Source organism: Actinomadura sp. NTSP31 (genome assembly GCF_041951385.1).
GTDB classification, from domain to species: domain Bacteria; phylum Actinomycetota; class Actinomycetes; order Streptosporangiales; family Streptosporangiaceae; genus Spirillospora; species Spirillospora napierensis.
The window spans coordinates 168,283-208,858 of the sequence record NZ_JBGNUT010000017.1 but is presented as its reverse complement, the minus strand read 5'-3'; the positions used below and the strand labels follow the sequence as shown (position 1 = coordinate 208,858).

At 73.6% G+C, this 40,576-nt stretch carries 40 protein-coding genes (1 of these 40 cut by a window edge); 16 read left to right on the top strand and 24 right to left on the bottom strand.

The features are described from left to right. Positions 1–217: 217 nt before the first annotated feature. The 3 genes from ACA514_RS28005 to ACA514_RS27995 form a co-directional block, all read right to left on the bottom strand. A complete protein-coding gene (locus ACA514_RS28005; RefSeq protein ID WP_375044218.1) occupies positions 218–982 on the bottom strand; it encodes an endonuclease/exonuclease/phosphatase family protein in 765 nt (254 codons plus the stop codon). Next, on the bottom strand, positions 979–1,368 hold the full coding sequence (locus ACA514_RS28000) for an MmcQ/YjbR family DNA-binding protein (protein WP_375044217.1): 390 nt from the start codon (positions 1,366–1,368) through the stop codon (positions 979–981). The genes ACA514_RS28005 and ACA514_RS28000 overlap by 4 nt, the downstream gene beginning before the upstream one ends. Positions 1,369–1,804: 436 nt before the next feature. Further along, positions 1,805–2,791, bottom strand: a complete 987-nt coding sequence (locus tag ACA514_RS27995) for a GlxA family transcriptional regulator (protein ID WP_375044216.1) — start codon at positions 2,789–2,791, stop codon at positions 1,805–1,807. A gap of 71 nt (positions 2,792–2,862) precedes the next feature. Here ACA514_RS27995 and ACA514_RS27990 point away from each other — a divergent pair, with 71 nt between their 5' ends. The 5 genes from ACA514_RS27990 to ACA514_RS27970 all read left to right on the top strand — a co-directional run bounded on the left by ACA514_RS27990 (position 2,863) and on the right by ACA514_RS27970 (position 7,404). Next, the gene (locus ACA514_RS27990; protein ID WP_375044215.1) at positions 2,863–4,272 is read left to right on the top strand and encodes an MFS transporter; all 1,410 of its coding nucleotides are present in this window, start codon (positions 2,863–2,865) and stop codon (positions 4,270–4,272) included. A gap of 240 nt (positions 4,273–4,512) precedes the next feature. Next, positions 4,513–4,833, top strand: coding sequence for a hypothetical protein (locus ACA514_RS27985; RefSeq protein ID WP_375044214.1), 321 nt, complete (start codon positions 4,513–4,515; stop codon positions 4,831–4,833). Positions 4,834–4,923: 90 nt separating this feature from the next. Next, positions 4,924–6,021: an LLM class flavin-dependent oxidoreductase gene (locus tag ACA514_RS27980; RefSeq protein WP_375044213.1), complete on the top strand. Its 1,098-nt coding sequence runs from the start codon at positions 4,924–4,926 to the stop codon at positions 6,019–6,021. Beyond that, positions 6,018–7,049 carry a helix-turn-helix transcriptional regulator gene (locus ACA514_RS27975; RefSeq protein WP_375044212.1) on the top strand — a complete coding sequence of 344 codons (1,032 nt, stop codon included), beginning with the start codon at positions 6,018–6,020 and terminating at the stop codon, positions 7,047–7,049. Before ACA514_RS27980 ends, ACA514_RS27975 begins: the two co-directional genes overlap by 4 nt. A gap of 109 nt (positions 7,050–7,158) precedes the next feature. Then, positions 7,159–7,404 (top strand): hypothetical protein, encoded by a 246-nt coding sequence (locus tag ACA514_RS27970; RefSeq protein ID WP_375044211.1) that lies wholly within the window; start codon positions 7,159–7,161, stop codon positions 7,402–7,404. Positions 7,405–7,417: 13 nt separating this feature from the next. Here ACA514_RS27970 and ACA514_RS27965 read toward each other — a convergent pair whose 3' ends face one another. The 6 genes from ACA514_RS27965 to ACA514_RS27940 all read right to left on the bottom strand — a co-directional run bounded on the left by ACA514_RS27965 (position 7,418) and on the right by ACA514_RS27940 (position 13,366). Continuing rightward, the gene (locus ACA514_RS27965) at positions 7,418–9,205 is read right to left on the bottom strand and encodes an SDR family oxidoreductase (protein WP_375044210.1); all 1,788 of its coding nucleotides are present in this window, start codon (positions 9,203–9,205) and stop codon (positions 7,418–7,420) included. 69 nt (positions 9,206–9,274) lie between these two features. Continuing rightward, the gene (locus ACA514_RS27960) at positions 9,275–9,805 is read right to left on the bottom strand and encodes a GyrI-like domain-containing protein (protein ID WP_375044209.1); all 531 of its coding nucleotides are present in this window, start codon (positions 9,803–9,805) and stop codon (positions 9,275–9,277) included. After that, positions 9,802–10,560 (bottom strand): MerR family transcriptional regulator, encoded by a 759-nt coding sequence (locus ACA514_RS27955; protein ID WP_375044208.1) that lies wholly within the window; start codon positions 10,558–10,560, stop codon positions 9,802–9,804. Before ACA514_RS27955 ends, ACA514_RS27960 begins: the two co-directional genes overlap by 4 nt. 37 nt (positions 10,561–10,597) lie before the next feature. After that, positions 10,598–11,677, bottom strand: coding sequence for a CapA family protein (locus ACA514_RS27950; protein WP_375044207.1), 1,080 nt, complete (start codon positions 11,675–11,677; stop codon positions 10,598–10,600). 214 nt (positions 11,678–11,891) lie between these two features. Next, complete coding sequence (locus ACA514_RS27945) at positions 11,892–12,914, bottom strand: SPFH domain-containing protein (RefSeq protein WP_375044206.1); 1,023 nt, start codon at positions 12,912–12,914, stop codon at positions 11,892–11,894. Further along, a complete protein-coding gene (locus ACA514_RS27940; RefSeq protein WP_375044205.1) occupies positions 12,911–13,366 on the bottom strand; it encodes an NfeD family protein in 456 nt (151 codons plus the stop codon). The genes ACA514_RS27945 and ACA514_RS27940 overlap by 4 nt, the downstream gene beginning before the upstream one ends. Positions 13,367–13,484: 118 nt before the next feature. Between ACA514_RS27940 and ACA514_RS27935 the strand changes: the two genes are divergently transcribed. Further along, a complete protein-coding gene (locus ACA514_RS27935) occupies positions 13,485–15,713 on the top strand; it encodes a molybdopterin-dependent oxidoreductase (protein WP_375044204.1) in 2,229 nt (742 codons plus the stop codon). 238 nt (positions 15,714–15,951) lie between these two features. Then, entirely contained in the window at positions 15,952–16,869 is a 918-nt protein-coding gene (locus tag ACA514_RS27930; RefSeq protein ID WP_375044203.1) for a Rieske 2Fe-2S domain-containing protein, read from the top strand. 35 nt (positions 16,870–16,904) lie between these two features. Here ACA514_RS27930 and ACA514_RS27925 read toward each other — a convergent pair whose 3' ends face one another. The 4 genes from ACA514_RS27925 to ACA514_RS27910 all read right to left on the bottom strand — a co-directional run bounded on the left by ACA514_RS27925 (position 16,905) and on the right by ACA514_RS27910 (position 20,412). Beyond that, positions 16,905–17,153 (bottom strand): hypothetical protein, encoded by a 249-nt coding sequence (locus tag ACA514_RS27925; protein ID WP_344272981.1) that lies wholly within the window; start codon positions 17,151–17,153, stop codon positions 16,905–16,907. 89 nt (positions 17,154–17,242) lie between these two features. Further along, positions 17,243–18,016, bottom strand: coding sequence for a sulfite exporter TauE/SafE family protein (locus ACA514_RS27920; RefSeq protein WP_375044202.1), 774 nt, complete (start codon positions 18,014–18,016; stop codon positions 17,243–17,245). A 147-nt stretch (positions 18,017–18,163) separates the two neighbouring features. After that, positions 18,164–18,952: an ABC transporter ATP-binding protein gene (locus ACA514_RS27915; RefSeq protein ID WP_375044201.1), complete on the bottom strand. Its 789-nt coding sequence runs from the start codon at positions 18,950–18,952 to the stop codon at positions 18,164–18,166. Between the two features lie 260 nt (positions 18,953–19,212). Beyond that, positions 19,213–20,412, bottom strand: a complete 1,200-nt coding sequence (locus ACA514_RS27910) for an RNA-guided endonuclease InsQ/TnpB family protein (RefSeq protein WP_375044200.1) — start codon at positions 20,410–20,412, stop codon at positions 19,213–19,215. Positions 20,413–20,561: 149 nt separating this feature from the next. Here ACA514_RS27910 and ACA514_RS27905 point away from each other — a divergent pair, with 149 nt between their 5' ends. Next, entirely contained in the window at positions 20,562–21,314 is a 753-nt protein-coding gene (locus tag ACA514_RS27905; protein ID WP_375044199.1) for a hypothetical protein, read from the top strand. A 75-nt stretch (positions 21,315–21,389) separates the two neighbouring features. Here ACA514_RS27905 and ACA514_RS27900 read toward each other — a convergent pair whose 3' ends face one another. From ACA514_RS27900 to ACA514_RS27880, 5 genes are all read right to left on the bottom strand, one after another. Next, entirely contained in the window at positions 21,390–22,166 is a 777-nt protein-coding gene (locus ACA514_RS27900; protein ID WP_375044198.1) for an RDD family protein, read from the bottom strand. Positions 22,167–22,255: 89 nt separating this feature from the next. Beyond that, entirely contained in the window at positions 22,256–22,705 is a 450-nt protein-coding gene (locus tag ACA514_RS27895; RefSeq protein ID WP_375044197.1) for a DUF2752 domain-containing protein, read from the bottom strand. Positions 22,706–23,024: 319 nt separating this feature from the next. Beyond that, the gene (locus ACA514_RS27890) at positions 23,025–23,813 is read right to left on the bottom strand and encodes a PP2C family protein-serine/threonine phosphatase (protein WP_375044196.1); all 789 of its coding nucleotides are present in this window, start codon (positions 23,811–23,813) and stop codon (positions 23,025–23,027) included. Between the two features lie 36 nt (positions 23,814–23,849). Continuing rightward, on the bottom strand, positions 23,850–24,572 hold the full coding sequence (locus ACA514_RS27885; protein WP_375044195.1) for a response regulator: 723 nt from the start codon (positions 24,570–24,572) through the stop codon (positions 23,850–23,852). Continuing rightward, a complete protein-coding gene (locus ACA514_RS27880) occupies positions 24,569–25,708 on the bottom strand; it encodes a GAF domain-containing sensor histidine kinase (protein ID WP_375044194.1) in 1,140 nt (379 codons plus the stop codon). Before ACA514_RS27880 ends, ACA514_RS27885 begins: the two co-directional genes overlap by 4 nt. Before the next feature lie 198 nt (positions 25,709–25,906). Here ACA514_RS27880 and ACA514_RS27875 point away from each other — a divergent pair, with 198 nt between their 5' ends. Genes ACA514_RS27875 through ACA514_RS27865 form a run of 3 tightly spaced genes read left to right on the top strand, consistent with a single transcriptional unit; the run spans position 25,907 to position 28,988 of the window. Continuing rightward, the gene (locus ACA514_RS27875; protein WP_375044193.1) at positions 25,907–26,596 is read left to right on the top strand and encodes an SDR family oxidoreductase; all 690 of its coding nucleotides are present in this window, start codon (positions 25,907–25,909) and stop codon (positions 26,594–26,596) included. Beyond that, on the top strand, positions 26,593–27,966 hold the full coding sequence (locus ACA514_RS27870) for an MFS transporter (RefSeq protein ID WP_375044192.1): 1,374 nt from the start codon (positions 26,593–26,595) through the stop codon (positions 27,964–27,966). The genes ACA514_RS27875 and ACA514_RS27870 overlap by 4 nt, the downstream gene beginning before the upstream one ends. After that, positions 27,963–28,988, top strand: a complete 1,026-nt coding sequence (locus ACA514_RS27865; protein WP_375044191.1) for an S-adenosylmethionine:tRNA ribosyltransferase-isomerase — start codon at positions 27,963–27,965, stop codon at positions 28,986–28,988. Before ACA514_RS27870 ends, ACA514_RS27865 begins: the two co-directional genes overlap by 4 nt. A 4-nt stretch (positions 28,989–28,992) precedes the next feature. On the opposite strand, the gene ACA514_RS27860 is transcribed toward ACA514_RS27865, so the two are convergent. Beyond that, on the bottom strand, positions 28,993–29,769 hold the full coding sequence (locus ACA514_RS27860) for a hypothetical protein (protein ID WP_375044190.1): 777 nt from the start codon (positions 29,767–29,769) through the stop codon (positions 28,993–28,995). A gap of 176 nt (positions 29,770–29,945) precedes the next feature. On the opposite strand from ACA514_RS27860, the gene ACA514_RS27855 reads away from it, so the two are divergent. The 4 genes from ACA514_RS27855 (at position 29,946) to ACA514_RS27840 (ending at position 33,604) form a co-directional block, all read left to right on the top strand. Then, positions 29,946–30,446, top strand: coding sequence for a hypothetical protein (locus ACA514_RS27855; protein ID WP_375044189.1), 501 nt, complete (start codon positions 29,946–29,948; stop codon positions 30,444–30,446). Between the two features lie 450 nt (positions 30,447–30,896). Next, positions 30,897–31,406, top strand: a complete 510-nt coding sequence (locus ACA514_RS27850) for a hypothetical protein (RefSeq protein WP_375044188.1) — start codon at positions 30,897–30,899, stop codon at positions 31,404–31,406. A 77-nt stretch (positions 31,407–31,483) separates the two neighbouring features. After that, the gene (gene serB, locus ACA514_RS27845; RefSeq protein ID WP_375044187.1) at positions 31,484–32,692 is read left to right on the top strand and encodes a phosphoserine phosphatase SerB; all 1,209 of its coding nucleotides are present in this window, start codon (positions 31,484–31,486) and stop codon (positions 32,690–32,692) included. A 12-nt stretch (positions 32,693–32,704) separates the two neighbouring features. Further along, complete coding sequence (locus ACA514_RS27840) at positions 32,705–33,604, top strand: LysR family transcriptional regulator (protein WP_375044186.1); 900 nt, start codon at positions 32,705–32,707, stop codon at positions 33,602–33,604. Positions 33,605–33,639: 35 nt separating this feature from the next. On the opposite strand, the gene ACA514_RS27835 is transcribed toward ACA514_RS27840, so the two are convergent. The 3 genes from ACA514_RS27835 to ACA514_RS27825 form a co-directional block, all read right to left on the bottom strand. Next, positions 33,640–35,025, bottom strand: a complete 1,386-nt coding sequence (locus ACA514_RS27835; RefSeq protein WP_375044185.1) for an MFS transporter — start codon at positions 35,023–35,025, stop codon at positions 33,640–33,642. A 21-nt stretch (positions 35,026–35,046) separates the two neighbouring features. Beyond that, entirely contained in the window at positions 35,047–35,523 is a 477-nt protein-coding gene (locus ACA514_RS27830) for a nuclear transport factor 2 family protein (protein WP_375044184.1), read from the bottom strand. A 74-nt stretch (positions 35,524–35,597) separates the two neighbouring features. Beyond that, a complete protein-coding gene (locus tag ACA514_RS27825; protein WP_375044183.1) occupies positions 35,598–36,491 on the bottom strand; it encodes an alpha/beta hydrolase in 894 nt (297 codons plus the stop codon). A gap of 331 nt (positions 36,492–36,822) precedes the next feature. On the opposite strand from ACA514_RS27825, the gene ACA514_RS27820 reads away from it, so the two are divergent. After that, positions 36,823–39,075: an FUSC family protein gene (locus tag ACA514_RS27820; protein ID WP_375044182.1), complete on the top strand. Its 2,253-nt coding sequence runs from the start codon at positions 36,823–36,825 to the stop codon at positions 39,073–39,075. Positions 39,076–39,079: 4 nt separating this feature from the next. On the opposite strand, the gene ACA514_RS27815 is transcribed toward ACA514_RS27820, so the two are convergent. Together ACA514_RS27815 and ACA514_RS27810 are read right to left on the bottom strand one after the other, a co-directional pair. Next, positions 39,080–39,547, bottom strand: a complete 468-nt coding sequence (locus ACA514_RS27815; RefSeq protein WP_375044181.1) for a histidine phosphatase family protein — start codon at positions 39,545–39,547, stop codon at positions 39,080–39,082. Between the two features lie 273 nt (positions 39,548–39,820). Then, positions 39,821–40,576: the final stretch of a sodium-translocating pyrophosphatase gene (locus ACA514_RS27810; protein WP_375044180.1), read on the bottom strand. Its footprint extends 1,755 nt past the window's final position; only the last 756 of its 2,511 coding nucleotides appear in the window; the start codon falls outside the window, past its right edge — the gene reads right to left on this strand; its stop codon occupies positions 39,821–39,823.

Below are 40,576 nucleotides of genomic sequence, written 5' to 3'. Positions count from 1 at the left end.
CGGAGCCTGCCCGTTTGCGCTGCCTCAGGGGCCGCAGAGGCTCGAAAGTCAAGGGTGGACGAAGTCCATCGCGAAGCGACGCCGAAGGCGCCCTTGACTTTTGAGAGGCGGCCCCGTACGCAGCGCCGCCCCCACCGCCCCTTTGCCTCAGGCCCGAATGACCCATGCCCGATGTCCGACACCCAAAGGGCTGCGGGCCGCCCCCACCACACGCCCCTCACAAGAAGTTGGCCGCTACCCCATAATGGTCAGAAAGATACATAAAACGCCCACCCGGAAGAACGACCTCTTCCTTGAAGACGAGGCTTGTGTTCGCCCTCAGAAACGGGCTGGCGAGGATCTGGTCGATGGGCTTCGGGTGGGGCAGCTCAGCGGTAGGCCGATAGGTGGTCGCCGGATCTCCGTCCAGCATGTCGCGAAGCCCCGCCGCGCCCACGAACTCGCGGAAAATCGGCGAATCACGGGGAACGTTGAAGTCGCCCGCGACGACCAGCGGGTCGGTCAGGGTCGGGTGTGCCAGCAATCCAGCCAACTCCGCAAGCTCGCTCGCCTCTACCTGCGCGTAAGGGTTGGTCCGCGACCAGTCGTCGGTCTTGTTGGCCGACAGGTGGGTGTTGGCGACCGTCAGGTGCTCCTTCCCGAACCTCACACGCGCCAACAGAACGCCCTTCCGCATGAAGCGTTCGGGACGAGCCGGCCCCACGAAGGTGTACGGGCGAAAATAGCGGCGGGTTATGGGATGCCGCGAGAGAGTCACCAGCCCGCCGTGAACGAGGGGAACGAGGGGAACGACTGGACCATGCGCGACGTGCGGGTACGACCGGGCGGCGCGGCGGAGCGCCATCAGGTTCAGGGGCGATATGACTTCCTGCAGGCAGACCACGTCGTACGGCGACTCGTCCAGGAGCCGGCCGAGGGCCTGGATGCGGGCGCGGGAGTCGCCTCGGAAGAGGGTGTTGAAGGTCAGCAGGCCGAACTTCATGAGCACTCGGCGAGGTACTGGGCGGCCAGGCGTTTCGGGGCCTGGACGAGCCATGCCTCGACCAGGAGTTCTTCTAGCTCGTCCGGCTGGATCTCGTCCAGGCGGACGAGGATCATCGGGTAGCCGTCGAAGTGCGGGGTGGTGAAGTAGACGGCCGGGTCGTCGGCGAGGAGGGCCTCTTTCGCGCCGATGTCGGGGACGCGTGCGCCGAGGATCGGGCCGTCCGGTGCGGTGTCGCCGAGGGCCTCGAGGTCGGATTTGCGGAGCGGGCGTTCCAGGGCGAAGAGCTTGCCCTTGACCGTCCATTTCGGGCCGAGGCCCTTGCGGGTCTCCTCGGTCTCCGGCAGCGCGAGGGCGATGCGCCGCACGTCATCACACGTGGCCATGGTTAACACGATATGGCGTCGACCGTCGTTGGGGTTCCACCATGGACAAGCGGTCCGGGAAAGGCGGCGTGCGATGGGCTTTCGTGTCGGTTCGGCCGTTGATCCGGCCGGGTCCATGGCGGCGTCCGTGGCCAGGGAGAATCTCCGCTCCTGCGGGGTTGTCGCATGCCGGCTGCGGTGCAGCGCGCCTGCTTACGGGGACGTGCGCGATGCCCAGCGCGTTGTCCTCGTCACGCGGGAGTTCGATCCGCCGACGGTCGGTACGGCCATTGGGCTCGTGGACTCGATGTTCAACGGAAGTGCCGGCACGCCTCTGGCGGCACGGCTGATATCAGCGCGCTGTCGGGAACGTCCCGGCGGTCTCGGAGAATGAGTAAGGGGAGCAGGCGCATGCCTGGCGAGCCGGTTGGCCCGCCAGAGAGCCCACAAGCACGCATCACCGGACGGCGGCCACGCGGCGGTGGGTCCGGCGGTATTCGCTGGGGGTGACGCCGAGTTCGCGGGCGAAGTGGGTGCGGAGGTTGGCGGCGGTGCCGAGGCCGCATTTGTCGGCGACGAGGTCGATGGACAGTTCGGTCTCCTCCAGCAGTTCCCGGGCGCGGATGACGCGCTGGGCGAGGAGCCAGCGCAGGGGTGTCGTGCCCGTTTCGGCGTGGAAGCGGCGGATGAGGGTGCGGCCGGTCAGGCCGGCTCGGGCGGCGAGCTCGGCGGTGGTGAGGGGGCGGTCCAGCTGCGTCAGCGCCCATTGCAGGACGGGCGCGAGGCCGTCGGCGCGGCCGGACGGCGGGAGCGGCGTCTCGACGTACTGGGCCTGGCCGCCGGTGCGGTGCGGCGGGACGACCATCTGGCGGGCGACGGCGTTGGCGACGTCGGCCCCGAGGTCCTGGCGGATGACGTGCAGGCAGAGGTCGATCCCGGCGCTGTTCCCGGCGCCGGTGAGCAGGTCGCCGTCGTCGATGTAGAGGACGGACGTGTCGGCTTCGACGGCCGGGAAGCGTTCGGCGAGGACGGGCGCGTGCTTCCAGTGCAGGGCGGTGCGGCGGCCGTCGAGCAGGCCGGCGGCGGCGAGGACGAACGCACCGGAGCACAGCGAGACGATGCGGGCGCCGCGGGCGTGCGCGGCGCGGACGGCCTCGATGACCTGCGGTGACGGGTCGGTCAGCACGTTGCCCGCGGCGGGGATGATCACCGTGTCGGCGGTGTCGAGGGCGTCCGGCCCGTGCGGGGCGACGATCTGGAAGGCGCCGGGCAGGTCGTGCTGCCCGGACGAGCCGCGCAGCGGGGCCGCGCCCTCCGAGCAGAGCCGGACGTCGTACCAGGGGCCGGTGTGGGACGGCGGCGGGGAGCCGAACAGCTGGCAGGGGATGGCGACCTCGAAGATCGGCGCGCCGGGGAGGACCAGGATCGCCAGTGTCCGCGTCATGTCAGCAATCTATCGAACAGTGTCAATCCTGCCACTCGTGGCGGGCGCCGCCGGTTTCGATCATTGACGGCATGACTTCACGGACGAAGACCAGGCCGGGGCGCGCTCCTGAGAAGCACGCCGCTCCGGATGCGCGCCGCTGGCTTGTGCTGGCGGTCGCGTCGACGGCGCAGTTCCTGGCGATCCTCGACCTGTTCGCGGTGAGCGTGGCGTTCCCGGCGCTGCGGCGCTCGTTCGACGGCGCGGCGCTGCCGCAGGTGTCGTGGGTTCTGAACGCGTACACGATCGTCCTGGCCGCGCTGCTCGTCCCGGCGGGGCGGCTCGCGGACGACACCAGCCGCAAGAAGAGCTTCTTGGCGGGGATGGCGCTGTTCGGGCTGGCGTCGGTGGGGTGCGCGGCGGCGCCGACACTGCCGGTGCTGATCGCGGCGCGGGTCGTCCAGGCGGCGGCGGGCGCGGTGCTGGTCCCGACGTCGCTGGGGCTGGCGCTGCCCGCGTTCCCCAAGCGCGAGCACCCCACGGTGATGGGGATCTGGACGGCGGTGGCGGCGCTCGGCGGCGGCTGCGGGCCGGTGGCCGGCGGGCTGCTGCTGATGGCGGGCTGGCGGTGGATCTTCCTGATCAACGTCCCGGTGACGGCGGCGGCGATCGTCGCCGGCCGGCGGCTGCTGCCGGACACGCCGCCGAAGGCGCGGCAGCGGCTCGACCTGCTGGGGTCGGCGCTGGTGCTGGGCGCGGCGACGGCGCTGACCGCGCTGCTCGTCCAGGGCTCGTCCTGGGGGTTCGGCTCGGCCCGGACGATCGGGTGCGCGGTGGCGGCGGTCGCATTCGGGACGCTGGCCGCGGCGCACATGCGGCGGCACCCGAACCCGGTGATCGGTTTCGACCTGTTCCGGCACCGGACGTTCGCGGTCGCGGTCTCCGGCGTGTTCCTCTACTACCTGGTGTTCGCGGCGACGCTGGTGGCGGGGTCGTTGTTCTTCACGGGGGTGTGGCACTACCCGGTCGTCCGGGCGGGGCTGGGCATCGCGCCGATCCCGCTGTCGTGCGTGGTGATGTCGCCGTTCTCCGGACGGATCGTCGGGCGGATCGGCGGGCGCGCGTCGGCGGTGCTGGGCGGGCTCGCACTGGCGGCCGGCTGCGGCTGGTGGGCGGTGTTCGCGACGCCGGAGCCGTCGTACGCGCTGATGTTCGTTCCGGGCGCGGTCCTGGTGGGGGTGAGCACGGCGCTGTTGCAGCCGCCGCTGTTCGGGTCCGCAGCGGCGCTGCCCGCGGCGCGGCTGTCGCTGGGGTCGGCGGTGCTGATGATGGCGCGGCAGATCAGTTCGGCGCTCGGCGTCGCCGTGCTGACCGTGCTGCTGGGGGACGCGGCGCGGCCGTCGGTGGCGGGCTTCCGGCACGGGTGGCTGTTCATGGTCGGCGCGGCGCTGCTGTCCGCCCTGGTCTCCCGCTCTTTCCGGACGGATCACAACAATCAGTAGAAATGCCATAAATAGCTCAGTGTCACTAGCCGGAAAGCGCACCTGCCTATCCGGTTAGCGTTGCGAAGGATCAGCGGGCTCGGGCATAGTGGATGCCGCACGTTCTCGCGCTTCTCCACCCGAGGAAGACAGAAGGTCCATCGACCCCCGCCAAAGAGCACCGAATTTCCGGAAAAACGCGACATGCGTGCCCTGGGACCCGCCACCACCCGCTCGCGACCGCGCCGGAAGGCCCTTTCGATGCCCAGCGATCCCGCACGCTCCCCGCTCGGCGACCAGCACGTCTGCTCGACGCCCGGCTGCGGCCGGCCGTCCTGCTTCCAGATCCTCCTGGAGACCGGCGGCGCCCCGGCGCCCACCCGCGACGCCGCCTCCCCCGCCGGCGACTCCTGCGGCACCCACCTCACCGAGGTGGTCCAGGCCCTGGCCCGCCGCTGCACCGGCGAACCGGGCGGGTCGGCGCAGATCGTCGTCTACGCGACGCCGGAGGGCCGGCGCGCCACAGAGAACGGACCGTCCGGACCTTTCGCCCGGCTCACCCTCGGTGTCATCCCGATATGAACGCCGGCGGCCATTGCCCGCACCCGATTCGCTTCCGATACTGGACGAAGTCGGATCCAAGCGGACGATGCCGGACGAAGGTGAATTCGGATGGGATTCCAGCTCGGCCTGTTCTCCCCCAACACCGAATCAGGACTGGCGATAACCACGGTTCCGGAAAGATGGCGGGCGACATGGGACAACAATCTGCGCCTCGCCCGCCTCGCCGACGCGACCGGGATCGACTTCCTGCTCCCCGTCGCCCGCTGGACGGACTGGGGCCCGGACACCGATTTCCACCAGCGCGTCCTCGACCCGCTGGTCTGGGCGTCCGGCCTGCTCGCGCACACCGCGCGCATCCGCGTCTTCAGCACCGTCCACACCGCGTTCCACCACCCGATCGTCGCCGCCAAGCAGTTCGCGACCGCCGACCATCTCAGCGGGGGACGCGTCGGGCTCAACATCGTCGCGGGCTGGCACGCGCCCGAGTACGAGATGTTCGGCCTCACGCTCCCCGACGACCACGACACCCGGTACGCCTACGCGCAGGAATGGTGGGACATCGTCAAGCGCATCTGGTCGAGCGCCGAGCCGTTCGACCACGACGGACGGTACTTCCACCTCAAGCGGGTCGTCGGGTCGCCGAAGCCGTACAACGGGCACAGCCTGCCGGTGATCAACGCGGGGTCGTCCCCGCAGGGCCGGTCGTTCGCCGCCCGCAACGCCGACCGTGCGTTCACGGTGGTCGCCGGGCCGGAGGACGGCGCCGAGATCGTCACGGCCATCCGCGCGGAGGCCGCGTCCCACGGCCGGACGGTCGGCGTCTTCACGCTGGGACACGTCGTGTGCCGCCCCACCCGCGCCGAAGCGGAGGACCAGTTGCACTACTACGCCGATGAGCACGCCGACTGGCCGGCCGTGGACGAGGTGATGCGCCTGCAGGGCCTGCACGCGCAGTCGTTCACGCCCGAGATGCTGCGGATCTACCGGGACCGGTTCGCCGCCGGGCACGGCAGCTGCCCGCTGGTCGGCGACCCGGGCGACGTCGCGGACGGGCTCGCCGAGTTCGCCCGCGCGGGGTTCGACGGGATCGCGCTGTCGTTCCTCGACTACGCCGGCGAGCTGGGCTTCTTCGCCGCCGAGGTGATGCCGAGGCTGCGCGCCCGGGGCGTCCTGCCGATGCCCGCCGGATCGGGCGGCTCGCCATGACCGCCACGACCACCCGGGAGGAGCAGCGGGAGGAGCAGCGAGAGGAACCGCCGCTGGCGCCGTTCCAGCGCGTCGCCAGCTCCGACATCGACGTGCTGCACGCGACGGTCGAGCCGTTCGCGGTCGGCCACGACCTCCAGGCGCGCGACCCCGGGCTCCGGCTGGACGGCCTGGTCAACGCGCTGGGCGTCGGCTCGGTCAACCTCGTCTGGGTCCGCTACGGGGGCGGCGGCGTCATCGTCGACACCCCGCCGACCGAGGGCGCGTTCGCGCTGTGCGCGCCGATCGCGCCGATGGGGGTGGAGTACCGGGCGTCCCGCAGCCGCGACACGGCGGGCGGCAGCCTCGTGGTGTCGCACGACGAGCCGATGCGGCTGACCCCGGACCCGCGGCAGGGCTGCCTGGTGATCGCGACGAGCACCGGGCGGCTCGCCGACCATCTCGGCGGCTTCCTCGGCCGCGAGTACGACCCGCCGCTGCGCTTCCACAGCGTGGACGCGCCGGCCATCGCCCCCGCGTCCATCGTCGAGCGGACGTGGCGGCACGTCTGCGGGGTGCTGGACGACACCGCGTCCGAGGGCCTGCATCCGCTCGCGGCGCGCAGCCTGGAGGAGTCGCTGCTCACCGCGATCCTGCTGGGCCTGCCGCACACGGCCATGCCGGAACTGGTGGAGCGGCCGCGGCGCGTCCCGCACCAGCTCGCCCCTTTCATCCGGGAATGGGTGGAGGCGCACCATCATCGGCCGGTCGGCGCGTCCGACATCGCCGCGGCGGCCGGGATCGGGATCCGGCAGCTCCAGGTGATCTGCCGCGACCAGTGGGGGGTCACGCCGACGCAGCTGCTGCGCGGGGTGCGGCTCGACCACGCGCGGGCGGCCCTCCGCACCGCAGCGCCGGGCGGCCGGACGGTCTCCGACGTCGCGACCGCCGCCGGCTACCTGCACATGAGCCGGTTCGCGGCGCACTACCGGCAGCGCTTCGGCGAGACCCCGTCCGAGACCCTCAAGCACTCCGCCGCCCTGCCCTGACCACCCTGCCCTGACCACCGGCCGGACGGGCGGGCGCAGACGTCCGGACGCCGCGGGATCGACCTTGGTCGGTATCGGCGGCGTCCGGCGCCCGGCAGGCTCGGTGAGCATGAACGACCCGAAGTCCTACGACGGCCTGTCCTCGTTCGTGTTCATGCTCGGGGTGTACGCGGGCGTCGTGCCGTTCGCCGGCAAGCTGCTCGGCTGGGAGCCGGACGGCCCGAAGCGCCTGCTGGTGTTCCCGCTGCGGCTGCCGAGCCCGGCCTGGTGGATCGTCTCCGTCCTGGCGATCCTCGTCGCATTCGGGCTGCTCTGCTGGATCGACACCGCCAAGAAGCGCCGCTTCCCCGGCTGACGGGGTCGGGCGGTCAGTCGAGCCGCCGCCGGACGTCGGTGAGGAGGCGGTCGCCGGCGCGGCGGCCGAGCCGGGCGAGGGCGCGGTTCGCGCCGGGGGAGACGCGGGCGATGGTCCGGGCGACGCGGGCCTCGACGGCGACGGGGACGACGGCCGCGTCCTGCCGGACGGCCCGCAGGATCGCCTGCGCGACCTTCTCCGGCGGGTAGCCGCGCCGCTCGATCGCGCGGGCCATCTTGTCGCGCAGCTCGGCGTCCACCGCCGGGGACATGCCGACGAAGCGGGTCTGGCGGGTGATCGGGGTGTCGACCGCGCCGGGGCAGACGGCGGTGACGCCGATCCCGTAGCGCTCCATGTCGAGCCGGAAGCATTCGGCGAGCTGCAGCACCGCCGCCTTCGTGGCACCGTACGCGGGCAGTTCCGCGCTCGGCGTGAACGCCGCCAGCGACGACAGGACGACGATGTGGCCGCCCTCGCCGCGCTCGACCATCTGCCGGCCGAACAGCCGCGACCCGCGGTACATGCCGTCGAGGTTGATGGAGCGGATGCGCTCCCAGTCCTCCTCCGGGGTCTCCAGCAGCGAGCCCGCGAGGGCGATGCCGGCGTTGTTGACGACGATGTCCGGGACGCCGAACGTGTCCTTGACGTACCCGGCGAACTGCTCCATCGCGTCCGGGTCGGCGACGTCGACGCGGTAGACGTGGGCTTCGCCGCCGTCCGCGCCGATCTCGTCCACGGTCCGCTTGGCGCCGCCCTCGTCGATGTCGGCGACGACGACGCGCGCCCCGGCGGCGGCGAACGCGCGGGCCGTCGCGCGGCCGATGCCGCTGCCCGCGCCGGTGACGACGACGAGGTCGCCGCCGAACTCCTTGCCGGGCTCGGCGGCGGCGCGCGCGTGCGCGAGGCCGGGCGTCCCGGGCCCGCCCTCGACGTGCTCCACGAACTCGGTGATCCAGCGGGCGACCAGGTCCGGGTGGCTGCGCGCCACCCAGTGCCCGGCGGGCGCGCGGCGCACGTACAGGTTCGGGACGACGCCGCGCGGCGACAGCAGCAGCGGCTGCGACCCGTACCGGTCCTTGATCGGGACGATCAGCTGGACGGGCACGTCGGTGCGCCCGTCGCCCTCCGGCGGGCCGCCGCGGCGGCGGCCCAGGTTCGCGCGGTACAGGCCGAGCCCGTTGCGCGCGTCCCGCGCCAGCGTGGCGGCCGGGTGCCCGGGACGCGGCTCCGCGCCCTCCCGCAACCGCAGGTCGCGGGCGAACCCGGCGGGGAGCAGCCGCGCCGCGAGCTCGCCCGCGCGCGGCGCCATCAGCACCGGCATGTAGACGCTGCGCCGCACCTGCCCCAGCACCTCCCGCACCCCGCGCGGCCCGGACCGCACGGCGGTCCGGACCCAGCGGGCGAGGTGCCGGCGGTCCGGCCCGGAGATCGAGGTGAACGAGGCGAACCGGCGCCGCAGCCGGTCGCCGATGACGGCCTCCCAGCCCTGCACCGACCCCCAGTCGTGGCCGACGAGGTGGACGGGCTCGTCCGCGCCGACGCCGTCGAGCACCGCCTCCAGGTCGTCCATCAGCGCGCCGAGGCCGTAGTCGAGCGGGTCGGACGGCGCGGACGAGCCGCCCGCGCCCCGCACGTCGTAGGTGATCACGCGGAACCGGCCGGCGAGGCGCTCGGCGACGTCGTCCCACATCGCACCGGTGTCGGGGTATCCGTGCACGAGGACGACCGTGGGCCGGCTCCCCTCGCCGCGCTCCCGCACCGCCAGTTCGATCTCGCCCGACCTCACGCGCTGGTCCCGCATCGGCGCTCCCTACCGCTTCGGGGGTTTGCCCGAGAAACTACGCCGATGAGAAGTGCTGTCCAGGCCCGTTCAGCGAACCGGCTGGCGGAGGATCGTCCGCGCCTTCGCCTGATCCGGCTCGTTCGGGTCGGAGAGGTAGATCTCGTGGTGCAGGCCGTTCACCGCGAGTCCCTCGGCCGCCATCAGCGCGGCCATCTCGGCGAGGCTCGCGGGCTCGTCCGCGTACGGGCCGCGGTGCAGCATCTGCACGCACCGCCCCTCGGCGAAGGTGACGTGCTGGACCCGCGCCGCCGCCGGGACACCCGGCCTGACCTGCTCGACAGCCTCCCCGACGCCGTCCGCGCCGGCGGGGAGCCGCAGGAACAGGTGCCACCACCATTCGTCGCGCGGCACCTCGAACGGGGACCGCTCGTCCTCCACCCACCAGCGTCCCTCCAGCGGCACCATCGGCGCGCCGAGCGCGCCCATCACCGCGTACAGCGCGCCGACGCTCGCGCCGTACGCGGCGCCGCCCGGTTCGCCGCGTCCGGTGACGGCCAGCCCCGACACCGGGCCGAACTCCGCGATCTCCGGCTTCTCCGCCGCCTCGTACCAGCTCATCGGACATCCTCCAGTCGGATCAGCACCCGGGTCTCCAGGTGCTCGGGCGGCGTGCGGCCCGGGTCGTTCAGGTAGACCTCCCGGACCGGACCGCCGGGCGCGTGCCCGTGGTCGCCGAACCAGGCCAGCACGCCGTGGACGGTGAGCGCGATCTCCTCGTACGGGCCGACGTGCAGCGCGTGCGCGAACGGGCCGCCGGGCAGCACGTCCGCGCCCGCCTCCGACTCGATCGCCACCCGCACCTCGAACTCGTCGGCCATGTCCAGCGGGAACAGGCCGGTCAGCTTCGGCTCCCCCTCGACGTTCTGGAGGAGGCGGGCGACGCAGGCCCCGGTGGCGGCGGCGATCGTCGTCGGGGTCGCCGGCTCGCGCGCCGTCCGCACCCGCTTGGCCGGTTCCTCGACGACCGACACCTTGGTCTCCGGCAGCCCCTCGTCCAGCACCCGGTCCAGCAGCCGCAGCGCGCGGCGCCGCCGGGCCACGTCCGCCTCCAGCCGGTCCCGCGCCTCGCGCAGCGCGTCCGTGCCCCGATCGGCGAGGACCCGCGCGATCGCGGAGAGCGGGACGTCCAGCTCCCGCAGCATCCCGACCATCAGCGCGTCCCGCGCCTGGTCGGGCCGGTAGTACCGGTAGCCGGACGAGGGATCGACCCGCGCCGGAGCCAGCAGGCCCAGGTCGTCGTAGTGCCGCAGTTGCTTGACGCTCAGCCGGCACAGCCGTGCGAACCGCCCGATGGGCAGGAGATCGTTGCTCACGTGCCCAGCCTGGCGTCTCCCCCAGTGGGAGAGTCCACTAGGGGCGCGCGGTCAGCCCGGTGCACTCCCGCAGCCCGTTCCACCGCTCGACCTCGGCCGCCGCCGCGGCGCCCTTCATCGGGACGGGCAGCCCACCGATGATCTGCGCGGGCTTCCACTTCGCCTTGGTGACCTTGCGGCCCTCGACCCGCAGCAGCAGCACCCCGGATTTCGCCGTCTGGTCGTGCGCCGACGAGAACACGAAGTTGCCCATGCCGTAGTGGACGTACTTGCCGTTCAGATAGCCGCCGCCTAGCGGGACGTGCGCGTGCCCGCCGACGACGATGTCCGCCCCGGCGGCGACGAGCGCCTTGGCCAGCTCCTGCTGGCGCGGCAGCGGGCACGCCTTCAGCTCCTGCCCCCAGTGCAGGTGGACGATGACGAGGTCGGAGTCCTTCCGCGCGTCCTTCACCGCCTGGACCATCCGCGGGATGTCCTTGGCGGACGCGAGCCCGCCCTTGGAGCCGGTGGCCGTCCACGCGGTGACGAGCTGGTCGTCCAGCACCTGCGTCGCGCCGACGATGGCGATCCGGTTGCCCTTCACGGTCGTCCGGTACGCCCGGTACGCCTGGTCCTCGTCGCGGCCGATGCCGACGACGGGGAAGCCGCTGCGCTTGATCGCGGCGAGCGAGTCGCGCAGGCCCTCCTCCATGTAGTCCATGCCGTGGTTGTTGGCCATGGACGCCACGTCGACGCCCGCGCGGCGCAGCGCGGTCAGCGCCGACGGCGGCGCGCGGAAGGCGAACTCCTTGCCAGGCGCCTTGGTGCCGCCCGTCGTGACGGCCGTCTCCAGGTTGACCATGGCGAGGTCGGCGGCGCGCAGCGTCGACGCGACCGGGCCGAGCGCGGTCGACGGGTTCGCCAGCCGCGACCGCAACTGCCCCTCGAAGTGCGTGTCACCACCGAACGCGAGAACGATCGGCTGCGCCGCCGCCTCCGACGGGGCCGGCTTCGGCTTCGCCGGCGAGGCCGTGGCCAGCGGAGTCGCCCCCTGCGCCTTCGCCCCGTCCGACCCGCTGCACGCGGACGCGGCGACGGCGACCAGCGCACCCATGGCGACCACGGCGAAAACGCGCATGGGAGACCTCCCGGTTCCGATCCGGCCAAGCATGCCATGATCGGAAAAACCCCCCAAAGCCCACCCTCGACCACATCCGGCCGCCCACCCCGGACGGCCCGGTCCCGTACACGAGCCGCCAGAAGCGCTTCACCGGCCGTCCATCGCGATGTCCTGGACACCGAACTTCCGGAAGGCATGAGCTGAGTGCCGGCTTCAGCGAACTGGAGAGCGTTTAGGGCGCGGTGTCGGCGGGGGCCTCCTGGTTGTTGGGGGTGCCTTGGGTTAGTTGGTAGGGCGGTAGGGGGTCGCCGGCGGGGATTTCGCGGGACGGTTCCGGGGCGTCCTTCGTGGACGGCTTCGGGTCGGGCTTGTCGGCGGTGCCGCCGAAGGCCTGGGAGATGGCCTGGAGGGCGGTCGTGACCTCGCTGGGGATGACCCAGAACGTGCTGCCCTGGCCCTCGGCCAGCTTCGGCAGGGTCTGGAGGTACTGGTAGGCGAGCAGCTTCGGATCCGGGTCGGCGGCGTGGATGGAGGCGAAGACGCGCTCGATCGCCCTGGCCTGGCCGTCGGCCTCCAGCACGGCCGCCTGCTGGGCGCCCTCCGCCTTCAGGATCGCCGACTGCTTCTCGCCCTCGGCGGTGAGGATCTGCGAGGCGCGGGCGCCCTCGGCGGTCAGGATCGCGGCGCGCTTCCCGCGCTCGGCGCGCATCTGCTTCTCCATGGCGTCCTTGATGGACGCGGGCGGCTCGATCGCCTTGATCTCCACGCGGGTGACGCGGATGCCCCACTTGCCGGACGCGTCGTCCAGCACGCCGCGCAGCGCGGTGTTGATCCGGTCGCGGGAGGTGAGGGTGGCCTCCAGGTCGAGGGTGCCGATGACGTTGCGCAGGGTCGTCGCGGTGAGCTGCTCGATCGCCTTGATGTAGTCGACGATCTCGTAGTCGGCCGCGCGGGGGTCGGTGACCTGGAAGAACAGCACGGTGTCGATGTGGACGACGACGTTGTCCTCGGTGATGACCGGCTGCTTCCTGAACGACACGACCTGCTCGCGCAGGTCGATGAGCGACTTCACCCGGTCGACGAACGGGAGCACGAAGCTGATGCCGGGTTCGAGGGTGCGGTGGTAGCGGCCGAGCCGTTCGACGTTGCGGGCGCGCGCCTGCGGCACGATCCACACCGACCGCATCACCGCGGTGGTGACCACGGCCAGCACGGCGACGGCGACGACCAGGAGGGCTATGGCGATATCGGTCATGGTGACTCCTCGACCGGCCCGCCCGGGACCGGGTACAGCAGGGCCGTGGCCCCTTCGATGGCGAGGACGTCGGCGGCGGCGCCCGCGGGGATGACGAGGTCGGGGTCGTAGGGACGGGCCGACCACTCCTCGCCGCCGATCCGGGCGCGCCCGCCGGCGCGGGACACCTCGGTGAGAGTGAGGGCCTCCCGTCCGACGAGGGCGGCGGTGCCGGTGCGCAGCGTGGGCGGCTGCCGGATGTGGCGGTGCGCGATGGGGCGGACGACCGCGATCCCGGCGACGGAGCCGGCGGCGAAGACGGCGAGCTGCGCGGCGAGCGGGAGGCCGAGGGCGCCGGTGAGGCCGGCGGCGAGCGCGGCGACCGCGAGCAGGCCCAGGGCGAGCGTGAGCGTCAGCAGCTCGGCGATGCCGAGCAGTGCCGCGATCAGCAACCAGACGGCCCACGCGTCCATAGCAGCTCCCTGAGGCTGCCGGAAGTCCTCATCAACAAAGTAACCCCAAAGGCGGGAAATGGCGCCCCCGGCGAGAAAAGGCCAGAATGGAGTTCGGTCCCACAGGAGGAGCGTCTACATGGGCGACCGCACGGCCTTCCGCACCTGTCCCCTCTGCGAGGCCCTCTGCGGGCTGGAGCTGACCCTCGACGGCGCCGGCGCCGTGACGCGCGTGCGCGGCGACAAGAGCGACCCGTTCAGCAAGGGCTTCCTGTGCCCGAAGGGCGCGACGCTCGGGGTCCTCGACGGCGATCCGGACCGGCTGGGCGAGGCGCTCGTCCGCGACGGCGAGACGCATCGGACGGCCGGGTGGGACGAGGCGTTCGACACCGTCCGGCGGGAGCTGGCCCGCGTGATCGGGCGGTACGGGCGGGACGCGGTCGCCGTCTACATCGGCAACCCGACGGCGCATTCGATCGCGGGGCCGCTGTACGCCGGGGCGATCGTGAAGGCGCTCGGCACCCGCAACCTCTACACCGCGAGCACCGCCGACCAGATGCCGAAGCACGTGAGCTGCGGGCACATGTTCGGCGACCCGCTCGCCATTCCGGTGCCGGACCTCGACCGCACCGGCCACCTGCTGATGCTGGGCGCGAACCCGCTGGAGTCCAACGGCAGCCTCGCGTCGGCGCCCGACTTCCCGGGACGGCTGAAGGCGATCCGGGAGCGCGGCGGGAAGGTCGTCGTGGTCGACCCGCGCCGCACCCGGACGGCCGCGCTCGCCGACGAGCACCTGTTCATCCGTCCCGGCACCGACGCGTTCCTGCTGATGGCGCTCGTCCACACCCTGTTCGCCGAGGACCTGGTCACCCTGCGCCTCGACGGGCTGGTGAACGGCCTGGACGACCTGCGCGCCCTCGCCGTCGACTTCGCGCCCGAGCGCGTCGCGCCGGTCACCGGCGTGCCCGCCGCGACGATCCGCCGGACCGCGCGCGAGCTCGCCGCCGCCGAGCGCGCCGCCGTCTACGGGCGGATCGGCACGTGCACCCAGGCGTTCGGGACGCTCAACAGCTGGCTCGTGGACGTCCTCAACGTGCTGACCGGCAACCTGGACCGGCCCGGCGGCGCGATGTTCCCGCGTCCCGCGCACGCCCCCGTGTACCGGCGCAAGAGGCCGTTCACGACCGGGCGGTGGCGCAGCCGCGTCCGGGACCTGCCCGAGGTCAACGGCGAGCTGCCGGTCGCGACGCTGGCCGACGAGATCGAGACGCCCGGCGAGGGGCGGATCCGCGCGCTGGTCACCGTCGGCGGGAACCCGGCGCTGTCCGCGCCGAACGCCGCCCGGCTCGACCGCGCGCTCGCCGGCCTCGACTTCATGGTGAGCGTCGACCCGTACCTGAACGAGACGACCCGGCACGCGCACGTCGTCCTGCCGCCGCCGCGCCCGGTGCAGACGCCGCACTACGACATCGCGCTGACCGGGCTGGCCGTCCGCGACTACGCGCGCTACTCGCCGCCGATCGTCGCGCTGCCGGACGGGCGGCCGAGCGAGTCCGGCATCCTGGCGCGGCTCGCGCTGGCCGCGGCCGGCACCGACGGCGACCCGGCCGCGCTGGACGAGATGATCATCACGTCGACGCTGCGGAAGGCGACCGAGATGCCCGCCTCGCCGGTGCACGGCCGCGAACCCGACGAACTGCGCAAGATGCTCGACGAGAGCGGCACGCCCACCGAGCAGCGGCTCGACATGATGCTGCGGCTCGGCCCCTACGGCGACGGCTTCGGCGCCGACCCCGACGGCCTGACGCTGACCCGGCTGCGCACCGAGCACCCGCACGGCCTCGACCTCGGCGCCCTCAAGCCCCGCATCGACGAGGTGCTGTGCACGACGTCCGGACGCGTCGAGCTGTGCCCGCCCACGTGCGCCGCCGACGTCGACCGGCTCCACTCCGCGCTGCGCGGCCACCGGCCGCCGGAGTTCGTGCTGATCGGGCGGCGGCACCTGCGCTCCAACAACAGCTGGCTGCACAACGTCCCCGAGCTGGTGCGCGGCTCCAACACCTGCACGCTGCAGCTCAACACGGGCGACGCCGCGCGGCTCGGCGTCGCCGCCGGCGACACCGTCCGGGTCGGCTCCCGCACCGGCTCGGTCGAGGCCGTCGCCGAACCCACCGACGCCGTCATGGCGGGCGTCGTCAGCCTCCCGCACGGCTGGGGGCACGACCGTCCCGGCACCCGCACCGCCGTCGCGCGCGAGCACGCCGGCGTGAACGTGAACGCCGTCACCGACGAACAGGAGATCGACCCGCTGTCCGGCAACGCCGTGTTCAACGGCGTCCCCGTCACCCTGACGCCGGTGCGGGCCTGACCTCGTTCCCCCAGGGGGCGGCCCCCTGGGGCCCTGTCACGCTGTGTTTAGGGCCGGCGCGTCCAGGTAGGTATTCCTCGCCGCGGGCGGCTCGGGCCGCCTCGAACGTCACTTGGGGGATCGACTAACCTCGCAACCAAGCGTCCCATTACGGCCGTCTCTAACCAGTGGGCCGGACGGAACCGATGGGTCCGGGCGCCGCCCCAGGCGGCCGCCCGCACGCACCCGAGGGAGGGACATGAACCGGCGGTCGAGCAACATCTTCCGGCGCGGGGCACGGGCGCAGGCGTCCCAGCGGCTGGCGGACGCGACGGACACCCTGGAGCACGCGCGCGGCCTCGACCGCACCATCCGGGTGCTCTCGACCGCCGTGCGGAGGACGCTCCGCCCCGGGCCGCTGAAGGACGCCCTGCACGGCGTCCCGTTCGGGCACCCCGCGCACACACCGCTCACCGACGTGCCGATCGGCTGCTGGATGTCGTCGGCGATCCTCGACCTCATGCCGGGCACGGCGCGCGCCTCCCAGGCGCTCGTCGCCGCCGGGCTCGCCGGGGCCGTCCCGACCGTCCTCACCGGCATCGCCGACTGGTCCGCGCTGCACCGCGAGCAGCAGCGCGTCGGGCTGGTGCACGCGTCCGCGACGGCCACCGCGAGCATGCTGTACTCGGCGTCCCTCGCCGCTCGCTACCAGGGACGCGACGGCGCGGGCAAGGCGTTCGGGTTCGCCGGGCTCACCGTGCTGCTCGGCGGCGCCTACCTCGGCGGGCACCTGGCGTTCCGGCAGGCCGCCGGCGCCAGCCACGCCGACCAGACCGCCCACCTCGTCGGGACCGGCTGGCACGACCTGTGCGCCGTCGACGAGCTTCCCGACGGCTGGCCCGTGCACCGCCGCCTCGGCTACATCAGCCTGTTCGTGCTGCGCGAGGGCGACGAGATCAACGTGCTCGCCGACCGCTGCAGCCACCTCGCCGGGCCGCTGCACCAGGGCCGCATCGTCACCGACGACAACGCCGACACCTGCATCGTCTGCCCGTGGCACGGCAGCACGTTCCGGGTCCGCGACGGCTCCGTGGTGCACGGCCCCGCGACCGCCCGCCAGCCCTGCTTCGAGACCCGCGTCACCGACGGCGTCGTCCAGGTCCGGCCGCTCGGCTAGGCGGGAGCCCGGCCCGTCAGGAGCCCTCTCGCCGGTCAGGAGCCCGGCGCGGCGTCGTCGGGATGCGCGTCGGCGTTCGGGTACTCCACGAGGGCCAGGACGCGGCTGGCCATGAAGCGGGCCGTGCGGACGGGGGTCCCGGTGCGGGTGACCTCGCTGACCTCCACCACGCCGCGGCGGGTCGCGACCTCGACGCGGCGGCCCGCCCGGGCGGCGACCACCTCGTACGTCCGCGTCCCCTCGCCGCCGGCGTCGATCACGATCTCCACCCTGTCGCCCTTCATCGGCGCGAACCTCCGGTTGTCGAACGTATATTCGACTTATACCCCGAAACCGCTCGAACGAATCGCCGCGAACAGGGTGAAAACGCTGGTCAGCGCAGGAGATTGACGATCGCGACGACGCCCACGACGACGATGACGCCGCGCAGCACGAGGGGCGGGATGCGGCGCCCCACCTTCGCGCCGAGGAACCCGCCGACCGTCGAGCCGGCCGCGATCAGCAGCACCGCCCACCAGTCGATCCCGGTGTCGGAGTACAGCCAGGTGAGGATGAACAGGATCGCCGCCGTGCCGTTGACGATCGCCGACAGCACGTTCTTGCTCGCGTTCAACCGCTGCAGGTCGTCGTCCAGCATGATGCCGAGCAGCGCGATCAGGATGATGCCCTGCGCGGCGCCGAAGTAGCCGCCGTACATGCCGGCCAGCAGGACGCCGATCCACAGCCACGGCCCGCCGTGCGCGTGGCCGCCGCCGTCCTCGCGGCGCTCCCGGATCCACTTCTGCAGCCGCGGCTGGACCACCACCAGCACCAGCGCGATGACGATCAGGATCGGGACGATGAACTTGAACGCCGAGGCGGGCAGGCCCAGCAGCAGGAGCGCGCCGATCACCGCGCCGACCAGCGACGCGCTGCCGAGCCGCAGCAGCCGGGCCCGCTGCCCCTTCAACTCGGCGCGGTACCCGTAGGCGCCGGTCACCCCGCCCGGGACGAGCCCGATGTTGTTGGACACGTTCGCCACCACGGGCACGTAGCCGAGCGCCACGAGCGTCGGGAACGTGATCAGGGACCCCGAGCCCACGACCGTGTTGATGCCTCCGGCGGCGACCCCGGCCGCGAACACCGCGGCCGCGTCCAGCAGGTTCAAGAGCGCCCCATCCCCGAGCTAGCAGTTCGCAACGGCGCTCATGATGGTAGGGACAGTGCAGCTCAGGACGCTAATGGGGGTGGCGGTTCCGTGACGGTTGGTCCCGAAAGGCCGGGTGATCGCGGAGCGCGCCGCCGAACGGCCCGGTCAGCGGACCGCGCGCGCGTACCAGCGGCCGTTCTGCCGGTCGATCGCCAGCGGCAGCCCGAAGCAGGCCGTCAGGTGCTCGGGGGTGAACACCTCGTCGACCTTGCCCTGCGCGACGATCTCGCCCTTGCGCAGCAGCAGCGCGTGCGTGAAGCCGTCCGGGACCTCCTCGACGTGGTGGGTCACCACCACCATCGTCGGCGCCCCCGGGTCGTCGGCGAGCGCGCCGAGCCGGGCGACCAGGTCCTCGCGGCCGCCGAGGTCGAGGCCCGCGGCGGGCTCGTCCAGCAGCAGCAGCTCCGGGTCGGGCATCAGCGCGCGGGCGATCTGCACCCGCTTGCGCTCGCCCTCCGACAGCGTGGTGAACGTCCGCGTCATCAGGTCGGCGCAGCCGAGCGCGTCCAGCAGCGCGACGGCGCGGCTGACGTCGGTGGAGTCGTACTCCTCCTGCCAGCGGCCGAGGATCGCGTACGAGGCGGTCAGCACCAGGTCGATGACCTTCTCGCCGGCCGGCACCTTCTCGGCGAGCGCGGTGCTGGCGAGACCGATGCGCGGGCGCAGCTCGAACACGTCGGTGCGGCCGATCTCCTCCTCCAGGATCTCCACCGCGCCCTCGGTGGGGTGCATCATCGCGGCGGCGATCTGCAGCAGCGTGGTCTTGCCCGCCCCGTTGGGGCCGACGACGACCCACCGCTCGCCCTCGTTCACCGTCCACGTGACATCGCGCAGCAGGGCGGACCCCCCGCGCCTGACCCCGACTCCGCGGAGCTGAAGTACCTCGCCGGCCATCGCGCGCCTTCGTCCCCATTCCCGGTGATCCCACCGGTCCCGGTCCGGACCGGTCCGTCGTCCAGGAAAGAACCTATGCGATACCGGGCCCCCGCCGCCCCCCGGCTCCCCGCCGGCACCCCCGTCCCGGCCGCCGGGGGAAGCAGGGAACGTCCCGCGCGCCCGATGGCACAGGCGATCCGAGCGCTTATGGTGGATCGCATGCCCATTGGGGAGTGTTGGACGGGTTGGCTTCTTCCCCTCATCGAAGGGGGGACTTCTCACGGCTCGCGCCGTGAGGGTTTCTGCTTCGTCGCCGACGGCCCCGTCCGGGAGGGCTCCCGTTGAGGTCTTACACCGGCTCCACAGACCGACACCGCCAGCCCGGCGGCCAGAAGGTTGCGTGCCGCGTTCACGTCCCGGTCATGGGTCGCGGCGCAGCCGTCGCACGTCCACTCGCGGACGCTGAGCGGCATCCTGCCGTGCAGGGTGCCGCAGGACGAGCACAGTTTGGAGGAGGGGAACCATCGGTCCACCGCGATGACCTCGCGGCCGTACCAGGCGGCCTTGTACTCCAGCATGCTCCGGAACTCGCTCCAGGCCGCGTCGGAGATGGCGCGGGCGATCGTGTGGTTCCTAAGCAGGTTCCGGACGGACAGGTCCTCGATCACGATCGTTTGGTTGTCACGAACGAGCCGAGTGGTGATCTTGTGCAGGGTGTCGCGGCGCCGGTCGGTGATCCGGGCGTGGACGCGGGCGACGCGGCGGCGGGCCCTGTCCCGGTTGGCCGAGCCTTTGGCCTTGCGGGACAGGTGGCGCTGGGCCTTGGCGAGGCGTTCCCGGTCCCGACGTTCGTGCCGGGGGTTGGTGATCTTCTCGCCGGTGGACAGGGTGAGCAGGTGGTCCAGGCCGGCGTCCACGCCGACCGCCGCGTCGGTGGCGGGCAGCGGTCGCACGGCGGGGTCATCGCACAGCAGCGAGACGAACCAGCGTCCGGCGCCGTCCTGGGAGACGGTGACCGTGGACGGCCGCACACCCTCGGGCAGGGGCCGGGACCATACGATCGCCAATGGCCCATCCATCTTCGCCAGCGTCAATTCACCGTCCCGGAAGCGGAACGCCGAGGTGGTGTATTCGGCGGATCCGCGGGACTTCTTCTTGCTCTTGAACCGCGGGTATTTCGCCCGCCTGGCAAAGAAGCCGGTGAATGCCGCCTGCAGGTGGCGCAGCGCCTGCTGGAGGGGGACCGAGGACACCTCGTTGAGGTAGGCGAGTTCGTCGGTCTTCTTCCAGGCGGTGAGCATCGCCGAGGTGGCGTTGTAGTTCACCCGCTCCTGCCGCAGCACCCACGCCTGTGTGCGGGCGGCGAGAGCGAGGTTGTAGACCTTGCGCACGCATCCGAACGTGCGCGCCAACTCTGCTGCTTGCGCACAAGTCGGGTAGAAACGGTATTTGAACGCCCGCTTCACGGATGCGGTCACGACTCACAAGCTAGCAAGCCGACCAGTGAAACGTGCCTGGTCGGCAAAGGACGACGGATCGCGGGGCAGCGATCGTCCGTTCCGTCCGCCTCACGGGAGCTTCGGTTTCGCGCCTGGCCGGAGTCGCCCGCATCCGAGAAAGAGGTCTGATGAGCAAGGACGTGGCGACCGCGCTGGTCGCGTGGGGCAATGCCTGGCTGACCGGGAGCGTCGGCCTGGACGAGGCGGTGGACGCGGTCGAGGAGGCGGCCGGCCCGCAGATCCTCGGCGGCGAGCCCGCCGAGGTGACGCTGCGCCGCGGGCTCGGCGACCTGCGGGTCGGCGGCCTGACCGCGCTGCGGCTGGCGCTGCCCGAGCCGGGCGACCCGCTCGGGCTGACCGGCCCGGCCGAGTTCAACCGGACCGCGATCGACGCCGGCGCGGCGGTGGTCGCGCTGCTCGGCGACCGGGCGATCGGGCTGGTCCCCGAGGAGGACCGGCGCGGCTCGTCCTACGTCGGGGTGCGCTGGACCACGCACGACGCGTCCGCGAGCCCGCCGGACGTGCCGGGCCTCGCCGACGCCGACCGGCAGCTGACGCTGGCGATGCGGGACGCGACCGAGGCGCTGCTGACCGTGGACGACGTGACCGGCGTGCCGCCGGAGATCGCCGACGCGCTGGTCGACCTGCGCGACCCGCAGCGCGGCCATCCGCTGGCCCCCGGCTACCCGCCGCGCGCGCACCGGCTGGCGGCGCTCGCCACGCGGCTGTCGATGGTCGTGGACCTGGCGCGGCGGATGGACGAGCGCGGCCTCACGGCCGACCAGATGCACCGCCGCGGGGAGGCGCTGCGGCTGCTCGACCGGGCCGTCCGGCGGGCGCTGGTCGCCGCGTGCAACAGCGCGTTCGACCCCGTCCCGTAGCGGGACCGCACGGCGCCGGGAAACGGAAAACGGGACGTCCCCGGAGGGACGCCCCGCTCAACGCGTGCCGTGCGCTCAGGCGCGCACGACGAGGGTGTTGCAGATCTTGTCGGCGAAGGTCTGCTTGCGCTCGTCCCACAGCGGCCAGAGGTAGCCGATGTCGCAGGCGATGCTGTCGGCGAAGTGGGCCAGGCGCCGCACGAAGGCGCCGCCGAAGCCGAGGACCTGGCCGGTCTGGGCGCTGACCACCTTGATGCCCATCTGGCGCTTGCCGAGCGTCTGCCCGGTGGTGCCCTCCTGGTAGATCATCCAGATGCCGCCGCCGAAGCCGATGACCGCGGCGACCAGCAGGAACAGCAGCCCGATGACGACGCCGCCGCCGCTTCCGGAACCCATCAGCAGGGCCGCGATGAAGTAGAGGATGCCGACCGGCGCGCCGATCACGAGCCCGTCGATGATGGTGGCACCGGCACGCGAGCCCCATTCGGCCAGTTGGCCGGTCGAGCCGTAGTGGTGGTGGTGCACCTCCTGGTAGCCCGGCTGCGCCTGGGCGGGCACCTGCGGGCCGCCGTAGGCCGGCTGCGCCGCGGGCGGCTGGCCGTAACCCGGCTGCGCGGCGGGCTGGCCGTACCCGGGCTGGGCCGCCGGCTGGCCGTAACCCGGCTGCTGCGCCGGCGGCTGGCCGTAGCCCGGCTGGGGCTGCTGGCCGTACCCGGGCTGGGCGGGCGGCTGGCCGTAGCCCGGCTGCTGCGCCGGCGGCTGGCCGTACCCGGGCTGCTGCTGCTGCCCGTACCCAGGCTGCTGCTGCCCGTAGCCCGGCTGCTGACCGTACGGGTCGTAGGGGTTACCCACACTTGCTCCTTATTGATTGACCCTGGTGGATATGTGACGCCCGCCGGACCCGGAGGGCTCCGCAAGTCTGACCGACGACCGACCGCGGCTCAAACCCGCAGAACACCGAACCGGACGAGCTGCCACAGCTCCGACCCGGCGAGGGCGGTGCCGAGCATTCGGGCACGGGTCTTCGGCTGGAGTGCCCACCACCGTCCCCAGGGCCCCGGCGGGGCGAGGGCGACGGCGATCGCACCGGTCAGGGCCGCCGGGTCCGCCCGCACGCCGCGGGCCGGACGGCCCGTGACGAGGTCGGTGAACGCGGCGGTCCCCCCGAGCAGGGGACGCGGGGGACCGGTGAGCGCCCGCCAGGGGCGGAGCACGCCGGGGTCGTGGAGGCGGTGGATCCGTGAAACGCCGACGGCCGCAACGGCCATCGCCGCAACGCGCAGCATCGCGGCTCGCGGGCCGCGCCGCGCTGCGGTGAGGGTCCGGCTGACGAGCCTGCCGAGCGCACCGTCCGGTGCGCCGGTGGCCGCCGCCCCGGGCGCTCCCCCCAACGAATCCTCCGCCTCGAAGACATACAGCTGAGTGACCCGTATACCGGGTGCACCCGGAGGCGGGTCAAGTCCGGGCAACGATCCGCGACGGGACCGTTACCGAGGGCATGCTGAGTCCACCTCGGAGCAAGAGTAGGACAAACCGGCAGCTATGCGGGCACGCTTTACAGGTACCGATGCACGAATGACTCCGCGAGGACACCGGAAGACCCGGCGGAGGCGGCCGCGGACGGAGCCGCGGAGACGGCCGCGGGCGGAGCCGCGGGCAGCACGGGGCGAGCCCGAAGGGGCGGGCGACCGGACCGGATCCGGACCCGGATCAGGACTGGGACGCGGCGGCGCCCACGACCACCGGGCCGCCGGCGTCGGAGTGGTACTCCGCCTCGACGACGTCCGCCACCACCGCGGTGATGTTGTCCGGGCCGCCGTTGGCCCGGGCCTCCTCGATCAGCGCGGCGACGGCCCGCTGCGGATCGGCCTCCGCGGACAGCAGCTCGTAGATGCGCTGCGCCTCCACCGGACCGCTCAGCCCGTCGGAGCAGAGCAGGTAGCGGTCGCCGAGCCGGGCCTCGCGCGGGCGCAGGTCGGGCTCGCGGTCGTCCCGGCCGTCCAGCACCCGGTACAGCACGTGGGACAGCCGCGAGGTCTCGGCCGGGTCGGCGGTCTGCCCCGCCTGCTCGGCCTCCGCCTTCAGCAGCTCGTCCATCGTGTGGTCCTGGGTCATCTGGAAGAGCTCGCCGTCGCGCAGCAGGTAGCCGCGCGAGTCGCCGATGTGCGCCAGGGCCACCGACTCGCCCGACCACAGCATCGCGGTCAGGGTGGTGCCCATCCGGCTCAGGTCGGGCCGCTCCTCGCGGACGATGCGCAACTTCTCGTTGGCCTCCGCGACCGCGCGGCCGAGGCTCTCGACCAGATCGTCACCATGGGCGCCGGTGTCCAGTGAGCGCAGCGAGCCGATGACGGTCGAGCTCGCGACCTCGCCGCCGGCATAGCCCCCCATGCCGTCCGCGACCGCGATCAACCGCGCACCGGCGTAGCCCGAGTCCTCGTTGTTCTCTCGGTTGCACCCGATGTCACTGCCTGCTGCGTACCTGATTGCTACGTTCATACCGATTTCGATGACGATCCTGTCAGAGGAGTTGTATCACTCACGGGCGGCCTGCCCGGCCCGGTCCGCACCGTCCTCCCGGCCGGCGCCGTCCTGGCCGCCGCCGCTCTGGCCGATGCCGTTCCGGACGGCGTACAGCGCCGCCTGCGTCCGATCCTGCACTCCCAGTTTCATGAGCAGATTACTGACGTGCGTCTTGACCGTCTTCTCCGAGACCACGAGCGCGCGGGCGATCTCCCGGTTCGATCTGCCGCACGCGATGTGCACGAGCACCTCCCGTTCCCGTTCGGTGAGCGCGGCGAGGCCGCGGTCGGCCGGCTCGCGCCCGGACTCCGAGCGCAGCACCGCCTCCGCCGCGTCCGGCGCGAACAGCACATGACCGTCGTGCACCGCCCTGATCGCCTGGACGAGGGCCCGCGGGTCCACGTCCTTGTACAGGTAGCCGGCCGCGCCCGCCCGCACCGCCGGCAGCACGTGCCCGCGCTCGGTGACGCTGGTCAGGATCAGCACCCGCGCCCCCACTCCCCGAGCCCGCAGCTCCGTCAGCGCGGTCACGCCGTCGGCGCCCGGCATCTTGAGGTCCATCAGCACGATATCGGGCTCCAGCGATTCGGCCAGCGTCACGGCCGAAGTGCCGTCCGCGGCCTCCCCGACCACCTCGATGTCGTCCTGGATGCTCAGGAACGTGCGCAGCCCCTGCCGGACGACCGGATGGTCGTCGGCGATCAGCACCCGGATCGGCTGCGAGGGCGGGGTCACAGCGGCACCTCCAGCCGGACGGTGGTGCCGCTCTCCGGGCCGGTGCCGACCGCGAACGTCCCGCCGATCGAGCACGCCCGGTCGCGCATCGACGCGAGCCCGAGCCCGCCCTGCTGCTCGCCGTCGAGGGCGTCGAAGCCGGACCCGTCGTCGGCGACCTCCAGCACGGCGCGGCCGCCGTGCACGGTCAGGCTGACGTCGACCGTCCGCGCCCCGGCGTGCCGCAGCGCGTTGTAGACGGCCTCCTGCGCGATCCGCAGCACCACGGCCTCGTGCGCCTCCGGCAGGACGACCGGTTCGGCGGCGGTGAACCGGACGGCGGTCTCGTGCGCCCGGTCCAGCACCTCGGCGTGCTTGCGCAGCGAGGCGACCAGGCCGTCGGCGAGGTCCGCCGGCCGCAGCTCGAAGATCACCGCGCGCAGCTCGGCGAGCGCGTCGGCGGCGAGCCGCTCGACCTGCTCCAGCTCCCGGACCGTCCGCGCCGGGTCCTTCTCGGCCAGCGCGGACGCGGTGCGGGCCGTCAGCCGCAGCGAGAACAGCTTCTGCGCGACGGCGTCGTGCAGCTCGCGGGCCAGCCGGTTGCGCTCGGCGACGACCGTCAGCTCGCGGTTGTGCTCGTACAGCCGGGCGTTCGCCATCGCGATGGCGGCGTGCGCGGCGAACAGCGTCAGCAGGTCCTGGTCGTCCTGCGTGAACCCGCCGGGCCGCCGCTTGTTCGCCAGGAAGATGATGCCGAGGACGTCGTCGCCGTCCTTTATCGGCACGCCCAGGAAGTCCTTCAGGACGGGGTGCGCGACCGGCCAGCCCTCGAACTCCGGCTCCTTGCGGATGTCGGGCAGCCGCTTCGGCGTGTCGCCGTGCAGCATCGCCGCGAGCATGCCGTGCTGGCGGGGCAGCGGGCCGATCCGCTCCCAGTCCTCGTCGGAGACGCCCTCGACGACGAACTCGGCGAAGGACCCCTCGTCGTCGGGCACGCCGAGCGCCGCGTACCGGGCGTCCAGCAGCTGCGCCGCCGCCCGGACGATGACCTGGAGCACCTCGTGCACCGACAGGTGGCGGGTGACCGCGAGCACGGCGGAGCTCACCGCGTGCAGGGTCGCGCCCTGCCCGGTTCCGAGCCCTTCCGCGTCGCCCATCGCGGCTTCCCGCCTCCCCTTCGCACGCCGTTCGCGCGCCGTTCGGCGCGCACATGTGAAGACCGTACTCGGTTTTGCGTCCGCGCCTCCGGACGCGGGCCCCGGCATGGGGGTCCGGGGTCCTAAGACCATTTGCGGAGCGGGCCCGGGGGCCGATGGCCGATGCCGGAAACCGCGCCTGTTCCTAGCGTCGGGGACATGGAGACGGCCGGCACGAAGACAGCACTGATCACTGGAGCGTCGCGGGGTCTCGGGCGCGCGCTGGCCCGCGAGCTGGCGCGGGACGGCTGGCGGCTCGTCGTCGACGGGCGCGACGCGGCGGCGCTGGACGCGGCGGCCCGCGAGATCGGGGGCGAGGTCACGGCGATCGCCGGGGACGTCGCCGACGCCGCGCACCGCGCCGACCTCGCCCGCGCCGTCTCCGGCGGGCTCGACCTGCTCGTCAACAACGCGAGCACCCTCGGCACGACGCCGCTGCCCCGGCTCGCCGACCAGCCCGTCGCCGACCTCGCCGCGACGTACGCGACGAACGTGCTGGCGCCGCTCGCGCTGATCCAGGCCGTCCTGCCGGCGCTGCGGGATCGGCAGGGCGCGATCCTCAACGTCACCTCGGACGCGGCGGTCGAGAACTACGCGACGTGGGGCGGCTACGGGTCGTCGAAGGCGGCGCTGGAGCAGCTGTCCAACGTCCTCGCGGCCGAGGAGCCCTACGTGCGCGTGTGGTGGGCGGACCCGGGGGAGATGCGCACCGACATGCTGCGCGCCGCCGGAGAGGACGCCGACGCCGCGCCGCCGCCCGAGGAGGCCGCCGCCGCGTTCCGCCGGCTCGTCGACGGCCGGCCCGCGAGCGGCCGGTACCGCGCCGCGGACCTGGCGGGCGCACGATGACCACCGTGATCGAACCGGAGGAGGCGGCCGCCGGGGAACGGCCGCGCCAGGGGGTGATGAGCGGCGGGTACCGGGTGCCGACCCTCGGCATCGTCCTCGTCGTCACCCTGCTGGCCTTCGAGTCCATGTCGGTCGGCACCGTCATGCCCACCGTCGCCGGCGACCTGGACGGCCTGTCGCTGTACGCGTGGGGCTTCAGCGCGACGCTGATCGCGAGCCTGCTGTCGGTCGTGCTGGCGGGCGGGTGGGTCGACCGGTTCGGCCCGGCCCGCCCGTTCATGATCGGGCTCGGCGTGTTCGTGGCCGGGCTCGCCGTCGCCGGGGCCGCGCCGACCATGTGGCTGTTCGTCGCCGGACGCGCGGTCCAGGGCCTCGGCTCCGGCGTCCCGATGGTCGCGCTCTACGTGGTGATCGCCCGCGTCTACCCCGACCACCTGCGGTCCCGCGTGTTCGCCGCGCTGTCGGCCGCCTGGGTGCTGCCGTCGCTGATCGGCCCCGCCGTCGGCGGCGCCGTCGCCCAGCACTTCGGCTGGCGCTGGGTGTTCCTCGGCCTCATCCCCCTCGTCATCCCGGCCGCGCTGCTGCTGACGCCCACGCTGCGCGGCGTCCGCCGGTCCGGGGCCGCGCCGGACGCGGCGGGCCGCGCCCGGTACATCACGGCCATCGCCGCGGCGGCGGGCGCCGGGCTGCTGCTCTACGGCCTCGGCCGCACCGGCTGGACGATGGTCCCGGCCGCCCTGGTGGGCCTCGCCGGGCTCGGCTACGGGCTCCCCCGGCTGCTGCCCGCCGGGACGCTCCGGTTCCGCCGCGGGCTGCCCAGCATCGTCCTCGTCCGGGCGCTGCTGTCCGGCGCGTTCTTCGGCGCCGACTCCTTCGTCCCGCTGACCCTCACCTCGCTGCACGGGTTCAGCGCGACCACGGCCGGCATCGTGCTGACCGTCGGCGGGCTCGGCTGGTCCGCCGCGTCCCAGATCCAGGGACGGTCGGAGCGGTCCCGCGCGTTCTTCGCCCTGCTCGGTGCGGTGCTCGTCACCGTCGGGATCGTCGCCGTGACCATCGCGCTCCAGCTGTCCGGCTGGGCGGCCGTGCCCGCCTGGATCGTCGGCGGCGCCGGGATGGGCTTCGCGACGGGCAGCCTCAGCGTCCTGATGCTGGACCTGTCCCCCGAGGACGAGCAGGGCGTCAACTCCTCGGCGCTGCAGGTCGCCGACACCCTCGGCTCGTCCCTCGTGGTGGGCGCCGCGGGGGCGCTCGTCACCGGCTTCGGCGCCGGCCGGCTCCACCTGGGGCTCGGCGCCGCCGGAGCGATGTTCGCCGCGATCGCCGCCGTCGGCGTGGTCGCCGCACTCCGCCTGGAGGCCCGGAAATGACCGACATCATCGACTTCACCCTGCCGCGCGACCTCGAAGCCCACGAACCGCCCGAAGCCCGCGGCCGCACCCGCGACGGCGTCCGCCTGCTCGTCGGCCGCCGCGCCACCGGCGAGGTCTCCCACCACGCGTTCCGCGACCTGCCGTCGCTGCTGGACGCCGGCGACCTCCTCGTGGTCAACACCTCGTCCACGCTGCCCGCCGCCGTCCGCCTCGACCGCATCAGCGTCCACTTCTCCACGCCCCTGCCGGGCGCCGACGACCGCCACTGGATCGTCGAACTCCGCCGCATGTCCGGGAAAACGAGCCTCCCCTACAGCGGCGGCAGCCCCGGCGAATGGATCCCGATGCCCGGCGGCGCCACCCTCACCCTCATCCGGCGCAGCACCGACCGGCTCTGGCAGGCCCGGCTGAGCACCGACGTCGTCCCCTACCTGCGGCGCCACGGCGTCCCCATCCGCTACGGGCACGTCGACCGCGACTGGCCCGCCGCCGCCTACCAGACCGCGTTCGCCCACGACCGCTCGGCGGGCGGAGCCGAGATGCCGAGCGCCGCCCGCCCCTTCACCCCCGAACTGGTCACCCGGCTGGTGTCGCGCGGCGTCCTGATCGCCCCGATCACCCTGCACACCGGCGTCGCGTCCCCCGAGGCCCACGAACCGCCCTACGCCGAACGCTACGAGGTGTCCGCACCCACCGCCGCGCTGGTCTCCCACGTCCGCTCCCGCGGCGGCCGCGTCATCGCGGTCGGCACCACCGCCGTCCGCGCCCTGGAGACGTCCGTGGACGCCTCCGGACACGTCCGGCCGTCCTCGGGCTGGACCGAGCACGTCGTCACGCCCGAACGCGGCGTCCGAGCCGTCGACGGCCTCCTCACCGGCCTCCACGAGCCCCGCTCGTCGCACCTGATGATGCTCACCGCCATCGCCGGCCCCGACCTGCTCGCCGCCACCTACCAGGCCGCCCTGGACGAGCACTACCTCTGGCACGAATTCGGCGACGCGAACCTTCTGCTGCCGTAGGGCCTCAGGACGGCGGCGACCAGCACAAGTGCGCGGGCACCCCCTCGGTCAGGAAGCTCTCCTCGAACGGCGCCCAGTCCCCGGGATGGTCGATGAGGTGGGCGCGGCGGCCCGCCGGCTCCCCCTGCCCGGCGGGCAGCTCGGGCCGGACGGAGCCCGCCGTGAGCCCGGCCCGCCCCGCGGCCCCGAGCACCGCCTCCGCGTCGAACGGCTCCGTCGGCTCGATCTCGAAGCTGTCGAAGTCCAAGCGAGCCAACAGCGCCTCGACCACGTCCCGGTCCACCGCCCGCGCGCGCGCCGCGCGGATGAGGTCCTCGAAGGCCTTCACCGCCTGCCCCGGGTCGTCCCCCCACGCGAAGAAGGAGTCTTCGACCTGGTCGTCGCGGCCCGTTGTGCCGCCCCCGCCGTCCTCCAGACCGTCCGGATAGTCCGTGCGGGCCCACGCCGAGCCGTCCCACCAGTAGACGTACTGGATGACCTGCTCCTCGTCCATCAACCGCGCCAGCCACTCCCAGGGCAGCCACGCCGGGCCGCCGGCCAGCAGATCGATGGGCGGCACGTGCGCCCGCGTCCTGCTGTAGTCGACGTCGTAGCCGTACAGGATCGCCCGGCCGCCTTCGACCCAGCTCATCCCATGCCAGCCGTTGCCGACGTCGTCACTGCGCACCCCGTCGTCCCGCACCGTCGCGCCCCAGCCCAGGGTGCCGACGCTGAGCAGGGCCAGCGCGCACTTCTCCGCCCACAGATCCTCAGGATCCGCCAGCTCCAACCCCACAGGCACGGGCCACCCCCGGTCTCACGATGATCGTCCCGCCTACGACGCACCCCCCACCCCCGAAGTTCCGCACCGCCCGCCCCCATCGGATGATCTCGGTGGCCTGATCCGGCGCGAACCGGGGGCGGGGCGTTCCGTCCCATTAGGGTGCTGCGCAAGCTCCCGGACCCGTCAGGATCGCGATGACTCTCGATGCGGAACGCCACGCCGAGGCTTTGCGGGCGGACGATCCGGGGCGCGTTGGGCCGTACCGGCTGCTCGGGCGGCTGGGGCAGGGCGGGATGGGGACGGTCTTCCTCGCCGAAGGCCCGGGCGGGGACCGGGTGGCCGTCAAGGTGATCAACCCCGAGCTGGCGGGGGAGGGCGACGCGCTCCGGCGGTTCCGGCGGGAGGTCGAGGCCGCGCGGAGGGTGCGGCGGTACTGCACCGCGCCGCTGATCGACGCCGACCTCGACCGGCGTCCGCCCTACCTCGTCACCGAGTACATCGACGGCCCGAACCTCGAGCGCGCGGTGGGGGGGCGGGGGCCGCTGGCCGGGTCGGCGCTGGAGGGCCTCGCGGTCGGCGTCGCGACCGCGCTGGCCAGGCGTCCGACGTGTTCGCCTGGGGGTGCGTGGTCGCCTTCGCGGGGACGGGACGGCCCCCATTCCAGGGCCGGACGATCGCCGAGACGTTCCATCTGATCCAGACGCGGGAGCCGGTGCTGGACGGTCTCGATCCCGAACTGCGCGGGCTCGCCCTCGCCGCGCTCGCCAAGGACCCGCGGGACCGCCCGTCCGCCGGGGAACTGCTCGACCGGCTGGTCGGTGAGGCGCGTCCCGGCGACCCGGGGACGCTGGAGGCCACCGTGCGGGCCGAGTGGGCGGAGGCGCGGACGCCGGTCGCGGAGCGCGCCGGGCCGGACCGGCGTTCGCTGCGGGTCGGGGCGGCGTCCGCCGCCGTGATCGTCGCGGTGGCGGCCGGGGCGCTCATCGCCCGCGGCGTGGGCTCCGGCGCGGACGCCGGGCCGCCCGGCGACGTCACCCGGGTCTGGGGCGACGACTTCACCGACACCAACGCCGGCTGGCCGGGCGCCCTGGACCACATCTCCGACGAGGTCAAGGGCTCCGGTTACGGCGGGCGGCCACTACCTGGTGGACTCCGGGACGGCCGACGGCAACTGGGTTCCGGCTCCCCTGGACGTCGCCAGGATCCCGGCGCGCGCGCTCGTGACGGTCACGGCCAAGGGGCAGGATCAGCCGGGGATGGGCAGCGGCCGGTACGGGGTCGACTGCCGCGCCGTCGCCGACGCGTCCGGAGTGGCGGGCCGGCGGTACGCGTTCCTGATCCGCAAGGACGGCAGGGAGGCCACGCTCACCAAGACCAGTCCCGACCAGGGCGTCCAGGAGCTGGCGGAGAGCGGCCCGTTGCGCAGCATCAGGCCGGACAAGGCGAACAAGGTCCAGATCGCCTGCGAGGACGAGGTCGGCGGCACGAAGGTCCGGTTGCGGCTCTGGGTGAACGGGCACCGGCTGATCGACACGACCGACGCCCGCCGGCCGCTCGGCCCCGGCCGCGTCGGTCTGGAGGCCGCGCCGGGCGGGGGCGACGAGCCCGCGATGTCAGCGGCGTTCGACGACCTCGCGGTCTGCAAGATCGACTGACCCGGGGGGCGCGCCGTCTCGCATGCCGGACCGGGCGCGCGAGGGGTGTCCCGCGGCCGGTACCGTTGTGGACAGCTATGGACGGGTCAGCACAGCGAACGCTGCTCATCACACTCACCGGACGAGACCGCCCCGGCGTGACGTCGCGGTTGTTCCGCACACTCTCCCAGTTCCCGCTCACCGTCGCCGACGTCGAGCAGGTCGTGATCCGCGGGCGGCTCGTCCTCGGCGTCCTGCTCGCCTACACCGAGGGCGCCGACATCGGCCGCGTGTGGAACGCCGCCGAGAAGGTCGCCAACGATCTCGACATGGAGATCGAGCTGTCCACCGGCCGCAACAAGCGGATGCCGAAGCGCGGCGGCCGGCTGCACGTCACCGTGCTCGGCGCCCCGCTGAAGCCCGCCGCGATGGCCGGCATCGCCGGGCGGATCTCCGCGCACGGCGCCAACATCGACCGGATCGAGCGGCTCGCGCAGAACCCGGTCACCTGCATCGAGATGGACGTCTCCGGCGCCGATCCCGACACGCTGCGCGCCGGGCTCGCCGTCGAGGCCGCCGAGCAGCAGGTCGACATCGCCGTCCAGCACGGCGGGCTGAGCCGGCGCGCCAAGCGGCTGATCGTCATGGACGTCGACTCGACCCTGATCCAGGGCGAGGTGATCGAACTGCTCGCCGAGCACGCCGGCTGCCTCGACGAGGTCGCCAAGGTCACCGAGGCCGCGATGCGCGGCGAGCTGGACTTCGAGGGCTCCCTGCGCGAGCGGGTCGCGCTGCTCGCCGGGCTCGACGCGGCCGCGATCGACGACGTCCGCGACAAGCTGCGGCTGGCGGCCGGCGCCCGCACCATGGTCCGCACGCTGAAGCGCCTGGACTACAAGTTCGCGATCGTCTCCGGCGGCTTCACCCAGGTCACCGACGCCCTCGTCGACGACCTCGGCATCGACTACTCCGCCGCGAACACCCTGGAGATCGAGAACGGCAAGCTCACCGGCCGCGTCACCGGCCCGGTGATCGACCGGGCCGGGAAGGCCGCCGCGCTGCGGCGCTTCGCCGCCGAGGCGGGCATCCCGGTCAGCCAGACCGTCGCGATCGGCGACGGCGCCAACGACCTGGACATGCTCCAGGCCGCGGGCCTCGGCGTCGCCTACAACGCCAAGCCGGTCGTCCGCCAGGCCGCCGACACCGCCGTCAGCGTGCCCTACCTCGACACGATCGTCTTCCTCCTCGGCATCTCCCGCGAGGAGGTCGAGGCCGCCGACGCCGCCGACGCCGCCCAGGACGCCTGAGCGCCCAGCCCGGTGGAGCGGTACGAGCTCGAGACCTTTCTGGCCCTGGCCGAGGAGCTGCACTTCTCGCGGACGGCCGAACGCCTGCACGTCTCGCCGGGCCGGGTCAGCCAGACGATCAAGTCGCTGGAGCGCCGCATCGGCGGCGCGCTGTTCGAGCGCAGCAGCCGCCGCGTGGCCCTCACTCCGGTCGGCCGGCGGCTCCGCGACGACCTGCTCCCCGCCTACCGGCAGATCCAGGAGGCCGTCGCCAACGCGACGGCGGCCTACGAGGGCATCAGCGGCGTGCTGCGCGTCGGCTTCACCGCCCCCTGGTCCAGTGAGCTCGTGCTGCGGGCCGCCGACGCCTTCTCGTCACGTCACCCCCGCTGCTCCGTCGAGCTGAGAGACGTGACGTACAACGCGGCCATCGCGACGCTGCGGGACAAGGGCGTCGACCTGGTGGTCGCCGAGCCGCCCGTCGACGACCCCGGAATCACCGTGGGCCCCGTCGTGTTCTCCGAGCGCCGTGCCCTCGTGGTGCCCGCCGCGCACCACCTGGCGGCGCGGGAGACGGTGTCGCAGGAGGACTTCGCCGCCCTGCCGCTCATCACGGCGACGGGAGTGTCCCAGGTGTGGCGCGACGCGTTCTTCCCGCGCCGCACCCCCCAGGGCCGCCGCATCGAGCACGGCCCGAGCGCCGTCGGCTGGCAGGAGGTTCTCTCGCTGGTGGGCGCGGGCAAAGGGGCCACGGTGGGCACCGTCAGGGCGGGGCACTACCACGCCCGGCCTGACATCGCCTACGTCCCGTTCGACGACGCGCCGCCCGTCGAGTACGCGCTGATGTGGCGGGACGCGGGCGAGACGGCCGGAGTCCAGGCCCTCGTCCGGACGATCCTCGAATTCGCTCCGCGTCCACCCGGCGAGGCCTGACACCGTCCCGGCCGTGACGTTCCGCCATGGCCGTCTCAGGTCCGCTCGCCCCGCGGCAGCGTCAGCGTCGCACCCGCCGTCAGCACGAGCCCGGCCGCCGCGATCAGCATGCTCCAGCGCATGCCGGTCAGGAACGTGTCCGCGCCGGCCAGCAGGGCCCCGAAGACCGCCACCGAGATCGCCCCGCCGACCTGCCGGCCGGTGTTGAGCACGGCGCCCGCGGTGCCCGCCCGGTCCGCGGGCACCGCGTCGAGCAGCATCGCGGTCAGCGCCGGCACCGTCAGCGCCCCGCCGAGGCCGACCGGCACCATCAGCGCCGCGACCGTCCACACGCCGGTGTGCGCGCCGACCGTCAGCAGCGCCACCAGCCCGGCCGTCCCGACCAGCTGTCCCGCCACCATCGGCACCCGCGGCCCGAACCGCGCGGCCAGCCTCGCCGAGGCCAGGTTCACGACCGCGACCAGCGCCGTCATCGGAATGAACAGCAGCCCCGCGTGCAGCGCGGACTGCCCGCGCTCCTGCTGCAGATACAGGCTGAAGACGAACACCCCGCCGTAGTAGGCGGCATTGAGCATGAAGCCGACCACCAAGGAGACCGCGACCACCCGCGAGCGGAACAGCGGCAGCGGGATCATCGGGTGCGCGCCCCTGGCCTGCGCGGCGAGGAAGGCGGCCGCCGCAACGGCTGCCACCAGCAGCGACACCACCACGAGCGGGCGGCCGAAGCCCTGGTCGCCGCCCTCGATCACGCCGTAGGTCAGCGCGCCCATCGCGACCACCGCCGTCACCTGCCCGGCCGCGTCGAGACGCGCGGGCAGCCGCGGGGAGGCGGGCACGCGGGCGAGCAGGACGAGGGCCAGCAGGCCCGCGGGCAGGTTGACGAAGAAGATCCACCGCCACCCGGCGGAGGCGGTGAGCGCCCCGCCGAGCACCGGTCCCGCCGCCACCGCGACAGCGCCGCCCACGGTCCAGACCGCGATCGCCCGCGCCCGCTTCGCCTGGTCCGGGAACCCCTGCCGGACCAGCGCCAGCGACGCCGGCATCATCACCGCCGCCGCGGCCCCCTGCACCAGCCTCGCGGCCACCAGCACGCCGAGCCCGGGCGCGAACCCGCACGCGGCCGAGGACAGCGCGAACAGCACCAGCCCGCCGCCGTACGCCCGCTTGGCCCCGATCCGGTCGGACAGCGCGCCCGCGGACAGCATCAGGGCGGCGAACATCAGCGTGTACCCGTCCACCACCCACTGCAGGCCGGACATACCGCCGCCGAGGCTGCGGCCGATCTCGGGCAGGGCGACGGTGACGATCAACGCGTCCAGCGAGATGAGGAAGAAGCCCAGCAGTGCCGCGCCGAGCACGACGGGAGACCCGTCTTCCCGGACCGGCGCCGGGGCCACGGCGGGCTTGGGCGGGGATGTCATCGGGACTCTCCTCACGTGCCGTCAGCCTGCGGCCCGTGCGGGCAGGTCCTTGTTTCCGTCGCCCCAGGTCGCCGTCATCACCACGGAGTCGATCAGCCATCGGCCGCCGGTCCGGGCCAGCTCCCACCGGTAGTCGCCGCCGAGCGTCCACAGCGGCGCTCCGTAGGGCGTGGCGAGGCGGTGCGTGGCTTGGAAGGACGCGGTGCAGACGGCCCGGTCCCCGTCGACCTCCACCAGGTGGTTGGCGATCAGGTGCTGGGTGGCGTCGAAGCCGCCGAGCGTCGCCGCCCAGGCGTCGACGATCTCCTGCGGGGTGAGCCGGGAGGGCTCGCCGCCGTTGAGGCTCGTGTAGTCGAGAAGGACGCTGTCGGCGAACAGGCCGCGCAGCAGCGCCCATTCACGGCGGTCGGCGTGCACGGCCATCCGGGTGCAGGTCTCCGCGATCTCGATCTTGGTCTCGGACGTGGACGGCGCGGCGGCCGCAAGCGAGTCGGGCATGGCGAGGTGGTCTCCTGTCGGGGCGACGTGGGGGGTGGGCCGGGGATGCGAAGTGGACCGGGGGTGCGAAGTGCTCACAGCGTGCGGGCGAAGTGCTCGGCCGCCGCGTCCGCAGCGAAGCCGACCTGGGGTGCCTGGTCGTAGAAGTCGAACTGGACGCCCTCGGTCCACAGGAACTCCTTGGGCCCGCCGAGGGCGTCGTGGAAGCGGCGGGCACCGTCCGGGATGGCCGCGTCCTCGCTGTGCACCAGCAGCACGGGCGCGGTCACCTTCGGCGCGAGCGCGACCGCGTCGAAGTCCAGCCACCCGGTCCAGGCCATGACGGCGAACCGGTTGGGCCACTGCGGGATCCCGCCGCGCTCCGGGTTCAGGTAGAAGTCGATGTCGAAGGGCATGGCCGCGTCCGGGTCACTGCCGCTGACCACCGGCACGTAGGCGACCTCTCCGGTCGCCTCGTACCCGCGCCGGGCGTCGGCCGCCGCCGCCTTCTTCGCCTCGACGCCCTCCGGACCGCCGTAGTTCTCCTCGCAGATGCGGCGGTCGTGCAGCCATGGCGCCACAAGGGCGAGCGACCGCACCCTCGGGTCCGCGGCGGCGAAGGCGCTCGCGTACATCGCGCCGGCGCACACGCCCAACGCGCCCAGCTGCCCGTCGCCCACCGCCGGATGCCCGGTCAGGAAGTCGGCCGCCGCACGCATGTCCCGGACCTTCAGCTCCGGCGACTCGTAGTCCCGCGGCCGGCCATCGGACTCGCCGTATCCGGTGAAGTCGAACGACAGCGCCGCATAGCCGCGCCGGGCGAGCTCCTCGGCGTACCGGTCGGCCATCTGCTCCTTGACGCTGGTCCAGGTCCCGGCGACCACGACGGCCGAGGGCGGACCGGCCCCGCAGGCGGGGTCCGGCAGGAAGAGATGCCCGGCGAGCTCGGCCTCATCGCCGGCGAAACGCACGTGTTCGGGCAGGGGCATGGCAGGACTCCTTGGGCATGGGCGGGCACAGGGCGGCGCGCGGCCGATCGGGGGAGGGTGAGCTCGCGATGTCCGGCGTTGATCGCTCACCGGCCTCCACGCTGGCAGCGTCCGGAGCCCCGAACAACGCCCGATGCGTAACGCGAGGTTGAGCGGAGCTAAACCATCCCGCCGATCAGCGCGGCCGTCCCGGACGCCCGGGCCCGCGCGGACGCCCGGGCCCGCGCGGGCCGGAACGATCACTCTGGGGGTTTCGGGGTAGGAGTGGCGTTGTGCGGTCCCCGGAACCCGCCGGGGCCGGCGGGACGAGTCGAGAAGGCGAGCCGGAGCGGTGCTGAAGCGTGCGCGGACGGCGTACGCCCAGATCAACGGGCAGACGGCCCCCTTCTACGGGCTGGCCGCGGCGCTCGCCATGGCGATCCCGCTGCTGGCCGGGTCGCTGACGGGACGCGCCGCGCAGGGCTCGATGATCGCGCTCGGCGCCTACCTGGTGGCGCTGCGGGCGCCGGAGGGGCCGTACGGGAACCGGGCGCGGGACCTGGCGAGCGGCGTGCTGATGGTCGCGATCGGGTCCGCGGTCGGCGGGCTGCTGAGCGGGCACACCTGGCCGGCGGTCGTCGTGGTGCCGCCGCTGATCGCGCTCGGCGTCGCGGTCCCCCGGATCGGCTCGACGGCGGGCCTCGCGGTGCTGCTGAGCGCGATCCGGCCGCCGTCGGCGGACGTCATCGGCGTCGGCCTGCTGGAGCTGATCGGCGGGCTGCTCACCATGGGGCTGCTGCTCGTGCCGTGGCCGGTGCGGCGGCTCCGGCCGCTGCGGGAGGCCCTCGCCGAGGCCGCCGACCGGGTCGCCGAGGCGCTCGACGCCGTCGCGCAGGACGTCGCCGCGCCCGACCCGAGCCCCCTGGAGGCCGTCGAGCTCACCAACCCCGACCTGCTCGCCGTCGCCCGCATGCCCGACTGGGAGGAGCGGCGGCGCGCCGCGTCCGAGGCGCTCACCGACGCCCGCGCCGTCTACGGGCTGTACCGGGCGGGACGGGGAGGCAGCGAGCCCACCCGGCCGGAACGGCTGATCGACGCGCTGGGCCGCGTCCTGCACGAGACGGTCACGCTGCAGGCCGTGCTGGAGGCCGCGAGGAACTACCCGCCGGACCGCGAGTGGGCGCTGGAGACGCAGACCGCGGTGTCCGCGCTCGCGGCCCGGCTGCGGCTGCTGGCCGGCGCGATCGCCACCAACGGGGAGGCGCCGCTCGGAGGGGAGGAGTCCGCCGCCGTCCGCCGGCTGGGCCGGCTCGCCGAGCAGATCCGGCGCGCCGGGCTGGCCGGCGACGAGGACCTCGTCGCGGTGTCGCTGATCGGGCAGGTGCGGCGGTCCATCGACCGCATCGCCGGTGAGACGTCCTCGGCGCGCCGCGTCATCGCCGGGGGCCTGCGGATCGCGATCGGGCCGCCGCGGATGCCGGGCGTCCCGCACCCGAGGACGGCGCTGGACCGCGCCCGGCACGCCGTGCGCACGCGTTCCCCGCTGTTCCGGCAGGTCACCCGGGTCTACGTCACCGCCGTGGTGTCGATGGCGCTGGCCGCGGGGCTGCACATCCCGCACGGCCACTGGCTGACGATCACCGCGATGCTGAGCCTGCGCGCGACCTACGGCGAGACCGTCGAGCGGCTGGTGCAGCGCGTCGGCGGCACCGCCGCCGGGTCGGTGGTCGCCGCGGTCGTGCTGACGCTGGCGCCGGTCCAGCCGGTCGTCGCGGTGATCGTCTTCGTCTTCGCGCTGGCCGGGTTCGCGCTGCGCCCGATCAACTTCACCTACTGGGGGCTGTTCGGCACGCCGCTGGCGATGATGCTGCTCGACTTCTCCTCGTCCGCCGACTGGCGCGTCGCCGGGGAGCGGATCGGGCTGGTCGCCGGCGGGACGGTGCTGTCGTTCCTCGCCGTCCGGCTGCTGTGGCCCGCCGGGCACCTGGAGCGGCTGCCCGTGCAGCTCGGCCGGATGCTGTCGGTGCACGCCGACCTCGTCCGGGCCGCGGCGGACGTGGCGGGCGGCGAGCAGGTCCGGCTGCCGCAGGAGAAGGTCGTCACCGCGGAGCGGTCCGCGGAGGCGGTCGCCGAGACCGGGGACCGGCTCGGGCACGAGCGGGTGCCCGACACCGAGCTGATCAGGCGGCTGCGCGACGCGGTCCGCGCCGCGCACCGCGTCCGCGACCACCTCATCGCGGTCGCGCGGGTGACCCGGGAGGAGGCCGTCGACGCGGGGCCGGTGCCGGAGATCCTGGACCGGCTCGCCGACCAGCTGGAGGAGGCCGCCACGCTGCTGGACGACCCGGCGGACGCCGAGGAGCTGAAGGCCCGCTCGCCCGCCGAGGAGCTCGAGGAGGAGCTCGCCGACCTCGACTCCTACCTGGAGAAGCTCACCAAGCGGCGCCGCGCCGAGATCAGGTCGGGCGTCGGGCGGGAGGAGTTCACCCCGCTTCGGCACGCGCTGGCGCAGGTGTCCGGGACCCGCTACACGATCAGGTCGCTGCGCCGCGACACCGGCCGCGTCATCAACGCCTCCCTCGCGGCGGCCGGGCAGAGTTCGTGAGTGCTCAGTCCTTGGGGGTGCGGAAGGCGGCCAGGGTGCCGAGGCCCGGCCGGACGTCCGCCCACGGCGCCGGCAGGTCGACGACCGCGAGCGCGCACGTGGGGAACTGCTCCGGCGCCTGCCCGGTCAGGTCGTGGACGAACTGGTGCACCGACGGGTTGTGCCCGACCAGCAGGAGCGTCCCGACGTCGTCCGGCGTCTCGGCGACGAGGGACATCAGCACGCCGGGGTCGTTGTCGTAGATGCCGTCCTCGAAGGCGGTGTCGGCCTGCACCGCGAGCAGGCCGAGCGTCTCGCGTGTGCGCGCGGCGGGGGAGCACAGCACCCGCCCGGGGACGTGGCCCTCGGTGCGCAGCCACTCGCCGGCCGCGGCGGCGTCGCGGCGCCCGCGGTCGTTGAGGGTCCGTTCGATGTCGGGCGTCCCGAAGCCCGCGACGGCCTTGGCGTGGCGGAGCACGATGAGCGTCGGCATGCCCGCCACCCTAGTGCCGGGCCGTCACGGCGCGACGAGCGCCGCCAGCCCCCACAGCAGGAGCAGGATGCCGAGCATCCCGCAGAGCACCAGCGCGAACCCCTTGCCCCCGGCCAAGGCCGGCTTGTCGCCGCTCGCCACAGCGCCTCCCGTTTCCACTCCCGATTTCCCGCGTACAGCGTACGACCGGTGCCGCGTGCTCCGGACACCACCCGGGGTGAACGCGGAAGGGGCCGGCGGCACCCTGCCGCCGGCCCCTCGGATCGCGCGGGGTCAGGACGCCCCGGCGGGGGACTCGTCGGCCTTCCCGGAGGCCGCCGCGCCGTTCGCCTCGGCGCCGACCGCGGCCCCCTCGGGCCCGGTGGCCTCCTGCGCGGGAGCGCCGGCCTGCTCGGGCGCCGTGGCCTCGATCGCGCCCCCCTCGGGCCCGTCGCCCTCGACGGCGGTCGGGGCGGCCGGGGCGGCCGCCGCGTCGCCGCCCGCCTCGGCCGACGGGGCGATCGGGTCGGCGCGGCGCTTGGAGACGACGATCGCCCCGACGACGATGCCGACCGCCACGACCGTCACGCCGATCCGCAGCGCGTAGTTGTCGGCGTAGGTCACGACCGCGTCCGCGATCAGCAGCGCGACCAGGTTCATCACCTTGATCAGCGGGTTGATCGCGGGGCCGGCGGTGTCCTTGAACGGGTCGCCGACCGTGTCGCCGATGACCGTCGCCTCGTGCGCCGGGCTGCCCTTGCCGCCGAGGAAGCCCTCCTCGACGACCTTCTTGGCGTTGTCCCAGGCGCCGCCGGCGTTCGCCAGGAACACCGCCATCAGCACCCCGGCCGCGATCGCGCCGCCCAGGAACGCGCCGAGCGGCGCGTACCCGAGCCCGAAGCCGACCGCGATCGGCGTCAGGATCGCCAGCAGGCCGGGGGTCGCGAGCTCGCGCTGCGCGTCCCGGGTGCAGATGTCCACGACCCGGTCGTAGTCCGGCTTCTCGGTGTAGTCCATGATCCCGGGCTTGGTGCGGAACTGCTCGCGCAC

Excerpts from the sequence above, each read along its gene's own strand:
- ACA514_RS28005 (WP_375044218.1), bottom strand. The coding sequence starts at position 982 with ATGAAGTTCGGCCTGCTGACCTTCAACACCCTCTTCCGAGGCGACTCC.
- ACA514_RS28000 (WP_375044217.1), bottom strand. The coding sequence starts at position 1,368 with ATGGCCACGTGTGATGACGTGCGGCGCATCGCCCTCGCGCTGCCGGAG.
- ACA514_RS27995 (WP_375044216.1), bottom strand. The coding sequence starts at position 2,791 with ATGACGCGGACACTGGCGATCCTGGTCCTCCCCGGCGCGCCGATCTTC.
- ACA514_RS27990 (WP_375044215.1), top strand. The coding sequence starts at position 2,863 with ATGACTTCACGGACGAAGACCAGGCCGGGGCGCGCTCCTGAGAAGCAC.
- ACA514_RS27985 (WP_375044214.1), top strand. The coding sequence starts at position 4,513 with ATGCCCAGCGATCCCGCACGCTCCCCGCTCGGCGACCAGCACGTCTGC.
- ACA514_RS27980 (WP_375044213.1), top strand. The coding sequence starts at position 4,924 with ATGGGATTCCAGCTCGGCCTGTTCTCCCCCAACACCGAATCAGGACTG.
- ACA514_RS27975 (WP_375044212.1), top strand. The coding sequence starts at position 6,018 with ATGACCGCCACGACCACCCGGGAGGAGCAGCGGGAGGAGCAGCGAGAG.
- ACA514_RS27970 (WP_375044211.1), top strand. The coding sequence starts at position 7,159 with ATGAACGACCCGAAGTCCTACGACGGCCTGTCCTCGTTCGTGTTCATG.
- ACA514_RS27965 (WP_375044210.1), bottom strand. The coding sequence starts at position 9,205 with ATGCGGGACCAGCGCGTGAGGTCGGGCGAGATCGAACTGGCGGTGCGG.
- ACA514_RS27960 (WP_375044209.1), bottom strand. The coding sequence starts at position 9,805 with ATGAGCTGGTACGAGGCGGCGGAGAAGCCGGAGATCGCGGAGTTCGGC.
- ACA514_RS27950 (WP_375044207.1), bottom strand. The coding sequence starts at position 11,677 with ATGCGCGTTTTCGCCGTGGTCGCCATGGGTGCGCTGGTCGCCGTCGCC.
- ACA514_RS27945 (WP_375044206.1), bottom strand. The coding sequence starts at position 12,914 with ATGACCGATATCGCCATAGCCCTCCTGGTCGTCGCCGTCGCCGTGCTG.
- ACA514_RS27940 (WP_375044205.1), bottom strand. The coding sequence starts at position 13,366 with ATGGACGCGTGGGCCGTCTGGTTGCTGATCGCGGCACTGCTCGGCATC.
- ACA514_RS27935 (WP_375044204.1), top strand. The coding sequence starts at position 13,485 with ATGGGCGACCGCACGGCCTTCCGCACCTGTCCCCTCTGCGAGGCCCTC.
- ACA514_RS27930 (WP_375044203.1), top strand. The coding sequence starts at position 15,952 with ATGAACCGGCGGTCGAGCAACATCTTCCGGCGCGGGGCACGGGCGCAG.
- ACA514_RS27925 (WP_344272981.1), bottom strand. The coding sequence starts at position 17,153 with ATGAAGGGCGACAGGGTGGAGATCGTGATCGACGCCGGCGGCGAGGGG.
- ACA514_RS27915 (WP_375044201.1), bottom strand. The coding sequence starts at position 18,952 with ATGGCCGGCGAGGTACTTCAGCTCCGCGGAGTCGGGGTCAGGCGCGGG.
- ACA514_RS27905 (WP_375044199.1), top strand. The coding sequence starts at position 20,562 with ATGAGCAAGGACGTGGCGACCGCGCTGGTCGCGTGGGGCAATGCCTGG.
- ACA514_RS27890 (WP_375044196.1), bottom strand. The coding sequence starts at position 23,813 with ATGAACGTAGCAATCAGGTACGCAGCAGGCAGTGACATCGGGTGCAAC.
- ACA514_RS27880 (WP_375044194.1), bottom strand. The coding sequence starts at position 25,708 with ATGGGCGACGCGGAAGGGCTCGGAACCGGGCAGGGCGCGACCCTGCAC.
- ACA514_RS27875 (WP_375044193.1), top strand. The coding sequence starts at position 25,907 with ATGGAGACGGCCGGCACGAAGACAGCACTGATCACTGGAGCGTCGCGG.
- ACA514_RS27870 (WP_375044192.1), top strand. The coding sequence starts at position 26,593 with ATGACCACCGTGATCGAACCGGAGGAGGCGGCCGCCGGGGAACGGCCG.
- ACA514_RS27865 (WP_375044191.1), top strand. The coding sequence starts at position 27,963 with ATGACCGACATCATCGACTTCACCCTGCCGCGCGACCTCGAAGCCCAC.
- ACA514_RS27855 (WP_375044189.1), top strand. The coding sequence starts at position 29,946 with ATGACTCTCGATGCGGAACGCCACGCCGAGGCTTTGCGGGCGGACGAT.
- serB (WP_375044187.1), top strand. The coding sequence starts at position 31,484 with ATGGACGGGTCAGCACAGCGAACGCTGCTCATCACACTCACCGGACGA.
- ACA514_RS27835 (WP_375044185.1), bottom strand. The coding sequence starts at position 35,025 with ATGACATCCCCGCCCAAGCCCGCCGTGGCCCCGGCGCCGGTCCGGGAA.
- ACA514_RS27830 (WP_375044184.1), bottom strand. The coding sequence starts at position 35,523 with ATGCCCGACTCGCTTGCGGCCGCCGCGCCGTCCACGTCCGAGACCAAG.
- ACA514_RS27825 (WP_375044183.1), bottom strand. The coding sequence starts at position 36,491 with ATGCCCCTGCCCGAACACGTGCGTTTCGCCGGCGATGAGGCCGAGCTC.
- ACA514_RS27815 (WP_375044181.1), bottom strand. The coding sequence starts at position 39,547 with ATGCCGACGCTCATCGTGCTCCGCCACGCCAAGGCCGTCGCGGGCTTC.